The following is a 51,436-nucleotide window of genomic DNA, read 5'->3' as shown; positions in this document are numbered from 1 at the left end:
GGTCCCTACGTGGCGCACTGCCACAACCTCGCGCACGAGGACCACGCGATGATGTTCGGCTGGGAGATCACCTGATGTCGCTCGACGTCGTCCCCGGCCCCGCGACCAGCGAGGCCGGGGACGAGGTCGCCGCGGCCGCCCCCGCCGCCCGGCGGGCGCCCGTGCCGTGGGGCACCGTCGTGGCGCTGGCCGTGCTCGTCTCGCTCGCCGACGTCTTCGTCGTCGTGTCCCTCCAGGGCGCCGTCGGCTCCATCGAACGGGCACAGGGGCCCTTCGCCCTGTGGCTCGAGATGTCCGCCCTCGTCGCGCCCGTCCAGGTCGGTGCGGTGCTGCTCGCGCTGCGGGTGGCACGCCGCCGCGTCGGCCCGTCGCTGCGGACCTGGCGCACCCTCGCGGTGGCCGGTGCGCTGCTCGTGGCGGCGACGAGCGTCGTCGGGGTCGGGGCGCTGGCCCTCAACGCGGCCCGGGACTACCAGTTCCAGGCCGCCGAGGCCGAGAAGACGGCGTCGCTGCACGCGCACGGTCCCGGGATCACGGCCGGTGTCCCGGCCGCCGGCCGCAACGACGCGACGTGCACCGGTGCCTGCCACGCCAAGCGGGCCACGCGCCAGGCGCACGTCCGCGGCATCGTGCGCGCCGCACCGGCTGTCGTCCTGGCCAACGTCGTCGTCGTCGGCTGGGTCGTCGCCATGGCCGGCGGCAGCCTCGACGCCGCACCCCGGCGGCGCCGCCCGGCGACCACCTGACAGCGCTGCCCGTCGTCCCCGCGACGGGCGGCACGAGCGCCCGCGCCGGTCACCCAGCCGGCACACGCCCCCAGCGGGTGCGCCCATGACGAAGGCCCCGTCCGTGCCCGGACGGGGCCTTCGTCGTCGGTGCACCGTCAGACGGACTCGAGGGTGCCGGCGTCCTGGTCGGCGTCCTGGTCGGCGTCCTGGTCGGCGTCCCGGTCGGCGTCCGCGCCGAGCAGCCGACCGTCGGGGCCGGCGTCCTCGCCGTCCGCGCCGTCCTCGGCGGGGTCGTACCGGCCCCGCAGCACCCGGCCGCCGGCGAGCAGCCCCAGCAGCCCGAGGACGGCGACCGCCCCGGTGGTGCGCAGCGGCAGACCTGCCAGCGGACCGGACGCCGACGTCGACGAGACCGGCGCCGCCCGGACGACGAGGGCGCCGAACATGCCCTCGTGCGCGGGGTCGGCGTACCGCACGGTGCCGGTGCGGTCGAGGGTCAGGCTGAAGCGCTTGCCGGGAGCGAGGGTCCGGTCGAACGAGCCGTCGGCGGCCTTGACCCGGTGCGGCGTCGCGCCGACGTTCACCCAGACGACGGTGTCGCCCGCGCGGACGTCGAGCAGCGCGGGGCTGAACGCGTCGTCCTTGGCCTGCACCTCGTACGTCGTGCTGGTGCCGTGCCGGTGCACGGCCGGTGCCGCCGGCCCGGCCGCGGAGTCGTCAGCACCCGCCGCGGGCAGCTTCACGCTCTTCAGGGCCGCCTTGACCATGAGCATGCCGTCCATCCCCGGGTGGAACGTGCACACGTAGTCGACGGTGCCCTCCTTGCGGAGCACGTAGTTGAACCGTTGCCCCGGCTGGAGGGTCTTGTCGAACGAGCCGTCCTTGGCCGTCACGGTGTGCGGGATGGTGCCGGTGTTGACCCAGCTGACGGTGTCGCCGACACGGGCGTCGAGCATCTTCGGCGTGAACGTCATCTCGGTGGCCTTGATCTCGTACGTCTTCGTCCCGTCGGTCTTGGCGGCGGGCGGCGGCGCGGCCGCGGCCGGCTTGGCGGCCGCGCCGTTGCCGGAGACCGTGCCGCCGGACCCGGCGGGCGGCAGGGTCACCCCGGCCGGGGCCGGGCCGACGACGAGCGTGCCCTTCATCCCCGGGTGGTAGGTGCAGACGTACGGGATCGTGCCCTCCTTGCGCAGGACGAGCCGGAACGTCGCCCCGGGCATGAGCTGCTGGTCGAAGGACTTGTCGGCCGCCGTCACGGTGTGCGGCATCTGACCGGCGTTGGTCCACACGATCGTGTCGCCGACGTGGGCGCTCACGCTCGTCGGGGAGAAGACGCTGTCCTTGAGGGTCACCTTGATGGTCTTGGACTGCGCGCCGCCGCCCGCGCCGGCCCCGGAGCCGGCACCTGCACCGGCCCCCGCACCGGCCCCGGCCACCCGGGCACCGCGCCCGGGTGGCCGGGGGCCGCTCGTCCCGGCACGGCTGCTGCGCCGGGGCACCCCGTACCTGTTCCTGCTCGTCCCGCTCGTCCTGCTCGTCGGGCTGACCTACCTGCCCGTCGCGAACATGGTCTGGTACTCGTTCACCGACTGGGACGGCCTCGACAAGACCAAGACGTACGTCGGCCTGGACAACTACGTCGACGTCTTCACCCAGCCCCGCAACGTCCAGGTCTTCAAGGTCAGCCTCTACTACTTCGTCGCATCGTTCGCGCAGATGGGGCTGGCCCTCTACTTCGCGACGGTGCTGTCGTCCAGGCTCCGGTTCCGCAGCATGTGGAAGGGGATCCTGTTCTTCCCCTACCTCATCAACGGGGTCGCGATCGGCCTGATCTTCCTGAACTTCCTGCGGCCGGACGGCGGTCTCGACACGACGCTGCGGGCCGTCGGGCTGCAGAGCCTCATCCACCAATGGACCGGCGACCCGGCGATCGTCAACTACACGCTGGCGTCGGTCTCCGTGTGGCGCTACCTCGGGCTGAACTTCGTCATGTTCCTCGGGGCCATCCAGTCGGTCCCGGCGGACATCTACGAGGCGGCCGAGATCGACGGTGCCGGCCGGTGGGCCCAGTTCCGCTGGATCATCCTGCCGTCGATCCGGCCGATCGTGTCGCTGTCGTTCATCCTCGCGATCTCCGGCTCGCTGTCGGTATTCGAGATCCCGTTCATCATGACCAACGGCGGCAACGGCTCCGAGACGTTCGTCATCCGCGCGGTGAAGCTCGCGTTCAACCTCGAGAAGGTCGGGCTCGCGTCGGCGATGGCCGTCGTGCTGCTCCTCGTCGTGCTGCTCGTGAGCTGGGTCCAGCGCCGGCTCGTCCCCGACGAAGGGGTGGACATCGCATGACCCGGGTCCGTACCGGCAGCGTCCTCGCGCGCGGCGGCGTGTACGCGAGCCTCGTGCTCGCGACGGTCGTCGTCGTCCTGCCCATCGCGATCGTCGTCCTCGGCGCGTTCAAGACCGACCAGGAGTACCTGACGAGCAAGCCGCTCGACCCGCCGGCCGACTGGTCGAACGTCTCGAACTTCGTGACGGCCTTCCGGGACGGCGCAATGGTCTCGGGCTTCCTCAACACCGCGGTCGTGCTCGCCCTCGCGGTGACCGGGACGGTGCTCATCGGCGCCGGGGCGGCCTACGCGATCGACCGGTTCCGCTTCGCCGGGCGCAGCGCCGTCCTCGTGGCGTTCCTCGTCGCGACCCTCGTGCCGGGCGTCACGACCCAGGTCGCGACGTTCCAGATCATCAACGGTCTGGGGCTCTACAACACGATCTGGGCCGGCGTCCTGCTGTTCGCCGGCACCGACATCGTGTCGATCTACATCTTCTGGCAGTTCATGCGGTCGATCCCGCGTGCCCTCGACGAGGCCGCGACCCTGGACGGCGCCGGGCACGTGCGGATCTTCTTCCGCATCATCCTGCCGAACCTCAAGCCGGCGATCGCGACGGTGGTCATCATCAAGGGGATCGCCATCTACAACGAGTTCTACATCCCCTACCTCTACATGCCCGACCACAAGACGATCGCGACGTCCCTGTTCGCCTTCAAGGGCCCCTTCGGGTCGCAGTGGGAGGTGATCTGCGCCGGCATCGTCATCATCCTCGTGCCGACGCTCGTCGCGTTCCTCGCCCTGCAGCGCTGGATCTACAACGGGTTCACGTCGGGCGCGACGAAGTGACCGGACAGGACGACCCGGCCGCCGGCGCGGCCGCGCGCTGCTACGCGGGGTCGCCGCCGCGCGGGGCCAGCTCGGCCTGGAGCACGAGCGCCGCGGCGCCGAGGGCCGCGGACTCCGGCCCGTGCGTCGACAGCCGCACCTCGATCGGTCCGCTGCCGCGGGCGAACCGGGTCCGCGTGACGACCTCGGTGACGACGGGCAGGTACAGCGGGCCGGCGACGGCGAACGCCGGCCCGGTGAGGACGAGCAGGTCCGGGTCGACGACGTTGACGAGGGTGTGCGCGGCGACCGCGACGAACCGGGCCGACCGCTCGACGACCTCGAGCGCGGCCGGCTCGCCCGCGAGCGCCCGCCGCGCCAGCGCGCCGAAGGCGGCCAGCGTCGGCCGGTCCTGCGGGCCGAGGTCGACGCCCGCGGCGCGGGCCCGTTCGACCGTGACCGCGGTGCCGCCGAGCATCTCGACGCAGCCGCGGTTGCCGCACCAGCAGGGCGGTCCGTCGACGTCGACCGTCACGTGCCCGATCTCGCCGGCGTTGCTCGTCGCGCCCCGGTACACCTGGCCGCCGGACAGCAGCCCGGCACCGATGCCCTGCCCCATGAAGAGGGCGGCGATGGTCGTCGTCGCGGTGATCCCGTCCGCCCAGTACAGGCCGACCGCCGTCGCGGTCGCGTCGTTGTCGAGCAGCACCGGTAGGCCGGTGCGGTCCTCGAGACGGGCCCGCAGCGGGAAGTCGACCCAGGCGGTCATCGCCGGCGGGGCGAGCGCGATGCCGGACGCCGCGAGCTGCGGCCCCGGTGCGACGACCCCGAGCCCGATGAGCCGGTCGCGGGGGACGCCGGCCCGCTCGAGGCTGCCCTCGACCTCCGTGCCGATGACGTCGACAGCCTCCTCGGGATCGGTGAGTGCCGGCCGCCGCCAACGGGAGACCGTCGCGCCGCCCAGGTCGGCGAGCACGAACGTCGTCGCGTCCGCGCCGAGCTGCACGCCGAGCGCGTACCGCGCGGTCGGCTCGATCCGCAGCAGCGTGCGCGGCTTGCCGCCCGTGGACGCGCCGCGGCCGACCTCGACGACGAACCCGTCCTCGAGGAGCCGCCGGACGACGTTCGACACCGTCGCCTGGGTGAGCCCGGTCGCGTGCGCGAGCTCGACGCGGCTGATCATCCGCGACGCACGGATGATGTCGAGGATCATCGTGCGGCTCTGCGTCGGGTGCGTCGCCACGGAAGCCACGTCGACACAGTACAAGCGGGCCCGTCGCGCACCTCGTGCGACCGGCCCCGCGAGATCCTTTCCTGCAACCGGTTCGACGAGGAGCGCACGATGAGCACGCTGCACGACGGGTGGACGGTCCGGGTCGCCGGCGGGGGCGACGTCCCGCCGGAGATCGCCGGCCGGACCGTGCCCGCGGCCGTCCCCGGGTGCGTGCACACCGACCTCATGGCGGCCGGTCTCATCGGCGACCCGTACCTGGACGCCGCCGAGCAGGACCTGGCCTGGATGCACCGCGTCGACTGGCGCTTCGCCCGCCCGCTGCGGCTGGAGCCGGCGGCGCCGGACGAGCGGGTCGACCTCGTCCTCGCGGGCGTCGACACGGTCGCGACCGTCCGGCTCGGCGACGCCGTGCTCGGCCGGACCGCCAACATGCACCGCGGCTACCGGTTCGACGTCCGGGCCCTGGCGGACGGGCAGGAGCGCGAGCTCGTCGTCGACGTCGCCTCGGCGACGACGTACGCCGAGGGGGAGCGGGACCGGCTCGGAGCCCGGCCCAACGCCTACCCGACGCCCTTCAACTACGTGCGCAAGATGGCCTGCTCGTTCGGCTGGGACTGGGGCCCCGACCTGCGGACCGCGGGGCTCTGGAAGCCCGTCACCCTGCACCGCTGGCGGGTCGCGCGGCTCGCCGAGGTGCGCCCGCTCGTCGGGGTCGAGCCGGACGGCACCGGGGTCGTCGAGCTGCTCGTCGAGGTCGAGCGCAGCGGGCTGGCGGCGGCGGGTGCGCTGGAGCTGCGGGCCGAGGTCGCCGGCGTCGTCGCGCGCGCCGTCGTCCCGGCAGGCGCCGACCGGGCCGCGCTCGTCGTCCGGGTGCCCGACGCACCGCTGTGGTGGCCGGCCGGGTACGGCGACCAGCCGCTCTCCGACGTCGTGGTGACCCTGCTGGACGGCGACGTGCTCGATCGCTGGACGTCCCGCGTCGGCTTCCGCACCGTCGAGCTGCGGACGGACGACGACGAGCACGGCACCGCGTTCGTGCTCGTCGTCAACGGGCGCCCCGTGTTCGTCAAGGGCGCGAACTGGATCCCGGACGACCACTTCGTCAGCCGGATCACCCGGGAACGGCTCGCGGCCCGGTTCGACCAGGCGCTCGGTGCGAACCTCAACCTGCTGCGGGTCTGGGGCGGGGGCATCTACGAGTCCGACGACTTCTACGACCTCGCCGACGAGCGCGGCCTCCTCGTCTGGCAGGACTTCCTCCTGGCCTGCGCGGCGTACCCGGAGGAGGAGCCGCTCGCCGGCGAGCTCGCGGCCGAGGCACGGGAGAACGTCGTCCGGCTCATGCCGCACCCCTCGCTCGTCGTGTGGAACGGCGGCAACGAGAACGTGTGGGGCCACGAGGACTGGGGCTGGAAGGCCGAGCTGGGCGGGCTGACCTGGGGCGGCGGCTACGCGCACGAGCTGCTCCGGGACGTCGTCGCGCAGACCGACCCGACGCGGCCGTACTGCGACAACTCGCCGTACTCGCCGCGACGCGCGCCGGACGAGGTGCACCCGAACGACCCCGACCACGGCAGCCACCACCAGTGGGAGGTCTGGAACCGGGTCGACTGGACCGAGTACCGCAGCGAGGTGCCGAGGTTCTGCTCCGAGTTCGGGTTCCAGGGGCCGCCGACCTGGCGCACGCTGTCCGAGTCCGTGCACGCGGCGGACGGCGGCCCGATCGAGGACGCCCCGGACCCGAAGAACGACCCGGTGTGGCTCGTCCACCAGAAGGCGGAGGACGGCAACGGCAAGCTCGACCGGGGGATGGCCCCGCACGTCGGGGTGCCGCAGCGGTTCGTCGACTGGCACTGGGCGGCGCAGCTCGTCCAGGCCCGCGCCGTCCGGTACGCCCTCGAGCACTACCGGTCGTGGTGGCCGCGGACCGCGGGCGCGATCGTGTGGCAGCTCAACGACTGCTGGCCGGTGACGAGCTGGGCCGCGGTGGACGGTGCCGGCCGCCCCAAGCCGCTGTGGTCCGCGCTCCGCAAGGCCTTCGCCCCGCGGCTGCTCACGGTCGTCGAGCGGGACGGCGCGACGTGCGTCGCGGCGGTGAACGACACCGACGAACCCTGGGTCGGCGACCTGCGCGTGCGCCGCGAGACCCTCGGCGGCCGGCTCGTCGCGGAGGAGTCCGTCGCGGTCGCCGTCGACCCCCGGCAGGTGCACGTGCACGTCGTCCGCGCGGCCGTGGCCGGCTGGGACGACCCGGTGACGGAGGTGCTCGTCGCGACGATGGGGGACGACGTCGCCGTGCACCCGGGCGCGGAGGACGTCCGGCTCGCGCTCGACCCGGACCCGGCCGAGTACGCCGTCGAGCGGACGGCGACCGGTTACCGTCTGCGTGTGCAGGCCCGCAGCCTCGTCCGTGACCTCGTGGTCCACGCCGACCGGATCGACCCGGACGCCGTCGTGTCCGACGCGCTCGTCACGCTGCCCGCCGGGGCGACCGCCACCCTCGAGGTCACGTGCCGCGAGCTGGACGACCCCGCGGTGCTCCTCGCCGCGCCCGTGCTGCGGACGGCGAACGACCTGCAGGCGGCCCGCGTCGGCGACGTGGCCGCCGCGGCGGCCGGCACGTGACGGGGGCGGCGGTCGGTCTCGTCCTGGCCCGGCCGGCGCGCCTGCTCGGCGAGGAGGCATTCTTCAGCGAGCTCGTCGCGGGCATGGAGGAGGCGCTGTCGCCGCACGGGCTGTCGGTGCTGCTCCACATGGTCCCCGACCACGAGGCCGAGCAGGCCACGTGGCGACGCTGGGACGCCGACCGCCTCCTCGACGCGCTCGTCGTCGTCGACCTGCTCGTCGACGACTCCCGGCTGCGCACGCTGGCCGACCTGCGGCTGCCGGCCGTCGTCCTCGGCGGGCCGCCCGACGGCCTGCCGGTGTCCAGCGTCTACGTCGACGACGACGCCGCCGCCCGGGCCGTCGTCGAGGGCCTGGCCGACCTCGGGCACCGGCACCTCGGCCGGGTCAGCGGCCCGCGGCGGCTGTGGCACACGGCCCGCCGCGACGAGGCGTTCGCCGACGAGTGCGCGCGCCGCGGCATGACGATCCGCACGCTCGAGGGGGACTACACCGAGGAGGCCGGCACCCGGCTGACCGGGGAGCTGCTCGAGACCGGGCTGCCGCTCACCGCGCTCGTCTTCGACAACGACGCGATGGCCGCGGCCGGGCTGGCGCGGGCCGCTGCCGCCGGGCTGCGCGTGCCCCAGGAGCTGTCCGTCGTCGCGTGGGACGACTCGACGCTGTGCCGCCTGACGAGCCCGGCGCTGTCCGTCATCGCCGTCGACGTGCACGCGATGGGGGAGCAGGTCGCGGGCGTCGTCCTCGACGCGGTCGCCGGCGGGCCCCGCCGCTGCCACCGGGCCGCGCCGCACCGGCTCCTCCTGCGCCGGTCCACCGCATCCGCGCCCGCCGGGCCGCCGTCGGCCGGTCGCCCACGGTCCGCTGTCCGGGTCCCCGGGACCCGCCGGCCCTAGCGGCCGGCCGTTTCGCTATCCGGCTACGGGCTTCGTTGTCCGGCCGGGACGGCCCCGACTGCCCGACGTCACACCCCGGCCGGCCCGGGAGCCGGCCCGGCCCCGCGCGTACGAGCGCCCGCCGACCGCCCGCAGCCGCACACTGTGGCCATGCCAGGTGCCCACGGGACGGACCCGGACCGCCGGGTCGTGCGCTTCGTGGTCGACACCCTCGTGACACCGGACCAGGTGGAGCTCGTACGGGCGGTCCTCGCCCGGGCGCTCTGCGGCGCGGACGACGACCACCCCGGTCCGTGCCGGGTCGCCTGGGACGTCTGGCACCTCGACGAGGGCGGGGCGGCGCGCGGCGCGGCCCTCGCCGCGCCGGACGTGGACGCCGTCCGGGCGGCGCTCGGGGCCCTCGAGACGCTGCCGTCCGCGGCGGCGACCGCGGACCTCCTCGACGAGCTCGGCTCAGCCGCGGGGACCGCTCCTGCGCAGGGTCTCGTGGGGAAGGACGCCGTACGTCCGCCGGTAGAGGGACGTGAACCGGCCGTGGTGCCCGAAGCCCCAGCGCAGCGCCACGGCTGACACCGTCGTGCCCTCCGGGTCGGCCCGGAGCAGCTCGTCGTGGACGTGCCGCAGCCGCACCGCCCGCAGGTAGCCCATCGGCGTGGTGCCCAGGTGCCGCCGGAAGGCGAGCTGGACGGCGCGCACCGAGACCCGGGCGGCCGCGGCGACGTCGGCGACGCTCAGGTCGTCCCGCGGGTGGTCGTCGATGTAGGCGACGGCGCGACGCAGGGAGTCGGTGGCGGCGTCGCGGTTGTCCCGCCGGGTCGGCCCGGCCGATGCCGTGTTCGGGAACGTCGCCAGGGTCGTCGCGGCGAGCAACCGTGCGACGCTGCCGAGGACGAGCGGGTTCGCGGCGGCCGCGGGGTCGGCGAGGACGCCGGCGGTGAACATCCGCGTCGCCTTCCAGTGCGCGGCCGCCGCCGGCGAGACGGGGTCGAGGCCGGTGAAGCGGACCGGCGCGGCCGCGTCGGCGCCGGAGGCCGCCACCTGCGCGACGAGGTCCTGGTCGAGGAGGACGAGCTGGACGACGGCGCCCTCGCTCAGGCCGGAGCGGGATGCGTCGGGCTCGGCGGTGAGCAGGACGTCGCCGCTCTGGACGCGCCGGTGCGACGTCCCGGTCGAGAACGCGAACCGGCCGCTGCGCACCGAGGCGACGACGAGCGGGCCCAGGGAGTCGAACCGGTAGCCGAACCCCGCGGGCGCCTCCAGCTCGCAGAGCGCGAGGGCACCGGCGTCCGCCACGACGTGGCGCAGGCCGGCGCCGGGCGGCAGGGACGCCACGGCGCTGCGCGGCCCGTAGTGCGACCGCCAGTGCGAGACGGCCGAGTCGTCGTCGGTGAGGGCGTGGTCCGTGCGCACGGGCGGCGTGAGCAGGGCGGGAGTCATCGGCGGTCCTCCCTCTGGCGCGGCCCCGGGGTCTGCAGGGCTGTTGTGCCCCAGGGTGCCCGGGAGCTCATCCATTCTCCAGCACCACGTGGCCACGACCCGCGGGAGTTACGAGATCTTCACGGATCAGCCCTGCTCCGCGAGCACCTCGAGGATCCCGCTGCCGTAGCGCTCGAGCTTCGTCTCGCCGACGCCGCCGACCCGGCCCAGCGCCGCGAGGTCGGCGGGGGCCTCGGTGGCGATCTGGCGCAGCGTCGCGTCGTGGAAGATCACGTAGGCGGGCACGCCCTGCTCCTTCGCGGTGGCCGCGCGCCAGGCGCGCAGCCGCTCGAAGACGGGCTGCGCGGCGGCCGGCAGCTCGGCGGCCGCGGCCGCCGTCCGGCCCCGGGAGGAGCGACCGGCGGCCGATCCTTTGGCCGGCGTCGGGTCGACGCGCAGGGTCACCTCGCGACGGCGGCCGAGGACGTCGGCGCTCGCCTCGGTGAGCGAGAGCGTCCCGTGGTTGCCCTCGACCGCGAGCAGGCCCTGGGCGAGCAGCTGCCGGACGACGGCCCGCCACTGCGTCTCGGCCAGGTCCGTGCCGATCCCGAAGACGGTGAGCTCGTCGTGGCGGTGCTGGCGGACCTTCTCGGTGGTGCGCCCGAGGAGGATGTCGATGCTCTGCCCGGCACCGAAGCGCTGGTTGCGCTCGTTGGCGAGCCGGTAGACGGTCGACAGCAGCTTCTGCGCGGGGATCGTCGCGTCCCACGTCTTCGGCGGCACGAGACAGGTGTCGCAGTTGCCGCAGGCCGCCTCGGCCGGCTGGCCGAAGTAGGCGAGCAGCTGGCTGCGCCGGCACTCGACGGTCTCGCAGAGGGCGAGCATCGCGTCGAGGTGCGCGCTCTGGGCGCGCCGGTGCGCGAGGTCGCCCTGGGAGCTGTCGATGAGCTTGCGCTGCTGGACGACGTCCGCGAGACCGTAGGCCAGCCAGGCGGTCGCGGGCAGCCCGTCGCGCCCCGCCCGGCCGGTCTCCTGGTAGTAGCCCTCGACGGACTTGGGCAGGTCGAGGTGCGCGACGAACCGGACGTCGGGCTTGTCGATGCCCATCCCGAAGGCGATCGTCGCGACCATGACGAGGCCGTCCTCGCGGAGGAACCGGCTCTGGTTGTGTGCGCGCACGCCGGCGTCGAGGCCTGCGTGGTACGGCAGCGCGGGGATGCCCTGGGCCTCGAGGAACGTCGCGACCGCCTCGACGGACGCCCGCGACAGGCAGTAGACGATCCCGGCGTCGCCGGCGTGCTCGGTGCGCAGCAGGTCGAGGAGCTGGGCGCGCGGCTCGGCCTTGGGGACGATCCGGTACTGGATGTTCGGCCGGTCGAAGTCGGCGACGAAGTGCCGGGCGTCGGTGAGCGACAGGTTCGTCGCGATCTCGCGCCGGGTGGCGGCGGTCGCGGTCGCGGTGAGCGCGATCCGGGGGACCGCCGGCCAGCGCTCCTTGAGCATCGTCAGCATGAGGTAGTCGGGCCGGAAGTCGTGGCCCCACTGGGCGACGCAGTGCGCCTCGTCGATGGCGAACAGCGCGATCCGGCCCCGGTCGAGCAGCCGTGTCGTCCACTCGCTGCGCAGCGCCTCGGGCGCGAGGTAGAGCAGGTCGAGCTCGCCGTCGACGAACGCGGCCTCGACCGCCCGCCGGGTCTCGAGGTCCTGCGTCGAGTTGAGGAACCCGGCCCGGACGCCGAGCGCCGTGAGCGCGTCGACCTGGTCCTGCATGAGCGCGATGAGCGGCGAGACGACGACGCCGGTGCCCGGCCGGACGAGCGCCGGGATCTGGTAGCACAGCGACTTGCCGCCGCCGGTCGGCATGAGCACGAGCGCGTCGCCGCCCGCGGTGACGTGGTCGACGATCGCCTGCTGGTCGCCGCGGAACGCGTCGTACCCGAACACGCGCTTGAGCGCGTCGAGAGCGTCGGACGGCGTCGCGAGGCCGGGGGCGGTCACCCGCAGGAGTGTAGGTGGCGGCTGCGACAGGAGGGCCCTCGACCGGGGCTCCTGTGGACGACGCCACGCGCCGATTTGGTCCCCGGCCGCCGCTGCCGTACGGTTGGGACTACCGACGCGGGGTGGAGCAGCTCGGTAGCTCGCTGGGCTCATAACCCAGAGGTCGTAGGTTCAAATCCTACCCCCGCTACAAAATGGCGAAGGGCCCGGATCCTGAGGTTGGGATCCGGGCCCTTCACCATTCTCTGGTGAGGTGAGCCGGGATCTGGGAGTGGCGGCCGTTGCTCAAGCACGCCGGTCGTGGACTGTGATCGCTTCGGTGGCGCCGTCGGCCATCTCGATGGTGACCCTCTCGTCGTCTTCCAGGGCAGGGACGGGGTCCAGGCACATCGCGCGGCTGATCTCGGTCATGAGCGAGGGATCGTCGGCGGGACACCGAAGTACATCCGCGGTCGTCGGCGGGCCGCTTCTTGCAGGGTGGCGACCCGGATGCTGTGTGCGCTGTACGGCGCCGACTCGTCGTTCAAGGCTCAGGCCACCTTCGTGCTGAGCAGGTGTGCCTCGATCAGCGCAGCTGGTCTGCCCAGTCGATCGTCCGTGCCACAAGGGCTCGGGCGTCTGCGGGCCTGAGGCCGTACGCGGTGAACTCGGCGAGTGGCAGGCGTGCGATCGCGCGCAAGGCGTCGGCGAAGTGCGGTCGGTCGAAGCCTGGATCGTGCGCCACGGCCAGGTCGAGGAGCTCGGCCCGGGTGTAGGCGTCGCCGCGGAGTGCGGCGTCGACGTCGATGTAGTCGCGGGCTTGCCCTCGGGAGTAGAGCGCGCAGACCTTGTTGGCGACGGCGTCGTCACGGGCCAGGACCGGCCCGACGTCCAGCAGGATCGGCGGGTGCTGTCGCCAGTCGATGCCGAGCTCGACCTTCGACTCCCGCTCGGCGGCCGGGTCGCGCACCGACAGCCGGGCGAACGTGGCGTTCTCGAGGAGCACTTCGACGGCCAGACCCGCGTCGGTGTATGCCGTGACCGCTGCGCGGACCGCTTCCGGGAACGTCTGTTCGGCCGCCAGCGTGGTGAACATGTCGACGTCCTCGGACGGCCGCTCGAGCAGACCGTGGGCCTGGACGGCGTAGCCGCCGGCGAGCGCGAACCCGTACCGGCCGAGAGCAGCGAGGCCGACCTGGGCAAGGCGCTCGTGGAAGAGGTCCACCGGTGGGCGGGTCAGGCCGCGGAGGCCAGGTCGGTGAAGCGCTGCTCCCACGCGCGCCGGACGGCAGCGGGCAGGAAGAGCCGGCGCCAGCTGTCGCGCAGGACCGCTTCGTCGAGGAGCGCCGTGACGGCCTCGACGTCAGGAGCCTCGACGAGGACCCGCTCGTAGAAGACGATGCGATCGGCGTCGACGTCCAGGTCGTACTCGACCCGGCCGGTCCAGGCCAGCGCGGCAGGCAGCCTGACGACGCCGCTCACCGGGCCCGCCAGATCGGCGAGCGACCCCGGGACGGCGTACGGTCGCCGGTCGGCGTACCCGATCCTGTCCATGCATTCAGTATGGCCCCGCAGTCCGCGGTGACGCCGGAGGCGGCCGCCTTACGGCCGCCTGCCGGATCCTGGGTGCCCCCGGCCTGCTGACGATGCCGACACCGTGGGCCCTAGTGATCGAGCCAGTCGGACTGCGGTGCGAACTGCCGAACCCGCTCGACGGGAGGCTGGTCGCCGAACTCGCCGTCGACCCAGAAGTGGAACCCCATGCAGGCGCCGTCGCCGTCACCGAGGGTCTGCGAAGCGACGACGCTGTCGTCGACCCGCCGACGGACCCTGCCGACCACGTCGACCTCGAACTCGTGCGTCCCGTTCCGCAGCGGGAGGTTGTAGCCCTCGCAGATCTCCATCAGACCGAACAGGGCGTGGTCCAGCACACGCATCGCCAGGCGCCTGGCGTCCGGATCCGCATCGTCGGGGATCGTCGCGGCGGCGTACTCGCGCATGTGGAGCATGAGCACGTAGCCGATCGTGTGCTGCATCCAGAGTTCCCGGGACCGGGCGTCCGCGGGGAGGGAGGCGAGGTGCTCGGTGGGGTCGATCTGCGAAGGCTCCACGTGCTCATGATGACGGGACCGGATGCTTGCACCCGGTTCGGGCGCCGGCGACCGACGTGTCCGTCCGCCACGACGTAGCATCGACCCATGAGAGGCACCGCCGGCGACCCGGCGTCCGCCGCCCGGGCCCGGTGCGCAGCAGCGGTCTGCGCGCTGGTCGCGGTCCTGGCCGTGCTCTCCGCGCTCCCGGCACTCACCCCCGGCCCGGCGGTCCCCGCCGCGGCGGCCCTCGCCGTCCTGGCCCTGGCGCTCGTCGGGCTGACGCACGCAGCGACCCGGTCCGTCGTCCCGGTGCAGGCGGCACCCGCTCGCGGACGCGCCCGGGCCGGTGACGCGGTGCCGTCGCGCGCCGGCACGGCCACCGACCCGGTCCACCACCCGCTGCGCCCACGTGCTCCCGGACAGGCCTGACGCTCGCCCGCGCGAGCCACGGTCCCTGTCCCTCCCCGCCGTCACGGAGCACACCCATGTCCTTCACCTCGTTCGTCGACGCTGCCCTCGCACCGCTCACCACCGCCCTCTCCGCCGTCGTCGCGACGGCCCACACCGGCCTGACCTCCCTCGGCGCGGACCCGTCGTCCGGTGCCGTGTGGGTGCTCTGCATCGCGGCCGTCGTGGTCGTCGTCCGCGTCGCGCTCCTGCCGCTCGCGGCGCACGGCGTCCGGCTGGCCCATGCCTCGGCCCGGGCCCGGCCGCACCTGCTCGAGCTCACCCGGCGGTACAAGGGCCGCCGGGACGCCGCGAGCCTGCGGGCCCTCGCCGAGGGCCGGCGCCGGATCACCGCCGAGCACGGCGTCCCGCGGCTCGGGCTGCTGCCGCTGCTCGTCCAGCTGCCGCTGTGGACGGCGCTCTACCACCTCGTGGCGCAGGCGGCCGCGGGCGTACCGGTCGGTGCGATGGACGCCGCCCTGGTCGCCTCCCTCGGCGCCGCCACGGTGCTCGGGGTCCCGCTCGCCGAGCGTGGCTACCTCGGTGCCGGCGCGGCCCACCTGCTCGTCGTCGCCGGGCTGGCGGGGACGGCGGCGCTGCTGTCGTGGGTGACGCAGACCTACCTCGTCGCACCGAACACCGTCCTCGCGGACGTCCCCGAGGCGGTCGCCCGGGTCCAGCAGCTCGTCCCGGTCCTGTCGGCCGCGGGCCTCCTCGTCGCCGCCGGGTTCGCTCCGGTCGCGCTGCTCGTCTACTGGGTCTGCAACGCGCTGTGGACGCTCGCCCAGCAGGCGGTCGTCACCCGCTGGTTCCCGACACCGGGGTCGCCCGCCGCCGCCCGCGCCGCCGGGCGGTGACCGGTGGGTGGCAGGCTTGGCCCGTGCCCACCGTGCTCTCGATCCAGTCCCACGTCGCCTACGGCCACGCAGGCAACTCCTCCGCGGTCTTCACCCTGCAGCGCCTCGGGATCGAGGTCTGGCCGGTGCACACCGTCCAGTTCTCCAACCACACCGGCTACGGCGCCTGGACCGGTCGGGTGTTCGACGGCCAGTTCGTCGACGAGGTCGTCGAGGGGATCGCCGACCGCGGCGTGCTGCCGGGCTGCGACGCGGTCCTCTCCGGCTACCTCGGTTCGCCGGACATCGGGCACGCGGTCGTCGGCACGGTCGCGCGCGTCAAGGAGGCGAACCCGGCCGCCCGGTACTGCTGCGACCCGGTCATCGGGGACGTCGGGCGCGGTGTCTTCGTCCGGCCCGGGGTCCCGGAGTTCATCCGCGACGTCGCCCTGCCGGCGGCCGATCTGGTGACCCCCAACCACTTCGAGCTCGACCTGCTCTCGGGCCGGACGACGCGGACGACGGCCGAGGTGAAGGACGCCGTCGCGGCGGTACAGGCGATCGGGCCGACCACGGTGCTCACGACGTCGCTCGTCACCGAGGACACCCCCGACGACGCGGTCGACCTGCTCGCCTCCGAGGGCGGGCGGCACTTCCGGGTGCGGACGCCGCGGCTCGGCCTGTCGGTCAACGGCGCCGGGGACGCCGTGGCCGCGCTCTTCCTCGCCCACCACCTGCGGACCGGCTCGGCGGAGCAGGCCGTCGCGGCCGCCGCGGCGTCGGTGTGGGGGCTGCTCGCCCGCACCGAGGCGGCCGGCTCCCGTGAGATCCTCCTCGTGGCCGCCCAGGGCGAGCTCGTCGCGCCGTCCCGGACGTTCGAGGTCGAGGAGATCTGACCCGGAGACGGGCCCGTCAGGAGACGGCGGCGTACCCCAGCGTCACCCGGGACGCCGAGACTGCCTCGGGCAGCGACGCGTGCCACCGCCAGGCGCGGGGGACGAGCACCGCCTCCGCAGGCATTGCCGTGCGGTCCGGCAGCACGACGTGCACGACCAGGTCGGCCGCGGGCAGCTCGGCCGCGACGGCGCGCAGCACGCTCGCGACCTCGGCGGCGGTGAGGTCGGACAGGTCCACGACGAGCGGACGGCGACCGCCGCGGCGCGCGGCGCCGCCGGGGCCCGTGGCCCGGCTCGTCAGGGCGGCCACCTCGTCGACGGACATGGTGGCGGCGCGGATCACTGCGGTGCACAGACTGAACGGCACGTTCGTTCGAGACCTTTCCCCGTGGTGAGCCGGCACCCCCGTACGGCGCCCGGCTCGAGGACCATTCAACCGACACAAGCGGGGCCGCGCGTCCCGGATGGCGTGGCAGGACCTGAACGACCGACGTCGGTACCGGCCGAACGTGGGGTGGCGATCAGGGCCGGTGCGGCTCAGGCGTCGGCCGAGAGCAACGCCGACAGCCGCGCCACCGTCCCGTCGAGGGATCGCCGGGTGCCCTCGTCGAGGTCCGGCGCGCAGGGCAGCTGCATCAGACAGTCACCTGCATCAGCAGGTCGGCCGCATCAGACGATGTTCCGCTCGGGGCGGCCGCCACCGGCGACGGCGAACCGCTCGGCGGACATCGACGAGACGTCGACGACCGGCTCCCGGCCGAGGTAGAGATCCCGCACGACCTCGCCGACGGCCGGCCCCTGGAGGAAGCCGTGCCCTGAGAAGCCGGTGGCGTAGAGCAGCCGGGAGACCCCGGCCGCCTCGCCGATGAGCGCGTTGTGGTCGGGCGTCACCTCGTAGAGCCCGGCCCAGTGCTGCGCCATCCCGACCTCGCCCAGCGTCGGGCAGCGGTGCTCGACGGCCTCCATGAGGTCGGGCAGCCAGGCCTCGCTGTACCCGAGCCGCACGCCGGGTTCCTCTGCGGCGTAGGACATCCCGAGCAGCACGGCGGGGCCCTCGCGGTGCAGGTAGAACGTCGACGTCGCGTCGATCGTCATCGGCATCGTCGGCGGCAGCAGCGCCTCGGTGGCCGCGTCGAGCGGCTCGGTGACGAGGATCTGGCGGCGCAGCGGGGTGACCGGCAGGTGCACGCCGGCGGTCGCGGCGAGCGGCTGCGCCCAGGCGCCCGAGGCGACGACGACGGTCGACGTCGCGACGGTACCGGCGCTCGTCCGCACCGCCGTCACGTCGCCGCCGGAGACCTCGATGCCCGTCACCTCGACGCCGGTGCGCACGGTCGCGCCGTGCCCGCGGGCGCCGGTGGCGTAGCCGAGGACGACGGACTCGGGCGAGCAGTAGCCGTCGCGGTGGTGGAACGTCGCCATGAGGACGTCGTCCGTGACGACCCCGGGGGAGAGCGCTGCGGCCTGCTCCGCCGTGAGCACCTGCGACGCGACGCCCATCCGGTTCTGCAGCGCGACGGACTCGGTGAAGACGGGGACGTCGTCGGGGTCGGTCACGAGGAACAGGTACCCGGGCTGGTGCAGGTCGATCTCCTGGCCGGGCCGGACGGCGAACCGCTCGAAGGCGTCGAGCCCGCGGGCGCCGAGGGCGACGTTCACCGGGTCGGAGAACTGCGCCCGGACGCCGCCCGCGCACCGCGACGTCGACCCGGCGGCGAGCTGGTCGCGCTCGAGCAGCAGGACGTCGGTCACGCCCGCCTCGGCGAGGTGGAAGGCGATCGACGCCCCCATCACCCCGCCGCCGACGACGACGACCTCCGCCCGGTCGGGGACCGGCCGGGGGGTGGTCATCCGAAGCTCACGCCCTGCGCGAGCGGGAGCTCGGTGGAGTAGTTCACCGTGTTCGTCGCGCGCCGCATGTACGCGCGCCAGGCGTCCGAGCCGGACTCGCGGCCGCCGCCGGTCGTCTTCTCGCCGCCGAACGCGCCGCCGATCTCGGCGCCCGACGTGCCGATGTTGACGTTGGCGATGCCGCAGTCCGAACCGGCCGCGGAGAGGAACAGCTCGGCCTCGCGCTGGTCGAGGGTGAAGATGCTCGACGAGAGCCCCTGCGGGACGTCGTTGTGGACCGCGATCGCCTCGTCGAGGGTCGTGTACGTCATGACGTAGAGCAGCGGCGCGAACGTCTCGCGGCGGACGACGTCGGTCTGCGCGGGCATCCGGACGATCGCCGGCCGCACGTAGTACGCGCCGTCGTCGCTCGGCTGCCGGTCGCCGCCGACGAGGAGGGTGCCGCCGTCGGCGACCGCCTCGGCGATCGCGGCCTGCATCTTCTCGTAGGCGCCCTCGTTGACGAGCGGCCCGACGAGGACGTCGGCGTCGGTCGGGTCGCCGATCCGCAGCTTCTCGTAGACCGGCACGAGCCGGCCGAGCAGGTCCTCGACGACCGACTCGTGGACGACGAGACGGCGCATCGTCGTGCAGCGCTGGCCGGCGGTTCCGGCGGCGGCGAAGGTGATGCCGCGGACGGCGAGGTCGAGGTCGGCGGACGGCGCGACGACGGCCGCGTTGTTGCCGCCGAGCTCGAGCAGGGTCTCGCCGAACCGGGCGGCGACCCGGGGCGCGATCTCGCGGCCCATCCGCTCCGAGCCGGTGGCGCTGACGAGGGCGACGCGCGGGTCGTCGAGCAGGGCCGCGGCGTCGTCCCGCTCGGCGAGGACGAGGCGGTGGACGCCGTCCGGCGAGCCGGTCTCGGCGATCGCCCGGTCGAGGATCGCCGAGCAGGCGAGCGACGTGAGGGGCGTGGTCTCCGACGGCTTCCACACGACGGTGTCGCCGCAGACGAGCGCGACCGCGGTGTTCCACGCCCAGACCGCGGCCGGGAAGTTGAACGCCGAGATGACGGCGACGACGCCGCGCGGGTGCCAGGTCTCGAAGAGCCGGTGGCCCGGGCGCTCCGACGGGAGCGTGCGGCCGGCCATGCTCCGCGACAGCCCGACGGCGTAGTCGCAGACGTCGATCATCTCCTGGATCTCGCCGAGGGCCTCGGAGCGGATCTTGCCGACCTCGAGGGTGACGAGCTCGGCGAGGTCGGCCTTGTGCTCCTCGAGGAGCCGCCCGAAGTGCTTGACGAGCGCGCCGCGGACCGGGGCGGGCGTCGTCCGCCAGGTGACGAAGGCGGCGCTCGCGTCGTCGACCGCTGCGAGGACCGCGGCGGCGTCCGGCCGGCCGACGGTGGCGATGACGCCCCCGGTGATCGGGGAGGTCACGGGGGAGGAACCGGCGGGGACGGTGGCGCCGCAGGCGGCGAGGGCGCGAGCCGCGGAGGCGGCGAGGTCGGTCGTCGAGGGCATGGGTCGAGCATGCCCGATCGGAAGGTTGAGGAAAAGCGAGACTTGCCCGAGGCTATGTCTCAGAGGATCTAAGAGATTGCTCCTGACAGGGAAGGACGCGGCGTGCGGCTCAACCTCAACCACCTCGCGGCCCTGCGCGAGCTCGACCGGCTCGGGACGCTGTCCGCCGTCGCGCGCTCCCTCAGCTACACCTCGGGCGCGCTCTCGCAGCAGATGGACGCCCTCGAGCGGGCCGTCGGCGCCCCGGTGCTCGCCCGGGTCGGGCGCGGCGTCGTCCTCACCGACGTCGGCCGGGCCCTCGTCGACCACGCGGACGCCGTCCTCGGGGCGGAGGAACGGGCCCGTGAGGCCGCCGCGGTGGCGTCGGGCCGGCCGGCGGCGCCGGTGACGCTCGGCACGTGGGGGAGCACGGCCGCCGCACTGCTCGTCCCGCTGCTGCGGGTCGCGGCCGCCGAGCACCCCGGCCTGCGGGTGCGCACCCGCGAGGTCGACGTGAACACCGCCGCCGCGGCCGTGCGGCACCGGGAGGTCGACGTCGCCTTCGGCCTCGACTACCCGGACTGGCCGCTGCCGCGGGACAAGGACATCGAGCTCGTCCTCCTGCGGCGCGAGCGGTTCATGGTGGCCTCCGCCGCGTCGGACCCCGACCGGCTGCCGGCGCGCGCCGCGCTCGCCGACCTCGCCGGCCGGCCCTGGATCCTGCCGGTGCGGGAGACCGCGATGGGCCGGGCGGTGCTCTCCGCGTTCCGCCGGGCCGGGCTCGAGCCGGACGTCTCGCACGAGGTCAACGACACGGCGAGCTCGCTGCGGCTCGTCGAGCAGGGCCTCGGCCTCGCCCCGGTCACCGACCTCATGCTCCGGCTCGCCCCGCGCGCCCGGCTGCGGCTCACCGCGCCCGTGGAGACCCTCGCCCGCGACCTCGTGCTCGTCGTCCCCGTCGACCGCGCCGGGCGGGCCGGGGTCGACGCGCTCGTCGACGTCGTCCGGGCGGCGGTCCCGGCGGTCGGCTGAGCGGGGTCAGGCGGCCGGGACCGCAGCCACGGCAGCGCTACCGGCGCAGCAGCGGCAGGACCGCGCGGCCGAGCAGGTCGACCCCGCCGGCGTCCGTGAGGCCGTGCGGGGTGCCGAACTCGACGCGGCGGGCCCCGGCGTCGAGCACCGCCTGGGCCTGGGCGGCGACGTGCTCGGGGTCGCCGGAGAACGCGAAGAGGTCGAGGACGTCGTCCGGCACGAGCCGGCCCGCCGCGTCGTCCCGGCCGGCCGCGACCTCGGCACGGACCCGGTCGAGCAGGTCCTGCGGGACGCCGGCCGTCGGGTCGAGGCCGGCGACCACGGCCAGGTACATGGCGACCTCGCGGCGGGCCCTCGCCCGGGCGGCGGCCGCGTCGGTGTCGACGACCGTCACGGCCCCGACGACGACCCCGACGTCGTCGGTGGCCCGCCCGGCGGGCTGCGCGCCGGCAGCGATCCAGCCCCGCATGACGTCGACCATCGCCGGGTTGGCGCTGCCCCCGACCTTGACCTCGTCGGCGACCTCGCCGGCGAGCGCCGCCGTCCGCGGGCCCCAGGTGCCGAGCAGCACCGGCGGCACCTGCGCGGGCAGCTCGTACCGCAGCCGGGTGCCGGCCGCGAGCCGGAAGTGCTTGCCGGAGAACGGCTCCGGGTCACCGGTGAGCAGGGCCCGGACGACGCCCACGGCCTCGCGCAGGTGCCCGACCGGGGCCGGCTGGTCGATCCCGACCTGCCCCAGCCACGTCCCGCGGGCGAGGCCCAGGTAGGCGCGCCCGGCGCTCGCGGCGTCCAGGGCGGCGAGCTGGCCGGCGATCTCGTAGGGGTGCATCGTGTACGGGTTCCAGCAGGCGGCGCCGAGCCGGACGCGGGACGTCGCGTGCGCCATCTCGAGCAGGGCGGGCAGGGGCGGCTGGTAGAGCAGGTCCGCGTAGACCGACAGGACGTCGAACCCGGCGTCCTCGGCGGCCCGGGCGAGCCGGGCGTAGTCGCCGGGACGCTTGTCCGACTGGATGCCGAGCCCGACCTCCTGCCGGACCACCGGGCCCGTCGTCGGCGCGCTCACGTGAGGTCCGAGGTCCGCAGCCGGCTCGTGCCGGTCCGGGTGATCCGCATGACGAGCCGCTCGTCAGGGTCCGGGCAGGCGACGAGGCTGTCCTGCTCGAGCCAGTCCCCGGGCGGCAGGGAGCGCTGCTTGGCGGGCAGCAGCGGCAGCACCGACGCGAGGGCGTAGAGGCAGAAGTGCTTGCCGGCCGGCAGCCGGACCTCGTTGCTGCGCACGACGTCGAAGTGGTCACCGACGGCGAGGCCGCACACCGGCCGGCCGTCGATCCGCTCGACGGTGACCCGCAGGTCGTGGAGCACCGTCTCGTCCGGGGCGGCGGGGGCGTCGTCGTCGTGCATGGTGCTCTCCTCCGGGCCGGTCAGGCCGCGTGGTCGGGGTGGCCGTACCCGGCGCGGTCGTCGCGGACGACGGTCCCGCCCTTCATGACCCAGCGGATGCCGCGCAGCGCCGAGACGTCGGCCGTCGGGTCGTCGTCCGTCGCGACGAGGTCGGCAAACCGGCCCGGGGTCACGCTGCCGACGTCGCCGTCCGCGCCGAGCCAGCGCGCCGGGACCACGGTCGCGGCGCGCAGCGCCGCGGGCGCGTCGAGCCCGTGGCCGGCGCCGAGCGCGGCCATGTGCTCGAGCTCGCGGACCGTCGCGGAGGTCCCCTCGAACGGCCAGAACGGCGGCATGTCGCTGCCGAGCATCACGCTGACCCCGGCGGCGAGCGCGAGCCGGTAGCTCTCCACGTGCCGGGGGCCGGCGTCCAGCGACCGCTGCTGCATCCACGCCGGGACGCCGAGGGAGTCGAAGAAGGCCGCGCACCGGGTGACGACGAGCGTCGGCACGAGCGCCGTGCCGGCCGCGGCCATCGCGGCCGCGACCTCGTCGGTCAGCTGGTAGCCGTGCTCGACGCAGTCGAGGCCCAGCTCCACGGCCTCGGCGATGACCGACGCCGGGCCCGCGTGCGCGGTGACCTTGCGGCCCCAGGCGTGCGCCGTCCCGATGACCGCCGCCATCTCGTCGCGGGTCAGCTGCGGCGTCGAGATCTGCTCGTGCTCGCCCGCGATGCCGCCGGAGATCATCACCTTGACGAGGTCGGCGCCGACCTTCACCTGGAGCCGGACGCCACGGGTGAAGCCGTCGGCGCCGTCGCACTCGAGGGTGTCCGGGCTGTCGTGCCCGTGCCCGCCGGTGCACACGAGTGCCCGGCCCGCGGTGAAGATCCGCGGGCCCGGGACCCGGCCGGCGTCGACAGCACGCCGCAGGTCGAGCTCGGAGTGGTCCTTCTCCGCGACGCAGCGGACCGTCGTGACGCCGCTGAGCAGCGTGCGCCGGGCGCCGTCCGCCATGTAGAGCGCGAGCGCGTACGGCCCCATCGCCATGATCTCGTCACCGGCGGCCCCGGGCAGCGACAGCGAGAAGTGGGTGTGCATGTTGACCAGCCCGGCCATGACGTGCGCGCCGCCGAGGTCGATCTCGCGGACGGTGTCCCCGGCCGGACCGCGGGCCACGTCGGCCCGGACCTGCGGCTCCGGCCCGACCGCGAGGATGCGGCCGTCGTCGCCGACGAGCACCGCGGCGTCGCGCAGGACGCCGTCGTGGACGGAGTCGAAGACGTGGCAGCCGGTGACGAGGGTGCTCGGGCGGACGTCGGCGCGCAGGGCCGCCGTCACGGCTCCACGCCGATCGCCGCGAGCTCGTCGGTGAGCCCGAGCAGCTCCCAGCGCAGCAGCGCGACGGGCACGTTCCCGTTGAGCCACAACGCGTCGTGCAGCCGCCGCAGCTCGAAGGTGTCGCCCTCGACCCGCGCCGCGTCGGCGACGAGGGCGAGGACCTGGCTCTTGCCGATCTGGTAGGTGATCGCCTGCCCGGGGCACTCGGCGAAGAACGAGGCCTCCTCGACGGCGGTCTCGCGGTCCATCGGGACGCGGCTCTCCAGCACGTCCGCGGCACCGGCGACGTCGAGGTCCCCGAGCGCGAGCGCGACGTCGACCTCCACCCGCAGGGCACGCAGCCGCATCATGTTCGCGAGGATCGCCCGGGAGTGCGGGGCGTCGTCGAACAGCCCCGCGGCGAGCATGAGCTCCTCGTTGTAGAAGGCGATGCCCTCGTTGGAGCCGGAGTCGTAGTAGTGCCGCCGGACCGGCCGCGGGTGCGCCCAGGACAGCGCGAGCTGCTGGAAGTGCACCCCTTCGTGGACGATGCCGAGCCGGGGGTCGCGCGCGTTCGCGGCGTAGAAGTACGGCAGGTCCGGCCCCGGGGCGGGGACGTACGCGATGCCGTCCTCGTCGAGCCGGTCGGGACCGGTGAGGTCGTCGGTGACGCCGAGGAACCGCAACGGCTCGAGGTACGGCGGCATCGGCAGGTTGAGGTAGTCGCGCAGCGCGTCCGGCTGGGTGAGCAGGCCCTGCTCCTCGTAGAAGGCCCGGACCTGCGCCATCCCGCGGGCCTCGTCCGCGGCCTGGGCGGCGGCGTCGGCGGGCAGGTCCGGCTGCGGGACCGCGGCGGCCCGGTTGCGCGCGACGAGCTCGAACGCCCGTGCCCGGTCGTACTCCAGGCGCCCGACGTCCCGGACCCGTTCCGGCGACCACGGCACGCAGGCGACCTCGCGGAGGAACCAGGCGTAGGGCTCCCGGCCGACGGGCTCGGCGTCCGGCAGCCCGGGCAGCCAGGTGGCGAGGGTGTCCCGGAAGGCGCCCAGCGCGCGCCCGGCCTCCGCGGCGGCGGCGAGCAGGTCCTCGGCGACCCCGGGCGGCAGGTCCGCGACGGCCGCCACGAGCGCCTGCGCGCTCGCGACGACCCGCGCCTCGACGTCGGCGAGCTCGTCGACGGCCGACCGCGTGAAGGGGGCGACGCAGCGACCCTCGACCAGCTCCAGCCCGGTGGCGAGCGTGCCGGGCGCGGCCCGCAGGAGCCGCAGCACCTCCGCGGCGCGCTCCGCGTCGACACCGGGGCGCAGCAGGGTGTCGAAGACCGGGCCGATCGCCTGGTCGACGTAGAACCGCGGCTGCGCCCACACCTCGAGGACGTCGAGCTCCCACGTGAGCCGGGCGACGGCCGAGCGCAGCAGCCGGTGGTCGACCCGGTCGGCGACCGGGGCCCCGGCGACCGCCGCGGCGAGGTCCGCGAGCTCGGCGGCGAAGCCGTCCCGGGCCGCGCGGTGCCGCGCCACGGCGTCCGCGCCGACCTCGGGCAGCCAGCCCGCCGGGCGGTCGAGCCGGGGGATGTCGTCCCGGCTGCGCGGCTGCTGCACGGCGCGCCACCGCCAGAACCGGTCCGCGAGGTCGTCGAGCTGCTGCATGGTCCCCAAGACTCGACCTGGACAATCGTTTGCGCAACTATCGTCGCCGGGAGCGTGCGAGGAGGGAGAGCCGTGGCCGTCGACCTGCGCGGCGTCGCGGCCGAGTGCGGGGTGTCGGTGGCGACCGCCTCCCGGGCGCTCAACGGCTCGCCCCGGGTGAGCGCGGACACCGTGCGCCGGGTCCGCGAGGCCGCGGACCGTCTCGGGTACCGGCCCAACGCCAGCGCCCGCGCGCTGCGCACCTCCCGGTCCCGGTTCGTCGGCCTCGTCGTGACGAACCTCGTGAACGTGAGCTTCCATGTCATCGCCGAGGTCGTGCAGCAGCGTCTCGCGGAGCAGGGCTACCAGATGGTGCTGTCCGTGACCGGGGGCGACGCGGCGCAGGAGCTCGAGGCGCTGCGGATGCTTGCCGACCACAGTGCCGAGGGGGTCGTCGTCGTCGGCGCCGACGCACCGGCCATCGACGAGCTGCGCCGGCTCGCGCTGCCCGCCGTCCACCTGGCCCGGCGGCCCGACCGGCCGGCCGGCGACTGCGTGCTCGTCGACGACCTCACGGGCGCGCGGGACGCCACCGCCCACCTCGCGGGCCTCGGGCACCGCCGGATCGCCGTCGTGTGCGGCCCGCAGACCGTGACGTCCGGCCGGGAGCGGCTCGCCGGCTACCGGCTCGGGCTGCAGGACGCCGGGGTCGCCGAGGCCGCCGAGCTCGTCCTGCCCGGCCCGTTCACCCCCGCCCACGGGCGTGCCGCGGTGGGGCGGCTGCTCGCGCTGCCGGCCCGGCGGCGCCCGACCGCGCTGCTCGTGACGAACCACGAGGCGGCGTTCGGGGCGCTCCCCGCGCTCCACGAGGCGGGCGTCGACGTGCCGGGCCGGCTGAGCGTCGTCTGCTACGAGGACGCCGAGATCATGCGCTGGTGGCACCCCGCGGTCACGGTCGTCGACATCAACCCGGCGGAGATGGGCGAGCTCGCCGCCCGGCTCCTGCTCGAGCGGATCACCGGTGCCCGGCCCGGGACGACCCGGCCGGGGGAGTTCCGGGTGGGCACCCACCTCACGGTGCGGGCCTCGTGCGGTGCGCCGCCGCGGTGACGGCCGGGCGGGTGACGGTGGGCCGGGTGACGGCCGGGAGACGGTGATGTTGCGGTTGGGATACAAGGCGCCCCGGGGCGCGGATCTTGCTTGACGGCCGGTTGCGGTGCTGCGACCGTGGCGCAGTCGCCGGGTTGCGTAATCGTTTGCACTGGCGGCGCCGCGCGGGCGGACGGCCCGTCGACCACCTCGGAAGTGAGGGCAGCATGCGCAAACGCTCGTTCGTCGTCGGCTCGGCGTCGCTGGTGGCGCTCATGGCGCTCGCCGCGTGCGGGGGCGGGAGCTCGGCAGGCACGCCGGCCTCCGGCACCGGCTCGGCCGCCGCGCCCGCGAACCAGACCCTCGTCGTCGACACGACCTTCAACCTCAAGACGGTCGACCCGGGCCGGATGTTCGAGACGACGGGTCTGCTCATCGACCGCGCCCTCTACTCGACGCTCCTCACCTTCACCGGCGGCGACGTCAAGAAGCCGGTGCCGGACCTCGCCGAGTCCTACACGGCGTCCCCGGACGGCACGACGTACACGTTCAAGCTGCGCAGCGACGCGGTCTTCTCCGACGGCACGCCGGTCACCTCGGCCGACGTCCTGTTCTCCCTCAACCGGGTCAAGGCGATCGCGGGCAACCCGTCGTTCCTCATGGCCGGCATCACCGTGACGGCGCCGGACGCCTCGACGGTCGTGCTCACGAGCGAGAAGCCGAACCCGTCGATCCCGTTCATCGTGCCGAACCCGGCGCTCGGCATCCTCAACTCCAAGGCCGTCAAGGCCTCGGGCGGGACGGACGCCGAGGGGGCCGACAAGAACGACAAGGCCGAGACGGCGCTCAACACGGCGTCGCAGGGCAGCGGGCCGTACACGCTGACGAGCTTCAGCACGACGACCCAGGTCGTCCTCGAGGCGAACGCGAAGTACTGGGGCACCAAGCCCGCCTACTCCAAGGTCGTGCTGCGCAACGTCGCCGCGAACGTCCAGAAGCTGAACGTCACCAAGGGCGAGTCCCAGATCGCGCTCGACCTCTCGCCGACCCAGGCCGAGGGCATGAAGGACGTGCAGGTCGTCAACGGCGCCTCGCCGAACGTCTTCTTCCTCTTCACGAACAACGACCCCAAGATCTCCGCGACGACGGCGAACAAGGACTTCCAGGAGGCCGTCCGCTACGGGATCGACTACGACGGTCTCGTCGCCCTCGCGGGCACCGGCTCCACCCAGGCCGCCGGCGTCATCCCGACGATGTTCCTCGGCAGCCTGCCCGCCGGGTCCGGCGTCAAGCGGGACGTCGCCCGGGCCAAGGCGGCGCTGGCGAAGTCGGGCATCAGCAACCCGACGGTCGACATCGGCTACCCGAGCGACTTCGCCTCCAACGGCATCGCCTTCGGCGACCTCGCCGCCCGGGTGCAGGCCAACCTCAAGGAGGTCGGCATCACGGTGAACCTCAAGGGCTCGTCGGTGCAGACCGCCCTCGCGGAGTACCGCGACGGCAAGGAGCAGATGGGGCTGTGGTTCTGGGGCCCGGACTACCCGGACCCGGGCGACTACCTCGTCTTCCTCCCGGACCAGCTCGTCGGCAAGCGCGCCGGCTACGTCAAGGGCGCGAACCCCGCGCTCGAGGCGCTCGGCGAGAAGGCCGCGACGACGGTCGACGACGCGGAGCGGGTCAAGCTCTACGAGCAGATCCAGACCGAGCTCAACACGTCGAGCCCGTTCATGCCGCTCCTGCAGCCGGCGCAGATCGTCGTCGCCGGCCAGTCGGTGAAGAACGTGCAGTCGAACGCGGTCTGGCTCGCGACGCTCAGCGAGCTCGGTTAGGACCCGTCCCGACAGTGAGCTCTGCCGACAACGCCCTCCCGGTCCCGGTGGGACGCCCGCGCACGCGGGCGCCCCGCCGGGACCTGTGGCGCTTCCTCGCCAAGCGGCTCGTCGCCGGTGCCGTCCTGTGCGTGGGGATCACGCTCGTCTCGTTCGTCCTCACCCAGCTCGTCCCGGGCGACCCGGCCGCCGCGAACCTCGGCAACCGGGCCGTCGAGGACCCGGCCGCGGTCGCCGCGTTCCGGGCGCAGTACGGCCTCGACAAGCCGCTGCCGGTGCAGTACGGGGTCTACCTCGGCAAGCTCGTCCGCGGTGACCTCGGGGAGTCGCAGCAGAGCCACCGCAGCGTCAAGGCCGACCTCGCCGAGTACATCCCCGCGACGTTCGAGCTCGCCCTGTTCGCCATCGTGCTCTCGCTCGTCGTCGGCGTCACCCTCGGCATCGTCGCCGCGGTCTTCCGCGACCGCTGGCCGGACCAGGTGCTGCGCGTCGTGAGCCTCGCCGGCGTCTCCATGCCGACGTTCTGGATCGCGCTGCTCGCGTTCTTCGTCTTCTTCTACAAGCTCGGCTGGCTGCCCGGCGGCGGCCGGCTCGGCCCGGCGCTCACCCCGCCGCCGCGCACCACGGGGATGTTCACCGTGGACGCCGCCCTGGCGGGCCAGTGGGGCGTCCTCGGCTCCGCGCTGGAGCACCTCGTGCTGCCCGGGCTCGTCCTCGCCACCTACACCGTGGGGATGCTGCTGCGCTTCACCCGGGCCTCGATGCTCGAGATCCTCGGCAACGACTACGTCCGCGCCGCCCGGGCCAAGGGCCTGCCCGAGCGGGTCGTCGTCGTCCGGCACGTGCTGCGCCCGGCACTCATCTCGATCATCACCGTGGCCGGCCTCGCGTTCGGCAGCCTGCTCTCCGGCACCGTCCTCGTCGAGACGATCTACTCCTGGCCGGGTCTGGGGCAGTACGCGTACACGAGCGCCAAGAACCTCGACCTGCCGGCGATCATGGGCGTGAGCGTGGTCGTCGCGGCGGTCTACATCGCGATCAACCTGCTCGTCGACCTGCTCTACGGCGTCATCGACCCACGGATCCGGCTGTCGTGAGCGCCGGTTCCGTGCAGGCCGCGGCGGTGACGACCCCGGACGTCACCCGGGTCGCCCGCGCGCCGTGGCGCTCCCCGCTCGCGGTCGTCGGGCTGACGATCATCGCCGGCTGGCTCGTCCTCGCGGCCCTCGCGCCGTGGGTCGCCCCGAGCGACCCGCTCGCCCAGGACGCCGCGATCCTCCAGGCGCCCTCAGGCGCGCACTGGTTCGGCACCGACGAGCTCGGCCGCGACGTCCTGTCCCGGGTGATCCACGGCGCCCGGATCTCGCTCCCGCTCGCCTTCGTCCTCGTCGCGGCCTCGACCCTCATCGGCTCGGTGGTCGGCGCGGTCGCCGGCTTCTTCGGCCGCTGGGTCGACTCGGTCGCGATGCGGCTGGCCGACCTCGTCTTCGCGTTCCCCGGCATCATCCTCGCGCTCGCGATCGCCGCCGCGCTCGGCCCGCAGCTGCGCAACGCCGTCATCGCCGTCGTCATCGTGTCCTGGCCCGGCTACGCCCGTCTCGTGCGCAGCCTCGTCCTCGCCGCCCGGACCTCCCAGTACGTCGTCTCCTCCCGGCTGCTCGGCGCGTCCGGGTTGCGGACCCTGTTCGTCGACGTCCGGCCGAACATCGCCGGCCCCGTCCTCGTCATGTCGGCGCTCGACATCGGCAACGCCGTCCTGCTGCTGTCCGGCCTGTCGTTCCTCGGGCTCGGGGCGCAGCCGCCGACGCCGGAGTGGGGCGCGATGGTGGCCGCCGGGTCGCAGAACTTCGACCGCTGGTGGGTCGGCCTGTTCCCGGGCCTGGCGATCCTCACGGTCGTCCTGGCGTTCAACTTCGTCGGGGACACCCTGCGCGACGTGCTCGACCCGCGCACGGCCCGGGCGCTGCGCGAGTGAGCGCCGTGGAACCGCTGCTTCGGGTCGAGGACCTGCGCGTCGAGCTGCCGACCCGGCGCGGCCTGCGGCCCGCCGTCGACGGGTTGTCCTTCGACGTCGGCGAGGGCGAGATCGTCGGCATCGCGGGGGAGAGCGGCAGCGGCAAGACGATGACGGCGATGACGCTGCTCGGCCTGCTCCCGCACGGCGCCCGGACGAGCGGCTCGGCCCGGTTCGACGGACGCGACCTGCTCACGCTGGGCCGCCGGCAGCTCCGTGACCTGCGCGGCCGGCAGATCGCCATGGTGTCGCAGGACCCCTCGACGGCGCTGCACCCGATCCTGCCCGTCGGCACCCAGGTCACCGAGCACATGCGCCACCACCTGGGCCTGTCGAAGAGCGCCGCCCGGGCGGAGGCGGTCGACCTGCTCGCGACGGTCCGGATCCCCGACCCCGAGCGGGCGCTCGGCGCCTACCCGGGCCAGTTCTCCGGCGGCATGCGGCAGCGGATCGCCATCGCCGTGGCGCTCGCCGCCCGGCCCCGGCTGCTGCTCGCCGACGAGCCGACGACGGCGCTCGACGTCACCGTCCAGGCCGGGATCCTGCGGCTGCTCGACCGGCTGCGCCGCGAGCGCGGGCTCGCTGTCCTCGTCATCACCCACGACCTCGGGGTGATGTCGGCGGTCGCCGACCGCGTCGCGGTGATGTACGCGGGCCGGCTCGCCGAGAGCGGCCCCCGCGCGCAGGTGCTCGCCGCGCCGCGGCACCCGTACACGCGAGGGCTGCTCGACGCGCTGCCGCACCCCGAGGCCGCCGACGACCCGGCCCGGGTCGCGCTGCGGCCGATCCCGGGCAGCCCGCCCTCGCTCGGCGATGTGCCGGCCGGCTGCCCGTTCCACCCGCGGTGCGCCTTCGCCGTCCCGGCCTGCTCCACCGACCGCCCCGAGCCGCTGCCGGTCGCCGCGGGGCACCTGCTGGCCTGCCCGCCGGACCCGCTGCCGCGGGACGACGCCGCGCCCGTGGCCGAGGGGGCTCCGGCATGACCGGCGCCACGCCCGCCGCGGAGCCGACGCTGCTCGAGCTGACCGGGGTGGCCGTCGAGTACGGCCGCCGCGGTGCCCGGGTGCGCGCGGTCGACGGCGTCGACCTCACGGTGGCCGCCGGCGAGGTCGTCGGCCTCGTCGGGGAGTCCGGCTGCGGCAAGTCCTCGCTCGGGCGGGCCGCGGTCGGCCTCGAGCCGCTCGCCGCCGGCTCGGCCCGCTTCCTCGGCGAGCCGGTGACGACGATCGGCCGGGGTGCCCGCCCCGGCCGGCTGCGCCGGCTCCAGATGGTGTTCCAGGACCCGTACTCCTCGCTCAACCCGCGGCGCACGGTCGGCGACCTCGTCGCCGACGGCGTGACCCTCGGCGGCGGCAGCCGTGCCGAGGGCCGCACGCGGGCCGCGGCCCTGCTCGAGCGGGTCGGGCTGCCGGCGTCCGCGGCCGGTGCCTACCCGCACGAGTTCAGCGGCGGCCAGCGGCAACGGATCGCCATCGCGCGCACCCTCGCCGCCGACCCGCTGTGCATCGTCGCCGACGAGCCGATCAGCGCGCTCGACGCCTCCGCGCAGGCGACGGTCGCGAACCTGCTCTCCGGGCTGGTCCGCGACGGCGGCATCGGGCTGCTGCTCGTCTCGCACGACCTGTCCGTCGTGCGGCAGGTCGCCGACCGGGTCGCCGTCATGTACCTGGGGCGGGTCGTCGAGGTCGGCACGACCGAGCAGGTCTGGTCCCGCCCGCAGCACCCGTACACGCAGGCCCTCGTCGCGGCGATCCCGCGGCCGGACGGCGGCGGCGTGCTGCCCGCGGACCTGCCGGGTGACGTCCCCGACCCGGCGGACCCGCCGTCCGGCTGCCGGTTCCACCCGCGGTGCCCGATCGTGGAGGACCGCTGCCGCACGACCGACCCGCGCCCGGAGACCGTCGCCGGCCGCGAGGTGGCGTGCCTCGTGCGGGCCGCGCCGTCCGCCCGGGCCGACGCGTGAGCGGGCCGGCCGCGACGGGTGCCGGAACGCAACGGTTGCGGGACGGCACGGGGTGGCAGGACGTCGGCGGGTACAGCCGGGCGGTCCGCCGCGGTCCGCTCGTGGCGGTGAGCGGCACGACCGCGCACGGGCCGGACGGCGCGGCCCTGTTCCCCGGGGACACCTACGGCCAGGCCCGGCACTGCCTCGGCGTCGTCCTCGCCGCGGTCGAGGCGCTCGGCGGCACCCGGGACGACGTCGTCCGCACCCGCGTCCTGCTCGCCCCGGGCGCCGACTGGGAGGCCGCGACCCGCGCGCACGGCGAGGTCTTCGGTGCCGCACCGCCGGCGAACAGCACGTACTACGTCGCCGGGCTCGTCGGCGACGGCTTCCTCGTCGAGGTGGAGGCCGAGGCGTTCGTCGGGCCGGGCACCGGTCCGGCGGCGGCCGCGGGGACGGCGCCCGGATGAGGTTCTCCCTGCGGCTCAACAACGACCTCGGCCCCGACGACCTCGTGCTGCTCGCCCGCACCGCCGAGGACCTCGGCTTCGACCAGCTGTGGGTGTCGAACGACCTGTTCCTGCGCAGCGCCCCCGTGCTCGTCGCCGCGCTCGCGGCACGGACCACGACGCTCGGGCTCGGGATCGCGGTGATGAACCCGTACTCGATGAACGTCGTCGAGGTCGCGATGGCCGCGGCGACGCTGCAGGAGCTGAGCGGCGGCCGGTTCAGCCTCGGGCTCGGCGCGGGCTCGGAGGAGTTCCTCGGCTGGGCGGGGCTCGCCCGCCCGGCCCCGCTCGGGACGACCCGGCAGGCGGTCCACGTGCTGCGCCTGCTCCTCGGGCACGAGGACGTCGACCCGGCCGGGCTGCCCGGCTGGGCCGCCGCGAAACGGCCGCTCGGCATCCCTGTCGGACGCGCCGTGCCGGTCTACGTCGGGGCGATGGGCCCTCGGATGCTGCACATGGCCGGTGAGTGCGCGGACGGCGCCCTGCCCCTGCTCTACCCGCCGGAGCACTTCGCCGTCGCCCGCCGCCAGGTCGAGGACGGCATCGCGGCGGCCGGCCGCAGCCGCGCGGCCTTCGACCTGCCGGCCTGCTTCTGGGTCTCCGTGGCGCAGGACGCCGCCGCCGGCCGTGCGGCGCTGGCGAACAAGCTCGCGTACTACGGGCCCTCGATCTCGCCGACGCTGCTCGCCGCCGCCGGGCTCGCCCCGGGCGACTTCCTCCCGGCGGCGCGGCTGGCGCAGCGCGGCGAGGACGCCGCCGCCCTCGTCGACGACCGGATGCTGTCGCTCGGCATCGCCGGGGCCGCGCAGGACGTCGTCGACCGCTGCCGCGGCCTCGTCGCCCTCGGCGCGGACCACCTGTCCTTCGGGCCACCGCTCGGGCCGGACCCGGTCGGCGCCGTCCGGGTGCTCGGCACGGACGTCCTGCCCGCCCTGCGCGCGATCGGAGCCCCCGCATGACCGAGCACCTCACCGGTGACGCCGCCGAGGTCTGGGCGGCGATCAACGCGGTCTACGCGGCGTTCCTCGCCGGTGACCCCGTGACGGCCGACGCGCACCTGCACCCCGACGTGACGATCTGGGACTCCGAGCACGTCCCGCTCGTCGTCGGGCTCGGCGGGCTGGCGGCGCTGCGGGCGGCCCGGCCCGCGGCGGGGGAGGGGCCGCGGGTGCGGGCGATCGAGGCCGGTGAGCCGGTGGTCGACGTCTGGGACGACGTCGCGCTGCTGCGGCACACGCTCGTCGTCCGCTTCCACGGCGGGCACCCAGACGAGACGGTCCGGAACACGAGCGTCTGGCGCCGGGTCGGGGGTCGCTGGCTCGCGGTGCACAACCACGAGGACGTCCTCGCCCGCTGAGCGGGCCGCCGCCGGTCGCGCTCAGCCGCACGCTGCGCCGTCCACCTCCAGGCGGTACCCGAAGGAGTGCAGCGTCGTGATGACCGGCGCGTCCACACCGGCCGTCGTCGCCGCCTCCTGGAGCTTCTGGCGCAGCGTCGTCAACGTGACGTTGAGCGACTTCTGCGCCGAACGTCCGGGGTCCGGCCACAGCTCGCGCAGCACGACCTGGCGGCTGACGGCCCGGCCGACGGACCGTGCGAGCAGGGCGAGGAGCTCGAGCTCCTTGGGCCGCACCGGTGCCGTGACCCCGCCGACGCTGACGGTCCGGCGGTCGGTGTCGACCGTCAGCGCACCGGCGACGAGCGGCGCAGGCGGCGCCACGGGCGACAGCCGCCGGGTGTGCGCGCGCAGCCGGGCGAGCACCTCCATCATCGTGAACGGCTTGACGAGGTAGTCGTCCGCACCGGCGTCGAGCCCGGCGACGATGTCGATCGCCTCGCCGCGGGCGGTCGCGACGACGATGACCGCCTGCGGATGGCTGCGCCGCAGGCTCCGGACGACGTCGAGCCCCTCCGCGTCCGGCAGGCCCAGGTCGACGATGCAGACCCCGACCGGCCCCTGCGTCGCGGCACGCAGAGCCAGGGCACCGGTCACGCACCACGTGACCTCGTGCCCCTGCTCCTCGAGTCCCGCGGCCAGGATCCGGCCGATGATCTCGTCGTCCTCCACCACCAGCGCCCCTGGCATGCCCCAAGGCTACGATCGGCGCCGTCGCGGTCAACACCCAGATCAGGGGCCGCGCCCAGGAGGCCCGGTGCGGCGGCGGCTGGTGGTCAGCTCCCTCGTCACGACGTTCGTCGCGATCGTGCTCTTCGCCGCGCCGCTCGCGGTCGTCATCCACGTCGTCCTGCTGCGCGACGCCGACGCCGGGCTCGAGCGGGCCGCGCTGCGCCTGGCGGGTGCCCTGGACCCGGCCGGCCTCGCGGGCTCGGCCCGGGCGGCCGTCGCCCGCGACGTGGCGGGCCGCAGCGCCGGGGTGCGCCTGGCGGTCTACGGCCCCGACGGCCGGCTCGTCGCCGGGGAGGGACCGGCCACGACGCCGCTGCTCTCCCTCGACGACCCCTGGCCGCGGCAGTCGGACGCCGCCGGCTCCCGGGTCGTCGAGATCCCCGTCGAGGAGCGGGGTGTCGTCGTCGCGCTGGTGCGGGCCGCCGAGCCCACGACGGCGGTGCGGGTCCGGACCGTGCAGTCGGTCCTCGGGCTGGCCGCGCTCGGCCTGCTCGTGCTCGGGCTGACCGCCCTGGTCGCCCGCCGGCTGTCGGTCCGGGTGTCGGCGCCCATCCAGGACCTCACCACGGCGACCCGGGCCCTCGCCGAGGGGGTCTTCGCCGTCGACGTCCGCCGCACCGGCATCCCCGAGCTCGACGAGGCCGCCGCGGCGCTGACGGCGACCGGGGAGCGGCTCGGCACCCTGCTCGAGCGGGAGGCAGGCTTCGCGGACGACGCGACGCACCAGCTGCGCACGCCGCTCACCGGGCTGCGCCTCGCGGTCGAGGCGGCGCTGGCCGGGCCGGACCGCGCGCTGCGCGCCGGGCTCGGGACTGTCTCGGAGGCGACCGACCGGCTCGTCGTCGTCGTCGACGACCTCGTCTCGCTGCGCCGGCCGGCCGGTTCCCGGACCGGCGACCCGCAGGCCCGGCCGCTCGCCCCGGAGGCGCTCGGCCGGATGGCGGGGTCGCGCTGGGCGGCCGCGTACGCCCGCGCCGACCGCCCGCTCGACGTCCTGGTCGCCGCCCGCTCGGCCGGCACGACCGCGGCCGAGGCCGCCGTCCGGCAGGCGCTGGACGCCCTGCTCGACAACGCGTTGACCCACGGCAGGGGAGCCGTCACGGTCACGGTCCGGGACGCCCACGGGGCGGTCGCGGTCGACGTCGCGGACGAGGGCGACACGGCGCGGCTGCCGAGCGCGGAGCTGTTCCGGCGCGGGGTGACGACGGCCGGCGGCCGGGGGATCGGCCTCGCGCTCGCGCGCTCGCTCGTCGCCGCGGAGGGCGGCCGGCTCGAGCTCACCTCCCGTGAGCCGACACGGTTCACGCTGCTCCTGCCGGGCGCCACGGCCCCTGACAGCCCTGCCCCGACCGGCGAACCGGCTTAGCGAGGGCTTAGCCGGGCCCCCCCAACCCGCGGCTGCCGAGGGGGCCCGCCACCTGCTGATGATCGTCCTCGCGGGTCCTGCCGGGTGCGACGGCTGGACCGGCCAGGGGCGGCCCGGCACGGTGCGCGCCCCGCAGACGAAGACAGGCCGACAGGCCTAGGGGCGAAGGAGTACGACCCGTGAGCATCGACGATGACGTGCGCCGTGACGGCGCCGTGACCCACCCGGAGCCGGTGACGGCACCCGACGCCGCAGCGGCGCGACCGCAGCACCGCGGGCTCTCCCGCCGGACCGCGCTGCGGCTCGGCGCCGCCGGGACGGCGGCGGCCGGGGTCGCCGCGGCCCGCGTGGTCGCGGTGCCCGCGCTCGCCACGAAGGGCCAGCTCTCGCCGCAGGGCCTCGTGGGCGCGGCGTCCGTGGCCTTCTCCGACGCGGTCTACCTCGAGGCCTTCCCGACGAGCCCGCTCATCGTGTCGCCGTTCTCCGACGCGCTGCCGATCCCGCCGGCGCTGCGCCCGGTGCCGCAGTCCGAGTACAGCGCCTGGCCGAGCCCTCCCGGTCCCGGCACCGGCCAGCAGAACTCGCTGGGCAACCAGGCCCACCAGCTGTGGCCGGGCAAGGTCGGCTACCCCGACCCAATCGTCTACAAGATCGACGTCCTCGTCAGCCAGCACGCGTTCACGACGTCGAAGGTGCTGCCGATCGACGCCTTCGGCAAGCCGACGACCTCGTTCGACGAACGGGGCAACCCGGTGGCCGCGGGGACGGTCCGTGACCTCCCGCTGAGCACGATCTACGGCTTCAACGGGACCTTCCCGGGGCCGCGCATCAATGCCGAGTACGGCAGGCCGGCCCTCGTGCGGTTCGAGAACCGGCTCCACGAGAACCCGCTCGGGCTCGACCGGCAGGACTTCGGGGCGCCCGACTGGTCGTTCCTCACCCACCTGCACAACGCGCACACCGCTCCCGAGAGCGACGGCAACCCGCACTACTCCATGCGGTACGGGCCCAAGCACCACGGCTACCTGCCGCAGATGTGGGTCGACAACCTGTACCTCAACTGGCCGGCGGGCGGTGACGACCGGGAGAAGCAGAGCTTCTTCTGGTTCCACGACCACCGGATGGACCACACCGGCTCGAACGTCTACAAGGGCATGGTCGGCCTCTACCCGATCTACGACCCCAAGACCGGCTACCAGGGCCTGTCCGGCATGTACGACGGCGGCGACGAGCGCCAGGGCCTGCGGCTGCCCGGCGTGCGCCGCGACAACGGTGACGGCTCGTTCGACGTCAAGTACGACATCCCGCTGGCGTTCTACGACCTGCGGCTCGACGACGGCGTGACGACGCACAAGGACATCCACGACAGCCAGGGCGAGTTCCCGCTCGCGGGCAACCCGCGCACGCACCCGGAGTGGTGGGGCAAGAGCTTCTTCAAGCACTTCCCGAACCACGGCTTCGTCGGCGACATCTTCACCGTCAACGGCACCGCCTACCCGGTGCTGCGGGTCAAGCGCCGCAAGTACCGGCTGCGCTTCCTCGACGCATCGATCGCCCGGATCTACGAGTTCAAGCTCATGACGTCGTCCAAGGGCCCGGTCGCGGCCCGGGACCTCGGGCTGACGGGTGAGGACCTGCAGGGCCAGTACCGGATCCCGGACGGCCAGCAGTGCATGAAGTTCACCCAGATCGCCTCCGACGGCGGCCTGCTCCCCAAGCCGATCGTCCGCGACTCCTTCGAGCTGTGGCCCGCGAAGCGCCGCGAGGTCGTCGTCGACTTCACCAGGTACCAGGACGGCACCCCGACCACGCCGGGCGACGTCATCTACCTGACGAACGTCATGAAGATGGGCGACGGCCGGATGTGGGACAGCTCGACCCGGTTCTCCGCCGACCCGAGCTACAAGATCCCGATGATCAAGATCATCATCGAGGAAGCCGTCGTCGACAACAGCAAGATCCCGACGAAGATGCGCCCGCTCACGCCGATCCCGAGCAACTGGAAGACGCTGCTGGACAACCGGCACGTCTTCGAGGTGCAGCGCGGCGGGGCCGGCGGCGAGATCGAGTGGCTCATCAACGGCCAGCCGTTCGAGCCGAACCAGGTCGCGACGAGCATGAAGAACCCGGCCGGGAAGAGCCCGCTTGCCCAGCAGAAGAAGGGCTCCTTCAACCTCTGGGAGATCCGCAACGGGGGCGGCGGCTGGGTGCACCCGTTCCACCTCCACATGGAGGAGCACCGCACGGTCATGCGCAACGGCAAGGACGTCACCGCCGGCAAGGACGCCGGGCACCCCGACGACCTCTCGCGCGAGGACCTCGCGGCACTCGACCCCAGCGAGTCGGTGATCCTCTACCGCGGGTTCCGGGACTTCACCGGTCCCTACGTGGCGCACTGCCACAACCTCGCGCACGAGGACCACGCGATGATGTTCGGCTGGGAGATCACCTGATGCCGCCCGACGTCGCCGGCCGCGCACGGCAGGGCCGCCCGGTCGGGCCGGTCCTGCTCGTGCAGGCCCTCGTCGTCGGCGCCGTCCTGGCCACCGCCAACGGGTTCGTCGCCGCGGCCCTGCGCGGCGCGGTCGGCGTCGTCGGGCGCGAGCACGACCTGCTCGTCGACTGGGTGGTCGGCGCCGTCGTCCTGCTGCCCGTCTACGCCGGACTGACCCTCGCGGTCCTCCGCGCCGTGGCGGACCGACGGGCCGCGCCGGGGTGGTCGCGGACGTTCGCCGCGGCCGGGCTGCTCGTGTTCGGCGCGGGGGTCGTGGCCACCCTGCAGCTCGGGGCGGAGGCGGTGCTCGACGTCCGGGCCCAGGACCGCGAGCTGGCGTCGTCGTCCGCGCACTTCCACGCGGCGCAGGACCCGGCGCTCGTCGCCGGCGGCTCGGCGTCCTGCGACCGGCGCTGCGTGGCCCGCGGCGAGACGGTACGGGCGCATGTCCGCGCCGCGGGGGCCGCCGTCCCCGTGCTCGTCGCCACCGACCTGGTCCTCGTCGCCTGGCTGGTGTGCGCGGCCGGCGGCGAGGTGGCGTTCCCTCGCCCGGGGGAACGCCGTCACGAGGCCCCCGACCTCGTGGCACCGGTGCACCGGACCACCTGAGGGTGCCCCGCCCCCAGGTGGTCCGGTGCCGTCCGGTGGCCGGTCGGCTCGTCGCAGGAGCCGACCGGTCAGAGGTACAGGCCGACCCCCTCGGCCGGGGCACCGCCGACGGTGACCGGCGGGCCCTCGCCGCGGGCGGCGGCGGCGACCGCGAAGAGCTCGGCGAGCGTCGCGCCGCCCGGCGGCACCGGGGCGTCCGCACCGCGCGCGGCGAGCCAGGCGGCGCACTCGGCCGGGGACAGCCGGCCGACCTCGACCTGGGCCAGGCAGCGGCCCGGCCGCATGACCGCGGGATGCAGGGCGGAGAGCCGCTCGTTCGTCGTCAGCGCGACGAGCACCTGGGTGCCCTGGCCGAGCATCCCGTCGGTGAGGTTGAGCAGCCGGGAGAGGGCCTGGCCGGCGGAGGCCTTCGCCCCCTCGCGGACGAGCTCGTCGCAGTCCTCGAGCACGAGCAGCCGCCAGCGCGAGCGGCCGTCCGCCGGCCGGTCCTCGTCGTCCACCTCGGGCTCGGCCGTCGTCACCTCGAGCAGGTACGAGGGCTCGGCGAAGAGCCGGTCCGGGTCGAGCACGCAGTCCGTCGAGCACCAGGGCCGCCAGGCCTGGGCCAGGCTGCGCAGCAGCGTCGTCTTGCCGGTCCCGGGCGGCCCGTGGAGCAGCAGCACGCGGCCGTTGAGGCCCTCCGGGGTGAGCCCGGCGAGCCGGGACGCCGCCGTCGCGACAGGGGCCGCGTAGTTCGGCGCGATGTCCGCCCAGGCGGGCGCCTCGATCGCCCGCGGCCGGTACCGGGCCCCGTGCGCGGTGAGGTGCCAGAAGCCGACGCTCACGTGCGTGTCGGCCGCCGCGGCCGGCTCGACGGCCCCCCGGGTCGCCGCCTCGAGCACGGTGCGCGCGAGGTCCTCGTCGACCGCCGTGACGGCGACCTCGGCGCGCCGGGTGCGCAGCCAGTGGGTGGAGCGCAGCGTCCAGCCGTCACCGACGACGAGCGCGCTGCGGGCGTTGTCCTCGACCGCGTGCCGGGCCCGGACGCCGTCCGGCGGCAGCAGGGCGGCGTCGGGCAGGACGTCCTCGAGCGTCGTGCTCCGGGCGAACGGCTGGCGTCCGCTGACGAACGGCTCGAGCGCGAGCAGGTCGACGACGTCCATCGCGCGGTCCGAGTCGTCGAGCGCGACCCCGGCGGGCATGGTCACGGCCGGCGGCGCGCCGTGGTCGCCGGCCCGGCTCGCGGCGAGCGTGTCGGGCAGGGCGATGCGCCGCGGCGGGAGCGGGACCTCCCTCGGCGTCTCGTCGGTCAGCATCCGCCCATGGTCGCGGCGGCCCGCCCGGGCGTGCACCGGCTTTTCGCCGCGGTCACCGGTTCGGCGGCATCGTCCGCGGGCGTCGCTCCCGGGTCAGGCCGGCCGCGGGTCGAGCTCGACGGCGCGCTCGCCCTGGTTCTGCCGCGTGATCCGCCAGCGCTGCGGGTCGTCGTACTCGACGTCCACGGTGAGCCGTCCGGTGGCGTGCTCGACCCGGACGAGGCAGCTCACCCAGGGCGGTCCGCCGTCGTGCGCCGCCATCGCCGTGCGCAGGTCGCGGACGACGTCCAGGGTCCTGGTGTCCCGCGGCGCGGCCGGTTCCGGCGGGCCGTCCGGGCCGTAGCTGAACCCGTTCATCCGCGTCGAGGCGTCGTCGACGGTCGCGACGAGGACGACGTGCGCCCAGCCCGGACCGTTCGTCACCTCGTCGTCCGCGACGAGCAGGCGGCCGAGCTCGAGCACGAGGGCGTCGCGGTCCATGGACGGCGAGGGTAGCCCGGCCCGGCCCCGGCGACCTGAGGGGATCGATAACCTTGGCCCCCCGTCGTCCCATTCGTGACGATGATGGCCTAGGGTCGTTGTTCGTCCGGGGTGCCTGAGACGGCGCCGCGTTTCCGCGCTTGGGGGCCGAGATGACGCCGAACGACGGCACGACCGGCGGCACGCCGGGGACCACCACGGGGAGCCCGTCGGACGGCGTGTGGCCCCCGCCCGAGTTCGACACCGGCGCCCCGCACTCGGCGCGGATGTACGACTACTGGCTCGGCGGCAAGGACAACTACCCCGCCGACCGCCAGCTCGCCGACATGTTCATCCAGCAGATCCCGTCGCTGCCGGCGATGGCGCGGGAGAACCGGGACTTCGTCGAGCGGGCGACCCGGTACCTCACGGCGGCCGGCGTCACGCAGTTCCTCGACATCGGCACCGGGATCCCCACGAGCCCCAACCTCCACGAGGTCGCGCAGTCCGTCGTCCCGACGGCGAAGGTCGCGTACGTGGACAACGACCCGATCGTCCTCGCGCACGCCCGGGCGATGCTGCTCAGCCGCCCGGAGGGGTCGGTGGCGTACGTCGACGCCGACGTCCGCAACGCCGCGGACCTGCTCGGCCACCCGGAGATCGCCCCGGTCCTCGACCTGGAGCAGCCGGTCGGGCTCATGCTCATCGCGCTGCTCATGCTCCTCGGCCCGGACGACGACCCGCAGGGGGCGGTCGCCGCGCTGCGGGACGCCCTGCCCTCGGGCAGCCACCTCGCTCTGACCCACCCGACGGGCGACTTCGACCCGGAGTCGATGGGCGCGGTCACGGCGTTCGCGACGGGCGGCGGCATGACGTTCGTGCCGCGCTCGCAGGCCGAGGTGGCGGAGTTCTTCGGCGACTGGGAGCTCGTCGAGCCGGGGATCGTCCCGGTCCGTGCGTGGCGTCCTACGGGTCCGGTCGACAACCCCCGGTCGGCGTACTACTGGGCCGGGGTGGCCCGCAAGCCCTGACCCCGGCCGCCGGCTACTCGAGGACCGTCGTCATGAACACGCTGTTCGGGTCCGGCACGTAGTCCGCGAACGGCGGGCACGGGACGAACCCGTGGGCGGCGTAGAGCGCCCGGGCGGGTGCGAAGAACGGCATCGAGCCGGTCTCCAGACTGAGCCGGGTGAACCCGCGCGACCGGGCCTGCTCGACGACGTGCCGCAGGAGCAGCGCGCCGTAGCCCTGCCGGCGCCGCTCCGGGTGGGTCCGCATCGACTTCACCTCGGCGTGCGTGGCGTCGAGCGCCTTGAGCGCGGCGCAGCCGACCACCTCGTCGCCGTCGAGCAGGGTCCAGAACACGACCTCCGGCCGGCGCAGGCCGTCGAGGTCGAGCGCGTGCTTGCTCTCCGGCGGGCTCGTCGCCCGCATCTGCTCGAGGTGCGCCTCGAGGAAGGCCGCGATCTGCGGCCCCCTGAGGTCGTCCACGACGATCCGTAGCGTGTCCTGCACCGAGCGTCCTCCCTCACACCCAGGCGGCGAAGTCCGCCTTGCGAATCATGCAGTGGATCCCCTTCACCGTGTCCACCACCTGGCTGACCTCGAAGTCGGCGGCGGCCGAGAGGTACGCCATCGCTGTCGACCGGGTGAGGCCGAACCGCTCGGTGAGGAAGGTCAGCGCGTGGCGCACGCACTGCCGCATCGCCTCGTCGAGGTCGACGTCCATCCCGGTGGGGACCCAGTGCGTCGCGGTCTCGACGACCGGTGACGTGAGCGTCCCGACGGCGCGGGCGGCGTCGTCCCCGCTGAGCACCGTGAGCCGCAGGGTCGCGCGCAGCGAGGCCTCGACCGCGGTGAGCGCGACCTCGCCGTTGCCCTGCGCGTAGTGCGGGTCGCCGACGTAGAAAAGGCCGCCGTCGACCTGGACCGGCAGGTAGAGCGTGCTGCCCACCCGGGTCCACTTGATGTCGATGTTGCCGCCGTGGTCGCCGGGCGGCACCGAGTGGACCGCTTCCTCGGTCGCCGGCGCGACGCCCATGACGCCGAGGAACGGGTCCAGCGGGAACGTCGCGCGCCGCCCGTCCGGCGCGGCGACCGAGCTGACGAGCCGGCCGCCCACGACCGAGACCGGGCAGAACTCGAACACCGCCGGGACGCCGTCCTCGGGGAGCTCGCCGGGCAGGGCGCCGAGCCCGTGCCGGCTGCTCACGAACCCGTACGGCTGGCGGGGCACGAGGTCGAGGACGTCGACCCGCAGGACGTCGCCCGGCCGGGCCCCGGCCACGGCGACCGGTCCGGTGACGACGTGCGGGCCGTCGTCCGGGCCGTTCGGCAGGCCGCTCGCGGCGATCTCGACGGCGTCGGCCAGGACGTCGCCCGCCGCGACGCCGAACCCGGCGAGGAAGGCGACCGGGTCACGGCCCTGGTCGGCCATGATCCCCTCGTGGCTCAGGGCCTCGAACGTCACCGTCGCCCCGGAGGCGACCGAGAGCACGGGCGCGGACGCGGCGTTCGGCAGCCGGCCCCACGACACCGTGCCCGGGGTGGAGAGCAGCAGGTGCTCGCCGTGGAGGGTCCCGCTGCCGGGCTGGAGGACGGGCACCGTCATGCCGGCACCCCGGCGGCGGACGCCGGCAGGCCCACGACGAGGTCGATCTCGACGTCGGCGCCGACCGCGAGGCCCGTCGTCCCGACGCACGTGCGGCTGGGCAGCGGCCCCGTGAACCAGGTGCGGTAGAGCGCGTTGAAGGCGTCGAAGTCGCCGAAGTCGGTGAGGTAGACGCGCACCATGAGGGCGTCGTCGAGCGTCGCCCCGAAGGGCGCGAGGCAGGCGGCGAGGTTCGCGCGGACCTGCTCCGCCTGCGCGAGGACGCCGCCGGGCACGAGCGCGCCCGTTGCCGGGTCGGTCGGCATCTGCCCGGTGACGAAGAGCATCGACCCCCACCGGGTCGCGTGCGAGAAGGGTCCGACCGCCGGGGGCACCCCCTGCTCGGGAGTGAACGTGAACGACTGCTTGGACGGCGCCTGCTCGGGCATCGGACCTCCGGGTCGTGCGCCCCGGTGGTCCGGTGCCGCACGGGGCGAAGGCTAGGGGTGCCGGACCGGGCCGGCACAGACCGCGCGCCCGGTCCTCACGAGTTCTTTACCGCGCCGAAACATGCTGTGCGACAGCGGGATCCGCGTACCGGTCGATCGACAGGTACGGACCGTGCCCGTCAGTCGGCGGCGGTCCCGCCGGTCGCGAGCAGCAACCGCACCTCGTGCAGCGCCGCGGTGACCGTGATCTCCCGGACCTGCTCGCGGTCGCCCGGCAGGTGCAGCGTGCGGGCGCGCCGTCCGGTCGGCCCGGCGACGGCGACGTGCACCGTCCCCACCGGTCGCTCCGGGGTGCCGCCACCCGGCCCGGCCACGCCGGTGACGCCGATCCCGACGTCGGCGCCGAAGGCGGCCCGCGCGCCGTCCGCCATGGCGTCGGCGACCTGCGGGCTCACGGCGCCGTGCTCCGCGACGAGGGCCGCGGGCACACCGAGCAGTGCGGTCTTCGCGGTGTTCGCGTACGCCGCGACGCTGCCGAGGACGTACGCCGAGGAGCCGCTGCGGGCGGTGAGGCGGCCGCCGAGCAGGCCGCCGGTGCACGACTCGGCCGCGGCGACGGTCCACCCCCGGGCGACGAGCGCGGCACCGACGACGTCGTCGACCGTGGAGCCGTCGGTGGAGAAGACGGTCCGCGGGAAGTCGGTGAGCAGCGTGCTGCGGAGCACCTCGAGCCGGTCCGCGGCGGCGGGCGCGTAGCGGGTGACGACCTCGAGCTCGCCGCCGCGCAGGCAGGTGCTCACGTCGAGCCCGCCGAGCCGGTCCTCGACGCGCCGCAGCGACTGCGCGAGGTCGGCCTCGAGCGTGCCCCACAGGCGCACGGTGTCCTCGAGGAGGGCCGGCGCCCCGGCGAGGACGGCGCGCACGGCCGGCGCCGCGACGGCGTCCGGCCACATCCCGCGCAGCTCGGACGGCGGCCCGGGCAGGACGACGACCGGCGGGCCGGTGCGCCCGTCCGCCGGGGGGACGACGAGGCCGGGGGCGGTGCCCACCGGCGGCAGGACGTGTGCGCCGACGGGCACGGTGGCCTGCTTGCGGGTGCCGGCGTCGACCGCCGCCGGGTCGGCGGTCCAGCCGCGGCGGCGCATGAGCTCCTCGACCACGGCCCGCACGACCTTGTAGGTCTCCTCGTGGAGCTCGGACGGACGGCCCTGCACGTCACCGACGACGCGGGCGGTGAGGTCGTCCGCCGTCGGGCCGAGGCCGCCGCTCGTGACGACGAGGTCGTGGTCGGCCATGAGGTGGCGCAGCGCCGCCTCGAGGTCGTCGGGGCGGTCGCCGACGACGACGATCCGGCCGACGTCGGCACCGAGCCCGCGCAGCTGCTCGGCGAGCCAGGGACCGTTGCGGTCCGTGACCCGGCCGGTGAGCACCTCGGTACCCGTCACGACGACGCCTGCACGCACGGTCATGGGCCGTACCGTACGGCCCGGCCCGGGGCCGCCGCGCGTCGGCCGGTGGGTCTCAGTGCCCTCTGAGCCAGGGCCGCAGCAGCCGGGAGAGCCACGGCACGCCGCCCCACACCATCCACGGGACGATGACGACGGTCGACAGCAGGATCCGGGCCGGGAGCGGCCAGGCCGTCAGGTGCGGCGTCACGAGCCAGTTGAGCAGCAACGACGCGGGGAACAGCGCGAGCGCGATGACGAGCGCGGTCTTCCACCGCGGCGGCGCCGGGGTCCCGGCCGGCTCCCCGACCGCCCGGAAGAGGCTCTCGAAGCCGCTCACCGAATGCGCCTGGCTCGGCCCGGCGACGAGCGCGGCCGAGCGGGCGAGCCAGTCCCGGCGCACCTCGCTGTGCTCCCAGTCCGACAGGCTGTGGGCGTCCGTGAAGCTGAAGGCGATGACGAGGTCGTCCCGGTCGGGCGGCGAGGCCGGGTAGACCTGGGCGCCGAGGTGCCCCGGGAACCCGCTCGCGGCAGCGACGATCCCGCGGGCCCAGCGCTCGAGGTCGGCCTCCCGCCCGGGCGCCGGGCGCCGGGACACGACGACCGAGACAGGCAGGTGCACGCCGTCGTCGTGTGCGTCGTCGTGCACGCCGTCCGTCGTCCCGGGGTCCGCAGTCATGGTCCTGATGCTAGGAGCGCATCGTCCGGCTGCCTGCGGACGTTCCGCAGGGGGCCGGTAGGCCGTCGTCCCGTGCCTGGTCGCCGGCGCTCGTCCTCTGGCGGGTGCAGCACGCGTCCGGGCGTCCTCTGGCGGGTCGTCCACGTATCGAGCGTCGTCCTCTGGCGGGTCGCGCTCGCAACGTCGCACGTCCTCTGGTGTCTAGTGCACGCAACGCGTCCTCTGGTGTCGAAAGCACCTCTCCCGTGCGTTGTGGAGTGCTTCTCGCACCAGAGGACGACGTTGCGTGCACGAGACACCAGAGGACGACGCGCGAGAGGTTCGTATGCCGCCAGAGGACGCCACCCGATACGTGCGCGACCCGCCAGAGGACGTCACCCGATACGTGCACGGCCCGCCAGAGCACGCGTGACGAGTGCACGACCCGCCAGAGGACGTGCAGCCCGCGCACTCGCCCGGCGCGCGAGGCGGCTACCCGAGCAGGTGCTCCAGGAACCAGTCCCGCTGGACGGCGCTGGACCGGGTGAACGCGTCACCGACGTACGCGTCGAAGTGGCCGCCCGGCAGCACGAGCAGCTTCTTCGGCTCGCGGGCCCGCTCGTAGGCCGCGGTCGTCAGGTCGGCGACGGTGAGGTGGTCGCCGGCCGCGACGACGAGCAGGAGCGGGGTCGGGCTGATCTTGTCGATGTAGTCGCCGGGCTCGTACTCGGTGAACAGCTCGACGGACCTCAGCGTCACCTCGTTCCTCCACGTCTTCGCGCGGTCGAGGATCGGCCCGAGGAAGAAGTCGTGCGTGTCAGCCGTCGGCAGCGCGCTGGGCTCGGCCGGGTCGTCCTCGTAGGCGACCTTGATCGTCGCCGGGGCGCCACCGGCGTAGCGGGACACCCGGTCGGCGTCGAACATCGCGCGCAGCCCCGCGAAGTGGTCGGCCCGGATGAGCCGCCGGGCGTTCTCCAGGCCGCTGATGAGCGGGACCTGGGCCACGACGCAGCGCACCCGCCGGTCGATCGCGGCGACGACGAGCACGTGCGCCCCGCTGTAGCTCGAGCCCCAGATCCCGACCCGCGCCGGGTCGATGCCGGGCAGCGCCGAGCCCCACGTGATCGCGTCCCGGTAGTCGCGGACCTGCTGCCACGGGTCGATCTCGCCGCGCGGCCCGCCCTCGCTCTCGCCGAGGTTGCGGTTGTCGTAGACGAGCACCGACAGGCCCGCGGCGACGAAGACGTCCGCGAAGTCGTCGAGGTACATCTCCTTCGTCGCGGAGAACCCGTGCGCCATGACGACGAGCGGCGTCCCGTCGCCGTCGCCGTCGCCGCCGTCCGGGCGGTAGAGCCAGCCCCGCAGCGTCGTGCCGTCCTCGGTGCGGAACCCGACGTCCTCGCGCATCGTGTCGCTCCTTCGCGATGGGCGCGGCTCCGTCGCCGGGCCCGGTGCCCGCCATGCTGCGCGCCGCGGGCGCCTGCGGTCCGGCGCCGCGTGCACGCTTGCCCGGCGTTGCGTGCAGGACCGGTGCCGGCAGGGCGTGGACACCGCGCCCGCCGGGTACGGATACTCGAAGGGCCGCGCCGCGGGCCGGACCACCTCGCGCCGTGCCGCGGCGCCGCACCACCTCGCGCCGTGCACGAGGAGGGACGACGTGACCGCTCCGACCGACTCCGGCGTCCGGTCCTGGGCCGTCGCCGACCTGCCGCCCGGCGACCGGCTCGAGGGCTGGGCGGAGGCGATCTGCACGACGCACCTGCCCTGGGCGCTGGACGGCCGCGGCGGCACGCTGCTCCCGGACGCTGTCGTGACCCGGCGGATGCTCGGGCCGGTCGCCCTCGTCGACTGCGTGGCCGGGGCCGGGGCGGGCGGCCGGACGGCGCGGCACGCCGCGGCGACCGACGGCGAGTACGTCGGGGTGCTCGTCGTACGGGAGGGCGTGGAGCATCTCGAGATCGACGGGGAGCGGTTCGTCGCCCGGGCCGGGGACGTCGTCGTCTGGGACAGCCGGGTGCCGACCCGGTTCCGGATCCCCGAGCGGCTCGTCAAGCGCACCCTGCTCGTGCCGCGGGCGCGGTTGCCGCAGGTCGCGGAGCGCTCCGGGCAGGCCTGCGCCCGGGGACTGCTGCCGCGGACCGCGGCCACCGCCCTGCTCGTCGACTACCTCGCCGCCGTCGTCGGCCGGTGCGCCGCCGACGACCCGCTGCCACCGGCCGCGGCACTCGCCGCGGGGAGCGCCGCCGTGGACCTGCTCGCCGCCGTCCTCGACGACGACGGCCCCGGTGCCGACGGACCGGCCTGGCACGACGCGGCCTGGCAGGTCGCCCGGGCCTACGTCGAGGAGCACCTGCACGACCCCGCCCTCGACCCGCGTGCCGTCGCCGCCGCGACCTCGTTGTCGCTGCGCGCGCTGTACGTGCTCTTCGAGCGGCACGGCGAGACCGTCGTCGGGCACGTCCGGCGGCGCCGCCTCGAGCGGGCGCACGCGGACCTGCTGCGCCTCGGGCCGCGGACGACGGTCGCCGCGGTCGCGGCCCGCTGGGGGTTCGCCGACGCGGGGACGTTCACCCGCGCGTACCGCCGCGCGTACGGCGTCCCACCGAGCCGCACCCTGCGCGAGGGCTAGAGCAGCGCCGGCCGCTCGGTGGCCGGGGCCTGCGTCGCGGCGAGGTCGCGGACGTTCTTCTGGACGGCGACGGACGCGTAGACCGCGAGCGTGAAGGCCATCGCGTAGAAGCCCTTCTCGCTGCGGGCCAGGGCCGCGTTCCACAGCCCGACGGTGAGCAGGACGACGGCCGCGCCGGCGCCGAGCCAGCACAGCCCGTGGTAGATCGCCGAGACCGCGACACCCTCGAGCCGGTCCCGGACCGACTTCTGGAGCGAGACCGCGGCGAACAGCGCGAAGAGCAGGACGGTGAGGTAGAACCCCTTCTCGCTCATCGTCATCCGTGCGTTCCACAGCCCGACGAGGTAGCCGAGGCAGCCGGTGAGCAGGGCGAGCCACGACACCCCGACGAAGGCCGCGCTCGGTCGCAGACCGTCCGGCGGCGCCGCCGGGCCGGTGACGGGCGGGGTCGTCGGTGCGGGGAAGGTGGGCAGCGGGACGCGGGACTCGGGCACGGGGGCCTCCGGGAGGGCGGTGCGGTGGTCGTCACCGCGACGTCGCCGACGCTAGGCGGCCGGGCACCGGGCGGGCCTGAGTAGCCCTCGTCATCCCGGGGCGGGCGTGGCCCGGCAGCGCCCGGCCTGGGAGAGTCGTCGGCATGGATCCCGCCGCTGCCGACGCGCCGACCGACGGGGACGGCGGGCTGCCGCCGGGCCGGCCGGTCGGCTGGACCGGCGAGGCGCTGCGGCTGCTCGACCAGACCCTGCTCCCCGGCCGCGTCGTCCACGTCGACGTCACCGACGTCGACACCCTCGTCGACGCGGTCCGGCGGCTCGTCGTCCGGGGTGCCCCGGCCCTCGGCGCGGTCGGTGCGCTCGGGGTCGTCGTCGCGATGCGGCAGGCCCGCCGCGAGGGCTGGGACGCCGTCCGGCTGGCCGCCGAGGTGCACCGGGTCCGTACGGCCCGGCCGACGGCGGTCAACCTGGCCTGGGCGGTCGACCTCGTCGAGCCGCTCGTCCCGCAGGGCGAGGCCGCCGTCCTCGCCGCCGCGCAGCGGATCGTCACCGAGGACGGCGCCGCGAACCACGCGATCGGCCGGCTCGGCGCGGACTGGCTCCTGGAGCGCGTCGCCCGCCGCCCGCTGCGGGTCCTCACGCACTGCAACGCCGGGTTCCTCGCGACGACCCAGTGGGGGACCGCGCTCGGCGTCGTCCGCGAGCTGCACCGCCGGGGCGTCCTCGAGCAGGTCTACGTCGACGAGACGCGGCCGCTGCTCCAGGGCGCCCGGCTCACCGCGTGGGAGCTCGCCAGGGACGGCATCGCGCACGTCGTCCAGGCCGACTCGGCCGCGGCCGGGACGATCCTCGGCGGGCTCGTCGACGTCGCGGTCGTCGGTGCGGACCGGGTCGCGGCGAACGGCGACGTCGCGAACAAGGTCGGCACGCTCGGGGTCGCGCTCGCCTGCCGGGAGGCCGGGATCCCGTTCGTCGTCGCGGCCCCGGAGTCGACCCTCGACCTCGCGACGGCCGGCGGGGAGGCCATCGAGATCGAGCTGCGCGACGGCGACGAGGTGCTCGTGCACGCGGGGGTGCGGACCGCCCCCGCCGGGACCCGCGGGCACAATCCCGCCTTCGACGTCACGCCGGCCCGGTTCGTCACCGCGCTCGTCACCCAGACCCGGGTCCTCGAGGTCTCCGCGGGGCGGCTGCCCGGGGACAGCACGAACGACGGGACGGCATGAACGGGGACGGCGTGAACGGGGACGGCGTGAACGGGGACCGCGGCAGGCTGCCGCGCGGGACGACGGCGCTGCGCACGCAGATCGCGACGGTGTGCCGCGGCCTCGCCGAGCAGGGCGTCGTCCCGGGGACCGCGGGCAACGTCTCCGCCCGCGACGGGGACCTCGTGGCCGTCACGGCGACCGGCGTGGTCCTGCGCACCGCGACCCCGGACGACGTGACGGTGGTGGACCTCGACGGGACGGTCGTCGACGGCGCGCTCGAGCCGACGTCGGAGCTCGCGCTGCACCTCGCGGTCTACGCGCGGACCCCGGCGCGTGCCGTCGTCCACACCCACGCGCCCGCGTCGACGGCGGCCGGGCTGCTCGTCGACGAGCTTCCGGCCGTGCACTACGCGACCCTGCAGCTCGGCGGCCCGGTCCGGGTGGCCCCGTTCGCGCCGTTCGGGACGCCCGAGCTCGCCGCGGTCGTCGTCGAGGCGCTGCGCGACCGGCGGGGCGCGCTCATGGCGAACCACGGCGCGGTGACCTGGGGCGCCGACCTCGCGGAGGCCGCGACGCTCGCCGAGGTCCTCGAGTGGACGTGCGACGTGTGGCTGCGGGCGGCCGCGGCCGGGACGCCCCGCGAGCTGTCCGCCGCCGACCTCGCCGCCGTCGCGACCCAGATGACCCGGCGCGGGTACGGGCGGCCGCGGCCGGCGGGGGAGCGGCCGGCCTGACCGGCGGGCCCGACCGGCCGGCCCGCTCCCGTCGTGGCCGTCAGCCTCCGTACTCGAAGTGCCAGGCCTCCGGTTTCGAGCCGCCCCGCTGCGCCCACGCGGGGTGGAACCAGCCGTAGAGCGGGGCGTGGACGAGCATCCAGCGGTGCTCGGCGGTGCCGAAGCTCTCGATGCCGCCGCACAGGTCGAGCGCCGTGCCCCAGCCGTGGTTGCTCGTGCCGGGGCGGGCGGCCAGCCGCGGCTTGGTCATCGAGAGGGTCACCTGGACCGACAGCGGGCGGTAGGAGTCGGTGATGCAGGGGGCCGAGCCGAACTGCCGGGAGTAGGCGCGGGCCAGCTGCTCGAACCCGTGCGCGGCGTCCGCCCGCAGGTGCTCCCGCGGAGCGAAGGACAGCGGGCAGAGGGCGTCGAGCGGGATGCCCCCGTTCGGGTAGGCGGCGGCGGGGCCGCCCGGACACCGGCCGACGGGGCCGAGCGCGGGCGGGCGTCCGCCGCCTACCC

At 75.0% G+C, this 51,436-nt stretch carries 52 protein-coding genes and 1 tRNA gene; 27 read left to right on the top strand and 26 right to left on the bottom strand.

The annotated features are described in order from the left end of the window. Nucleotides 1-74: 74 nt before the first annotated feature. Nucleotides 75-746 (top strand): hypothetical protein, encoded by a 672-nt coding sequence (locus EDJALFJO_RS15185; RefSeq protein ID WP_088286659.1) that lies wholly within the window; start codon nucleotides 75-77, stop codon nucleotides 744-746. Nucleotides 747-883: 137 nt separating this feature from the next. On the opposite strand, the gene EDJALFJO_RS15180 is transcribed toward EDJALFJO_RS15185, so the two are convergent. After that, entirely contained in the window at nucleotides 884-2,080 is a 1,197-nt protein-coding gene (locus EDJALFJO_RS15180) for a cupredoxin domain-containing protein (protein ID WP_158220445.1), read from the bottom strand. Between the two features lie 4 nt (nucleotides 2,081-2,084). On the opposite strand from EDJALFJO_RS15180, the gene EDJALFJO_RS15175 reads away from it, so the two are divergent. Together EDJALFJO_RS15175 and EDJALFJO_RS15170 are read left to right on the top strand one after the other, a co-directional pair. Beyond that, on the top strand, nucleotides 2,085-3,074 hold the full coding sequence (locus EDJALFJO_RS15175) for a carbohydrate ABC transporter permease (protein ID WP_088286678.1): 990 nt from the start codon (nucleotides 2,085-2,087) through the stop codon (nucleotides 3,072-3,074). Next, complete coding sequence (locus EDJALFJO_RS15170) at nucleotides 3,071-3,904, top strand: carbohydrate ABC transporter permease (RefSeq protein WP_088286655.1); 834 nt, start codon at nucleotides 3,071-3,073, stop codon at nucleotides 3,902-3,904. The genes EDJALFJO_RS15175 and EDJALFJO_RS15170 overlap by 4 nt, the downstream gene beginning before the upstream one ends. A gap of 40 nt (nucleotides 3,905-3,944) precedes the next feature. Here EDJALFJO_RS15170 and EDJALFJO_RS15165 read toward each other — a convergent pair whose 3' ends face one another. After that, nucleotides 3,945-5,135 carry an ROK family transcriptional regulator gene (locus EDJALFJO_RS15165; RefSeq protein ID WP_198950325.1) on the bottom strand — a complete coding sequence of 397 codons (1,191 nt, stop codon included), beginning with the start codon at nucleotides 5,133-5,135 and terminating at the stop codon, nucleotides 3,945-3,947. A gap of 90 nt (nucleotides 5,136-5,225) precedes the next feature. Between EDJALFJO_RS15165 and EDJALFJO_RS15160 the strand changes: the two genes are divergently transcribed. The 3 genes from EDJALFJO_RS15160 to EDJALFJO_RS33555 all read left to right on the top strand — a co-directional run bounded on the left by EDJALFJO_RS15160 (nucleotide 5,226) and on the right by EDJALFJO_RS33555 (nucleotide 9,208). Continuing rightward, a complete protein-coding gene (locus EDJALFJO_RS15160) occupies nucleotides 5,226-7,742 on the top strand; it encodes a glycoside hydrolase family 2 protein (RefSeq protein ID WP_088286653.1) in 2,517 nt (838 codons plus the stop codon). Further along, a complete protein-coding gene (locus tag EDJALFJO_RS15155) occupies nucleotides 7,739-8,638 on the top strand; it encodes a LacI family DNA-binding transcriptional regulator (RefSeq protein ID WP_088286651.1) in 900 nt (299 codons plus the stop codon). The genes EDJALFJO_RS15160 and EDJALFJO_RS15155 overlap by 4 nt, the downstream gene beginning before the upstream one ends. Before the next feature lie 150 nt (nucleotides 8,639-8,788). Beyond that, entirely contained in the window at nucleotides 8,789-9,208 is a 420-nt protein-coding gene (locus EDJALFJO_RS33555; RefSeq protein ID WP_143448595.1) for a hypothetical protein, read from the top strand. Here the strand turns inward: EDJALFJO_RS33555 and EDJALFJO_RS15150 are convergent. After that, nucleotides 9,092-10,075, bottom strand: a complete 984-nt coding sequence (locus EDJALFJO_RS15150; protein WP_143448594.1) for a helix-turn-helix domain-containing protein — start codon at nucleotides 10,073-10,075, stop codon at nucleotides 9,092-9,094. The two genes, EDJALFJO_RS33555 and EDJALFJO_RS15150, sit on opposite strands and share 117 nt — an antisense overlap. A 126-nt stretch (nucleotides 10,076-10,201) precedes the next feature. Further along, on the bottom strand, nucleotides 10,202-12,052 hold the full coding sequence (gene recQ / locus EDJALFJO_RS15145; protein ID WP_233149876.1) for a DNA helicase RecQ: 1,851 nt from the start codon (nucleotides 12,050-12,052) through the stop codon (nucleotides 10,202-10,204). A gap of 116 nt (nucleotides 12,053-12,168) precedes the next feature. Here recQ and EDJALFJO_RS15140 point away from each other — a divergent pair. Next, nucleotides 12,169-12,242, top strand: a tRNA-Met gene (locus EDJALFJO_RS15140). A 95-nt stretch (nucleotides 12,243-12,337) separates the two neighbouring features. Here EDJALFJO_RS15140 and EDJALFJO_RS35990 read toward each other — a convergent pair. The 4 genes from EDJALFJO_RS35990 to EDJALFJO_RS15125 form a co-directional block, all read right to left on the bottom strand. After that, the gene (locus EDJALFJO_RS35990; RefSeq protein ID WP_255392563.1) at nucleotides 12,338-12,463 is read right to left on the bottom strand and encodes a hypothetical protein; all 126 of its coding nucleotides are present in this window, start codon (nucleotides 12,461-12,463) and stop codon (nucleotides 12,338-12,340) included. A gap of 154 nt (nucleotides 12,464-12,617) precedes the next feature. Beyond that, nucleotides 12,618-13,256 (bottom strand): nucleotidyl transferase AbiEii/AbiGii toxin family protein, encoded by a 639-nt coding sequence (locus tag EDJALFJO_RS15135; protein ID WP_088286645.1) that lies wholly within the window; start codon nucleotides 13,254-13,256, stop codon nucleotides 12,618-12,620. Nucleotides 13,257-13,267: 11 nt separating this feature from the next. Continuing rightward, the gene (locus tag EDJALFJO_RS15130) at nucleotides 13,268-13,585 is read right to left on the bottom strand and encodes a hypothetical protein (RefSeq protein ID WP_088286643.1); all 318 of its coding nucleotides are present in this window, start codon (nucleotides 13,583-13,585) and stop codon (nucleotides 13,268-13,270) included. Nucleotides 13,586-13,695: 110 nt separating this feature from the next. Continuing rightward, nucleotides 13,696-14,142 (bottom strand): hypothetical protein, encoded by a 447-nt coding sequence (locus EDJALFJO_RS15125; RefSeq protein ID WP_088286641.1) that lies wholly within the window; start codon nucleotides 14,140-14,142, stop codon nucleotides 13,696-13,698. Nucleotides 14,143-14,229: 87 nt separating this feature from the next. On the opposite strand from EDJALFJO_RS15125, the gene EDJALFJO_RS15120 reads away from it, so the two are divergent. Genes EDJALFJO_RS15120 through pdxY form a run of 3 tightly spaced genes read left to right on the top strand, consistent with a single transcriptional unit; the run spans nucleotide 14,230 to nucleotide 16,303 of the window. Then, nucleotides 14,230-14,553 (top strand): hypothetical protein, encoded by a 324-nt coding sequence (locus EDJALFJO_RS15120; protein ID WP_088286639.1) that lies wholly within the window; start codon nucleotides 14,230-14,232, stop codon nucleotides 14,551-14,553. 56 nt (nucleotides 14,554-14,609) lie between these two features. Further along, on the top strand, nucleotides 14,610-15,428 hold the full coding sequence (yidC, locus tag EDJALFJO_RS15115; RefSeq protein ID WP_088286637.1) for a membrane protein insertase YidC: 819 nt from the start codon (nucleotides 14,610-14,612) through the stop codon (nucleotides 15,426-15,428). 23 nt (nucleotides 15,429-15,451) lie between these two features. Continuing rightward, nucleotides 15,452-16,303 (top strand): pyridoxal kinase PdxY, encoded by an 852-nt coding sequence (gene pdxY, locus EDJALFJO_RS15110; RefSeq protein ID WP_088286635.1) that lies wholly within the window; start codon nucleotides 15,452-15,454, stop codon nucleotides 16,301-16,303. Between the two features lie 16 nt (nucleotides 16,304-16,319). Here the strand turns inward: pdxY and EDJALFJO_RS15105 are convergent, their stop codons facing one another. The 3 genes from EDJALFJO_RS15105 to EDJALFJO_RS15095 all read right to left on the bottom strand — a co-directional run bounded on the left by EDJALFJO_RS15105 (nucleotide 16,320) and on the right by EDJALFJO_RS15095 (nucleotide 19,656). Next, a complete protein-coding gene (locus EDJALFJO_RS15105; protein ID WP_143448593.1) occupies nucleotides 16,320-16,670 on the bottom strand; it encodes a hypothetical protein in 351 nt (116 codons plus the stop codon). 302 nt (nucleotides 16,671-16,972) lie between these two features. Beyond that, on the bottom strand, nucleotides 16,973-18,154 hold the full coding sequence (locus EDJALFJO_RS15100) for an FAD-binding oxidoreductase (RefSeq protein WP_088286631.1): 1,182 nt from the start codon (nucleotides 18,152-18,154) through the stop codon (nucleotides 16,973-16,975). Next, on the bottom strand, nucleotides 18,151-19,656 hold the full coding sequence (locus EDJALFJO_RS15095; RefSeq protein WP_088286629.1) for an aldehyde dehydrogenase family protein: 1,506 nt from the start codon (nucleotides 19,654-19,656) through the stop codon (nucleotides 18,151-18,153). Before EDJALFJO_RS15095 ends, EDJALFJO_RS15100 begins: the two co-directional genes overlap by 4 nt. A gap of 102 nt (nucleotides 19,657-19,758) precedes the next feature. Here EDJALFJO_RS15095 and EDJALFJO_RS15090 point away from each other — a divergent pair, with 102 nt between their 5' ends. Next, entirely contained in the window at nucleotides 19,759-20,667 is a 909-nt protein-coding gene (locus EDJALFJO_RS15090) for a LysR family transcriptional regulator (protein ID WP_088286627.1), read from the top strand. Nucleotides 20,668-20,704: 37 nt separating this feature from the next. Here EDJALFJO_RS15090 and EDJALFJO_RS15085 read toward each other — a convergent pair whose 3' ends face one another. From EDJALFJO_RS15085 to EDJALFJO_RS15070, 4 genes are read right to left on the bottom strand one after another with little or no spacing between them, the layout of a single operon-like run. Continuing rightward, entirely contained in the window at nucleotides 20,705-21,730 is a 1,026-nt protein-coding gene (locus EDJALFJO_RS15085; protein ID WP_198950324.1) for an LLM class flavin-dependent oxidoreductase, read from the bottom strand. Beyond that, on the bottom strand, nucleotides 21,727-22,068 hold the full coding sequence (locus tag EDJALFJO_RS15080) for a TIGR04076 family protein (protein ID WP_088286623.1): 342 nt from the start codon (nucleotides 22,066-22,068) through the stop codon (nucleotides 21,727-21,729). The genes EDJALFJO_RS15085 and EDJALFJO_RS15080 overlap by 4 nt, the downstream gene beginning before the upstream one ends. Before the next feature lie 20 nt (nucleotides 22,069-22,088). Next, nucleotides 22,089-23,387 carry an amidohydrolase family protein gene (locus EDJALFJO_RS15075; protein ID WP_198950323.1) on the bottom strand — a complete coding sequence of 433 codons (1,299 nt, stop codon included), beginning with the start codon at nucleotides 23,385-23,387 and terminating at the stop codon, nucleotides 22,089-22,091. Continuing rightward, nucleotides 23,384-25,015: a DUF885 family protein gene (locus tag EDJALFJO_RS15070; protein ID WP_088286621.1), complete on the bottom strand. Its 1,632-nt coding sequence runs from the start codon at nucleotides 25,013-25,015 to the stop codon at nucleotides 23,384-23,386. The genes EDJALFJO_RS15075 and EDJALFJO_RS15070 overlap by 4 nt, the downstream gene beginning before the upstream one ends. Before the next feature lie 72 nt (nucleotides 25,016-25,087). On the opposite strand from EDJALFJO_RS15070, the gene EDJALFJO_RS33550 reads away from it, so the two are divergent. The 9 genes from EDJALFJO_RS33550 to EDJALFJO_RS15020 all read left to right on the top strand — a co-directional run bounded on the left by EDJALFJO_RS33550 (nucleotide 25,088) and on the right by EDJALFJO_RS15020 (nucleotide 33,734). Then, entirely contained in the window at nucleotides 25,088-26,104 is a 1,017-nt protein-coding gene (locus EDJALFJO_RS33550) for a LacI family DNA-binding transcriptional regulator (RefSeq protein ID WP_158220443.1), read from the top strand. 206 nt (nucleotides 26,105-26,310) lie between these two features. Further along, nucleotides 26,311-27,912, top strand: a complete 1,602-nt coding sequence (locus EDJALFJO_RS15055) for an ABC transporter substrate-binding protein (RefSeq protein ID WP_088286617.1) — start codon at nucleotides 26,311-26,313, stop codon at nucleotides 27,910-27,912. Between the two features lie 14 nt (nucleotides 27,913-27,926). Further along, a complete protein-coding gene (locus EDJALFJO_RS15050; protein ID WP_198950322.1) occupies nucleotides 27,927-29,009 on the top strand; it encodes an ABC transporter permease in 1,083 nt (360 codons plus the stop codon). 11 nt (nucleotides 29,010-29,020) lie between these two features. Next, nucleotides 29,021-29,887 (top strand): ABC transporter permease, encoded by an 867-nt coding sequence (locus EDJALFJO_RS15045; RefSeq protein ID WP_369812540.1) that lies wholly within the window; start codon nucleotides 29,021-29,023, stop codon nucleotides 29,885-29,887. 5 nt (nucleotides 29,888-29,892) lie between these two features. Continuing rightward, nucleotides 29,893-30,909 carry an ABC transporter ATP-binding protein gene (locus tag EDJALFJO_RS15040; RefSeq protein WP_088286669.1) on the top strand — a complete coding sequence of 339 codons (1,017 nt, stop codon included), beginning with the start codon at nucleotides 29,893-29,895 and terminating at the stop codon, nucleotides 30,907-30,909. Continuing rightward, the gene (locus EDJALFJO_RS15035) at nucleotides 30,906-31,889 is read left to right on the top strand and encodes an ABC transporter ATP-binding protein (protein WP_088286615.1); all 984 of its coding nucleotides are present in this window, start codon (nucleotides 30,906-30,908) and stop codon (nucleotides 31,887-31,889) included. Before EDJALFJO_RS15040 ends, EDJALFJO_RS15035 begins: the two co-directional genes overlap by 4 nt. Further along, complete coding sequence (locus EDJALFJO_RS15030) at nucleotides 31,775-32,338, top strand: Rid family hydrolase (RefSeq protein ID WP_369812538.1); 564 nt, start codon at nucleotides 31,775-31,777, stop codon at nucleotides 32,336-32,338. Before EDJALFJO_RS15035 ends, EDJALFJO_RS15030 begins: the two co-directional genes overlap by 115 nt. Continuing rightward, entirely contained in the window at nucleotides 32,335-33,336 is a 1,002-nt protein-coding gene (locus EDJALFJO_RS15025) for an LLM class flavin-dependent oxidoreductase (protein WP_088286613.1), read from the top strand. The genes EDJALFJO_RS15030 and EDJALFJO_RS15025 overlap by 4 nt, the downstream gene beginning before the upstream one ends. Beyond that, nucleotides 33,333-33,734, top strand: a complete 402-nt coding sequence (locus EDJALFJO_RS15020) for a nuclear transport factor 2 family protein (RefSeq protein WP_088286611.1) — start codon at nucleotides 33,333-33,335, stop codon at nucleotides 33,732-33,734. The genes EDJALFJO_RS15025 and EDJALFJO_RS15020 overlap by 4 nt, the downstream gene beginning before the upstream one ends. Nucleotides 33,735-33,755: 21 nt before the next feature. Here the strand turns inward: EDJALFJO_RS15020 and EDJALFJO_RS15015 are convergent, their stop codons facing one another. After that, nucleotides 33,756-34,463 carry a response regulator transcription factor gene (locus tag EDJALFJO_RS15015; protein WP_088286609.1) on the bottom strand — a complete coding sequence of 236 codons (708 nt, stop codon included), beginning with the start codon at nucleotides 34,461-34,463 and terminating at the stop codon, nucleotides 33,756-33,758. Nucleotides 34,464-34,530: 67 nt separating this feature from the next. Between EDJALFJO_RS15015 and EDJALFJO_RS15010 the strand changes: the two genes are divergently transcribed. From EDJALFJO_RS15010 to EDJALFJO_RS15000, 3 genes are all read left to right on the top strand, one after another. Continuing rightward, nucleotides 34,531-35,871, top strand: a complete 1,341-nt coding sequence (locus EDJALFJO_RS15010) for a HAMP domain-containing sensor histidine kinase (RefSeq protein WP_143448591.1) — start codon at nucleotides 34,531-34,533, stop codon at nucleotides 35,869-35,871. A gap of 179 nt (nucleotides 35,872-36,050) precedes the next feature. Further along, nucleotides 36,051-38,324 carry a multicopper oxidase family protein gene (locus EDJALFJO_RS15005; RefSeq protein WP_198950320.1) on the top strand — a complete coding sequence of 758 codons (2,274 nt, stop codon included), beginning with the start codon at nucleotides 36,051-36,053 and terminating at the stop codon, nucleotides 38,322-38,324. Next, the gene (locus EDJALFJO_RS15000) at nucleotides 38,324-38,974 is read left to right on the top strand and encodes a hypothetical protein (protein ID WP_088286605.1); all 651 of its coding nucleotides are present in this window, start codon (nucleotides 38,324-38,326) and stop codon (nucleotides 38,972-38,974) included. Before EDJALFJO_RS15005 ends, EDJALFJO_RS15000 begins: the two co-directional genes overlap by 1 nt. A gap of 68 nt (nucleotides 38,975-39,042) precedes the next feature. Here EDJALFJO_RS15000 and EDJALFJO_RS14995 read toward each other — a convergent pair whose 3' ends face one another. Together EDJALFJO_RS14995 and EDJALFJO_RS14990 are read right to left on the bottom strand one after the other, a co-directional pair. Continuing rightward, complete coding sequence (locus tag EDJALFJO_RS14995) at nucleotides 39,043-40,269, bottom strand: DUF5925 domain-containing protein (RefSeq protein WP_198950319.1); 1,227 nt, start codon at nucleotides 40,267-40,269, stop codon at nucleotides 39,043-39,045. 93 nt (nucleotides 40,270-40,362) lie between these two features. After that, the gene (locus tag EDJALFJO_RS14990; protein ID WP_088286603.1) at nucleotides 40,363-40,749 is read right to left on the bottom strand and encodes a hypothetical protein; all 387 of its coding nucleotides are present in this window, start codon (nucleotides 40,747-40,749) and stop codon (nucleotides 40,363-40,365) included. Between the two features lie 152 nt (nucleotides 40,750-40,901). Here EDJALFJO_RS14990 and EDJALFJO_RS14985 point away from each other — a divergent pair, with 152 nt between their 5' ends. After that, nucleotides 40,902-41,759 carry an SAM-dependent methyltransferase gene (locus EDJALFJO_RS14985; protein WP_088286601.1) on the top strand — a complete coding sequence of 286 codons (858 nt, stop codon included), beginning with the start codon at nucleotides 40,902-40,904 and terminating at the stop codon, nucleotides 41,757-41,759. A 13-nt stretch (nucleotides 41,760-41,772) separates the two neighbouring features. On the opposite strand, the gene EDJALFJO_RS14980 is transcribed toward EDJALFJO_RS14985, so the two are convergent. The 6 genes from EDJALFJO_RS14980 to EDJALFJO_RS14955 form a co-directional block, all read right to left on the bottom strand. Further along, a complete protein-coding gene (locus EDJALFJO_RS14980; protein ID WP_233149874.1) occupies nucleotides 41,773-42,243 on the bottom strand; it encodes a GNAT family N-acetyltransferase in 471 nt (156 codons plus the stop codon). A gap of 13 nt (nucleotides 42,244-42,256) precedes the next feature. Next, nucleotides 42,257-43,339 carry an acetamidase/formamidase family protein gene (locus tag EDJALFJO_RS14975; protein ID WP_198950318.1) on the bottom strand — a complete coding sequence of 361 codons (1,083 nt, stop codon included), beginning with the start codon at nucleotides 43,337-43,339 and terminating at the stop codon, nucleotides 42,257-42,259. Continuing rightward, nucleotides 43,336-43,767 carry a RidA family protein gene (locus EDJALFJO_RS14970; RefSeq protein WP_088286597.1) on the bottom strand — a complete coding sequence of 144 codons (432 nt, stop codon included), beginning with the start codon at nucleotides 43,765-43,767 and terminating at the stop codon, nucleotides 43,336-43,338. The genes EDJALFJO_RS14975 and EDJALFJO_RS14970 overlap by 4 nt, the downstream gene beginning before the upstream one ends. Nucleotides 43,768-43,946: 179 nt before the next feature. Beyond that, a complete protein-coding gene (locus EDJALFJO_RS14965; protein ID WP_088286595.1) occupies nucleotides 43,947-45,236 on the bottom strand; it encodes a competence/damage-inducible protein A in 1,290 nt (429 codons plus the stop codon). Nucleotides 45,237-45,288: 52 nt separating this feature from the next. Beyond that, nucleotides 45,289-45,891: an antibiotic biosynthesis monooxygenase gene (locus EDJALFJO_RS14960; protein ID WP_088286593.1), complete on the bottom strand. Its 603-nt coding sequence runs from the start codon at nucleotides 45,889-45,891 to the stop codon at nucleotides 45,289-45,291. 471 nt (nucleotides 45,892-46,362) lie between these two features. After that, complete coding sequence (locus tag EDJALFJO_RS14955; protein ID WP_088286591.1) at nucleotides 46,363-47,277, bottom strand: alpha/beta hydrolase; 915 nt, start codon at nucleotides 47,275-47,277, stop codon at nucleotides 46,363-46,365. Nucleotides 47,278-47,527: 250 nt separating this feature from the next. On the opposite strand from EDJALFJO_RS14955, the gene EDJALFJO_RS14950 reads away from it, so the two are divergent. Beyond that, nucleotides 47,528-48,499: a helix-turn-helix domain-containing protein gene (locus EDJALFJO_RS14950; protein ID WP_143448590.1), complete on the top strand. Its 972-nt coding sequence runs from the start codon at nucleotides 47,528-47,530 to the stop codon at nucleotides 48,497-48,499. Here the strand turns inward: EDJALFJO_RS14950 and yiaA are convergent. After that, a complete protein-coding gene (gene yiaA / locus EDJALFJO_RS14945; protein ID WP_369812539.1) occupies nucleotides 48,496-48,909 on the bottom strand; it encodes an inner membrane protein YiaA in 414 nt (137 codons plus the stop codon). The genes EDJALFJO_RS14950 and yiaA overlap by 4 nt on opposite strands. Before the next feature lie 227 nt (nucleotides 48,910-49,136). On the opposite strand from yiaA, the gene mtnA reads away from it, so the two are divergent. Both mtnA and EDJALFJO_RS14935 read left to right on the top strand, forming a co-directional pair. After that, nucleotides 49,137-50,219 (top strand): S-methyl-5-thioribose-1-phosphate isomerase, encoded by a 1,083-nt coding sequence (gene mtnA, locus EDJALFJO_RS14940; RefSeq protein WP_088286587.1) that lies wholly within the window; start codon nucleotides 49,137-49,139, stop codon nucleotides 50,217-50,219. After that, on the top strand, nucleotides 50,216-50,935 hold the full coding sequence (locus EDJALFJO_RS14935) for a class II aldolase/adducin family protein (protein ID WP_088286585.1): 720 nt from the start codon (nucleotides 50,216-50,218) through the stop codon (nucleotides 50,933-50,935). The genes mtnA and EDJALFJO_RS14935 overlap by 4 nt, the downstream gene beginning before the upstream one ends. A gap of 40 nt (nucleotides 50,936-50,975) precedes the next feature. Here EDJALFJO_RS14935 and EDJALFJO_RS14930 read toward each other — a convergent pair. Beyond that, a partial coding sequence (locus EDJALFJO_RS14930; RefSeq protein ID WP_198950316.1) for a D-alanyl-D-alanine carboxypeptidase family protein occupies nucleotides 50,976-51,436 on the bottom strand: 461 nt, incomplete at its 5' end.

The organism is Kineosporia sp. A_224 (assembly GCF_002198655.1).
Taxonomy (GTDB): domain Bacteria; phylum Actinomycetota; class Actinomycetes; order Actinomycetales; family Kineosporiaceae; genus R-H-3.
Note: the sequence above shows the minus strand (reverse complement) of the source record. Positions and strands in the feature narration are given on the sequence as shown.

Coding starts and splice junctions, on each gene's coding strand:
- EDJALFJO_RS15175 (WP_088286678.1), top strand. CDS start 2,085: ATGGTCTTGGACTGCGCGCCGCCGCCCGCGCCGGCCCCGGAGCCGGCA.
- EDJALFJO_RS14975 (WP_198950318.1), bottom strand. CDS start 43,339: ATGACGGTGCCCGTCCTCCAGCCCGGCAGCGGGACCCTCCACGGCGAG.
- EDJALFJO_RS15185 (WP_088286659.1), top strand. CDS start 75: ATGTCGCTCGACGTCGTCCCCGGCCCCGCGACCAGCGAGGCCGGGGAC.
- EDJALFJO_RS15100 (WP_088286631.1), bottom strand. CDS start 18,154: ATGACCACCCCCCGGCCGGTCCCCGACCGGGCGGAGGTCGTCGTCGTC.
- EDJALFJO_RS33555 (WP_143448595.1), top strand. CDS start 8,789: ATGCCAGGTGCCCACGGGACGGACCCGGACCGCCGGGTCGTGCGCTTC.
- EDJALFJO_RS15015 (WP_088286609.1), bottom strand. CDS start 34,463: ATGCCAGGGGCGCTGGTGGTGGAGGACGACGAGATCATCGGCCGGATC.
- EDJALFJO_RS14970 (WP_088286597.1), bottom strand. CDS start 43,767: ATGCCCGAGCAGGCGCCGTCCAAGCAGTCGTTCACGTTCACTCCCGAG.
- EDJALFJO_RS15095 (WP_088286629.1), bottom strand. CDS start 19,656: ATGCCCTCGACGACCGACCTCGCCGCCTCCGCGGCTCGCGCCCTCGCC.
- EDJALFJO_RS15160 (WP_088286653.1), top strand. CDS start 5,226: ATGAGCACGCTGCACGACGGGTGGACGGTCCGGGTCGCCGGCGGGGGC.
- EDJALFJO_RS14935 (WP_088286585.1), top strand. CDS start 50,216: ATGAACGGGGACGGCGTGAACGGGGACGGCGTGAACGGGGACCGCGGC.
- EDJALFJO_RS15020 (WP_088286611.1), top strand. CDS start 33,333: ATGACCGAGCACCTCACCGGTGACGCCGCCGAGGTCTGGGCGGCGATC.
- EDJALFJO_RS15170 (WP_088286655.1), top strand. CDS start 3,071: ATGACCCGGGTCCGTACCGGCAGCGTCCTCGCGCGCGGCGGCGTGTAC.
- EDJALFJO_RS15130 (WP_088286643.1), bottom strand. CDS start 13,585: ATGGACAGGATCGGGTACGCCGACCGGCGACCGTACGCCGTCCCGGGG.
- EDJALFJO_RS15055 (WP_088286617.1), top strand. CDS start 26,311: ATGCGCAAACGCTCGTTCGTCGTCGGCTCGGCGTCGCTGGTGGCGCTC.
- EDJALFJO_RS15070 (WP_088286621.1), bottom strand. CDS start 25,015: ATGCAGCAGCTCGACGACCTCGCGGACCGGTTCTGGCGGTGGCGCGCC.
- EDJALFJO_RS14990 (WP_088286603.1), bottom strand. CDS start 40,749: ATGGACCGCGACGCCCTCGTGCTCGAGCTCGGCCGCCTGCTCGTCGCG.
- EDJALFJO_RS14960 (WP_088286593.1), bottom strand. CDS start 45,891: ATGACTGCGGACCCCGGGACGACGGACGGCGTGCACGACGACGCACAC.
- EDJALFJO_RS15000 (WP_088286605.1), top strand. CDS start 38,324: ATGCCGCCCGACGTCGCCGGCCGCGCACGGCAGGGCCGCCCGGTCGGG.
- EDJALFJO_RS15035 (WP_088286615.1), top strand. CDS start 30,906: ATGACCGGCGCCACGCCCGCCGCGGAGCCGACGCTGCTCGAGCTGACC.
- yidC (WP_088286637.1), top strand. CDS start 14,610: ATGTCCTTCACCTCGTTCGTCGACGCTGCCCTCGCACCGCTCACCACC.
- mtnA (WP_088286587.1), top strand. CDS start 49,137: ATGGATCCCGCCGCTGCCGACGCGCCGACCGACGGGGACGGCGGGCTG.
- EDJALFJO_RS35990 (WP_255392563.1), bottom strand. CDS start 12,463: ATGACCGAGATCAGCCGCGCGATGTGCCTGGACCCCGTCCCTGCCCTG.
- EDJALFJO_RS14955 (WP_088286591.1), bottom strand. CDS start 47,277: ATGCGCGAGGACGTCGGGTTCCGCACCGAGGACGGCACGACGCTGCGG.
- EDJALFJO_RS14985 (WP_088286601.1), top strand. CDS start 40,902: ATGACGCCGAACGACGGCACGACCGGCGGCACGCCGGGGACCACCACG.
- EDJALFJO_RS14995 (WP_198950319.1), bottom strand. CDS start 40,269: ATGCTGACCGACGAGACGCCGAGGGAGGTCCCGCTCCCGCCGCGGCGC.
- EDJALFJO_RS15025 (WP_088286613.1), top strand. CDS start 32,335: ATGAGGTTCTCCCTGCGGCTCAACAACGACCTCGGCCCCGACGACCTC.
- EDJALFJO_RS15080 (WP_088286623.1), bottom strand. CDS start 22,068: ATGCACGACGACGACGCCCCCGCCGCCCCGGACGAGACGGTGCTCCAC.
- EDJALFJO_RS14965 (WP_088286595.1), bottom strand. CDS start 45,236: ATGACCGTGCGTGCAGGCGTCGTCGTGACGGGTACCGAGGTGCTCACC.
- EDJALFJO_RS15120 (WP_088286639.1), top strand. CDS start 14,230: ATGAGAGGCACCGCCGGCGACCCGGCGTCCGCCGCCCGGGCCCGGTGC.
- EDJALFJO_RS15150 (WP_143448594.1), bottom strand. CDS start 10,075: ATGACTCCCGCCCTGCTCACGCCGCCCGTGCGCACGGACCACGCCCTC.